This is a genomic window from Phaeobacter cretensis, assembly GCF_047372505.1.
In the GTDB taxonomy this organism is placed as follows: Bacteria; Pseudomonadota; Alphaproteobacteria; order Rhodobacterales; family Rhodobacteraceae; genus Phaeobacter; species Phaeobacter cretensis.
Genome location: NZ_JBKBEU010000001.1, coordinates 3,934,034 through 3,988,573, shown reverse-complemented (window position 1 = coordinate 3,988,573; position 54,540 = coordinate 3,934,034). Strand labels below are relative to the sequence as shown.

Annotated in this window: 52 protein-coding genes, 1 tRNA gene and 1 pseudogene (1 of these 54 running past the window's edge); 23 read left to right on the top strand and 31 right to left on the bottom strand. The window is 54.5% G+C overall.

Translation table 11 applies throughout. The features are described from left to right. Positions 1–62: 62 nt before the first annotated feature. The 3 genes and pseudogenes from ACEWZM_RS18855 to ACEWZM_RS18845 all read right to left on the bottom strand — a co-directional run. A pseudogene (locus tag ACEWZM_RS18855) lies at positions 63–294 on the bottom strand (TrbL/VirB6 family protein); the annotation flags it as partial. A 251-nt stretch (positions 295–545) separates the two neighbouring features. Further along, positions 546–622: transfer RNA gene (locus ACEWZM_RS18850), tRNA-Arg, on the bottom strand. 270 nt (positions 623–892) lie between these two features. After that, a complete protein-coding gene (locus ACEWZM_RS18845; RefSeq protein WP_414007908.1) occupies positions 893–1,462 on the bottom strand; it encodes a YcbK family protein in 570 nt (189 codons plus the stop codon). A 374-nt stretch (positions 1,463–1,836) separates the two neighbouring features. Between ACEWZM_RS18845 and ACEWZM_RS18840 the strand changes: the two genes are divergently transcribed. Genes ACEWZM_RS18840 through ACEWZM_RS18825 form a run of 4 tightly spaced genes read left to right on the top strand, consistent with a single transcriptional unit; the run spans position 1,837 to position 6,124 of the window. After that, positions 1,837–3,471 (top strand): L,D-transpeptidase family protein, encoded by a 1,635-nt coding sequence (locus ACEWZM_RS18840; RefSeq protein ID WP_414007907.1) that lies wholly within the window; start codon positions 1,837–1,839, stop codon positions 3,469–3,471. Positions 3,472–3,509: 38 nt separating this feature from the next. Then, positions 3,510–4,583 carry a UDP-3-O-(3-hydroxymyristoyl)glucosamine N-acyltransferase gene (lpxD, locus tag ACEWZM_RS18835; RefSeq protein WP_414007906.1) on the top strand — a complete coding sequence of 358 codons (1,074 nt, stop codon included), beginning with the start codon at positions 3,510–3,512 and terminating at the stop codon, positions 4,581–4,583. A 49-nt stretch (positions 4,584–4,632) separates the two neighbouring features. Then, positions 4,633–4,887, top strand: coding sequence for an acyl carrier protein (locus tag ACEWZM_RS18830; protein ID WP_414007905.1), 255 nt, complete (start codon positions 4,633–4,635; stop codon positions 4,885–4,887). A gap of 28 nt (positions 4,888–4,915) precedes the next feature. Beyond that, on the top strand, positions 4,916–6,124 hold the full coding sequence (locus tag ACEWZM_RS18825) for a beta-ketoacyl-[acyl-carrier-protein] synthase family protein (protein ID WP_414007904.1): 1,209 nt from the start codon (positions 4,916–4,918) through the stop codon (positions 6,122–6,124). Positions 6,125–6,229: 105 nt separating this feature from the next. Here ACEWZM_RS18825 and ACEWZM_RS18820 read toward each other — a convergent pair whose 3' ends face one another. After that, positions 6,230–6,874: an invasion associated locus B family protein gene (locus ACEWZM_RS18820; protein ID WP_414007903.1), complete on the bottom strand. Its 645-nt coding sequence runs from the start codon at positions 6,872–6,874 to the stop codon at positions 6,230–6,232. Between the two features lie 546 nt (positions 6,875–7,420). On the opposite strand from ACEWZM_RS18820, the gene ACEWZM_RS18815 reads away from it, so the two are divergent. Further along, the gene (locus ACEWZM_RS18815; RefSeq protein WP_414007902.1) at positions 7,421–8,965 is read left to right on the top strand and encodes a helicase HerA-like domain-containing protein; all 1,545 of its coding nucleotides are present in this window, start codon (positions 7,421–7,423) and stop codon (positions 8,963–8,965) included. Between the two features lie 106 nt (positions 8,966–9,071). Here ACEWZM_RS18815 and ACEWZM_RS18810 read toward each other — a convergent pair whose 3' ends face one another. From ACEWZM_RS18810 to ACEWZM_RS18790, 5 genes are all read right to left on the bottom strand, one after another. Next, positions 9,072–10,394 carry a branched-chain amino acid ABC transporter permease gene (locus ACEWZM_RS18810; protein ID WP_414007901.1) on the bottom strand — a complete coding sequence of 441 codons (1,323 nt, stop codon included), beginning with the start codon at positions 10,392–10,394 and terminating at the stop codon, positions 9,072–9,074. Continuing rightward, on the bottom strand, positions 10,391–11,401 hold the full coding sequence (locus ACEWZM_RS18805) for a branched-chain amino acid ABC transporter permease (protein ID WP_414007900.1): 1,011 nt from the start codon (positions 11,399–11,401) through the stop codon (positions 10,391–10,393). Before ACEWZM_RS18805 ends, ACEWZM_RS18810 begins: the two co-directional genes overlap by 4 nt. Positions 11,402–11,404: 3 nt before the next feature. Next, entirely contained in the window at positions 11,405–12,235 is an 831-nt protein-coding gene (locus ACEWZM_RS18800) for an ABC transporter ATP-binding protein (protein WP_414007899.1), read from the bottom strand. Next, on the bottom strand, positions 12,232–13,020 hold the full coding sequence (locus ACEWZM_RS18795; RefSeq protein WP_414007898.1) for an ABC transporter ATP-binding protein: 789 nt from the start codon (positions 13,018–13,020) through the stop codon (positions 12,232–12,234). The genes ACEWZM_RS18800 and ACEWZM_RS18795 overlap by 4 nt, the downstream gene beginning before the upstream one ends. 97 nt (positions 13,021–13,117) lie before the next feature. Next, positions 13,118–14,311, bottom strand: a complete 1,194-nt coding sequence (locus ACEWZM_RS18790; protein WP_414007897.1) for an ABC transporter substrate-binding protein — start codon at positions 14,309–14,311, stop codon at positions 13,118–13,120. A gap of 444 nt (positions 14,312–14,755) precedes the next feature. Here ACEWZM_RS18790 and ACEWZM_RS18785 point away from each other — a divergent pair, with 444 nt between their 5' ends. Continuing rightward, positions 14,756–15,835 carry a PQQ-dependent sugar dehydrogenase gene (locus ACEWZM_RS18785; protein ID WP_414007896.1) on the top strand — a complete coding sequence of 360 codons (1,080 nt, stop codon included), beginning with the start codon at positions 14,756–14,758 and terminating at the stop codon, positions 15,833–15,835. Positions 15,836–15,885: 50 nt separating this feature from the next. On the opposite strand, the gene ACEWZM_RS18780 is transcribed toward ACEWZM_RS18785, so the two are convergent. Then, positions 15,886–16,893 carry a GlxA family transcriptional regulator gene (locus ACEWZM_RS18780; protein ID WP_414007895.1) on the bottom strand — a complete coding sequence of 336 codons (1,008 nt, stop codon included), beginning with the start codon at positions 16,891–16,893 and terminating at the stop codon, positions 15,886–15,888. Positions 16,894–17,073: 180 nt separating this feature from the next. Between ACEWZM_RS18780 and ACEWZM_RS18775 the strand changes: the two genes are divergently transcribed. Beyond that, positions 17,074–18,444: a class II 3-deoxy-7-phosphoheptulonate synthase gene (locus ACEWZM_RS18775; protein WP_414007894.1), complete on the top strand. Its 1,371-nt coding sequence runs from the start codon at positions 17,074–17,076 to the stop codon at positions 18,442–18,444. Positions 18,445–18,708: 264 nt separating this feature from the next. On the opposite strand, the gene ACEWZM_RS18770 is transcribed toward ACEWZM_RS18775, so the two are convergent. After that, positions 18,709–19,557: a PAS domain-containing protein gene (locus ACEWZM_RS18770; protein ID WP_414008083.1), complete on the bottom strand. Its 849-nt coding sequence runs from the start codon at positions 19,555–19,557 to the stop codon at positions 18,709–18,711. Between the two features lie 245 nt (positions 19,558–19,802). On the opposite strand from ACEWZM_RS18770, the gene ACEWZM_RS18765 reads away from it, so the two are divergent. The 10 genes from ACEWZM_RS18765 to phoB all read left to right on the top strand — a co-directional run bounded on the left by ACEWZM_RS18765 (position 19,803) and on the right by phoB (position 29,756). After that, positions 19,803–20,699 carry a YicC/YloC family endoribonuclease gene (locus ACEWZM_RS18765; RefSeq protein ID WP_414007893.1) on the top strand — a complete coding sequence of 299 codons (897 nt, stop codon included), beginning with the start codon at positions 19,803–19,805 and terminating at the stop codon, positions 20,697–20,699. A 41-nt stretch (positions 20,700–20,740) separates the two neighbouring features. Beyond that, a complete protein-coding gene (gene gmk / locus ACEWZM_RS18760) occupies positions 20,741–21,382 on the top strand; it encodes a guanylate kinase (protein ID WP_414007892.1) in 642 nt (213 codons plus the stop codon). Then, positions 21,379–21,900 (top strand): gamma carbonic anhydrase family protein, encoded by a 522-nt coding sequence (locus tag ACEWZM_RS18755; protein ID WP_414007891.1) that lies wholly within the window; start codon positions 21,379–21,381, stop codon positions 21,898–21,900. Before gmk ends, ACEWZM_RS18755 begins: the two co-directional genes overlap by 4 nt. A gap of 254 nt (positions 21,901–22,154) precedes the next feature. Further along, positions 22,155–23,195 (top strand): sensor histidine kinase, encoded by a 1,041-nt coding sequence (locus ACEWZM_RS18750; protein ID WP_414007890.1) that lies wholly within the window; start codon positions 22,155–22,157, stop codon positions 23,193–23,195. Positions 23,196–23,469: 274 nt separating this feature from the next. Continuing rightward, the gene (locus ACEWZM_RS18745) at positions 23,470–24,525 is read left to right on the top strand and encodes a substrate-binding domain-containing protein (RefSeq protein ID WP_414007889.1); all 1,056 of its coding nucleotides are present in this window, start codon (positions 23,470–23,472) and stop codon (positions 24,523–24,525) included. A gap of 151 nt (positions 24,526–24,676) precedes the next feature. After that, positions 24,677–26,155 (top strand): phosphate ABC transporter permease subunit PstC, encoded by a 1,479-nt coding sequence (gene pstC / locus ACEWZM_RS18740; RefSeq protein WP_414007888.1) that lies wholly within the window; start codon positions 24,677–24,679, stop codon positions 26,153–26,155. Further along, complete coding sequence (gene pstA, locus ACEWZM_RS18735) at positions 26,155–27,525, top strand: phosphate ABC transporter permease PstA (RefSeq protein ID WP_414007887.1); 1,371 nt, start codon at positions 26,155–26,157, stop codon at positions 27,523–27,525. The genes pstC and pstA overlap by 1 nt, the downstream gene beginning before the upstream one ends. A gap of 12 nt (positions 27,526–27,537) precedes the next feature. Next, positions 27,538–28,335 carry a phosphate ABC transporter ATP-binding protein PstB gene (gene pstB, locus ACEWZM_RS18730; protein ID WP_414007886.1) on the top strand — a complete coding sequence of 266 codons (798 nt, stop codon included), beginning with the start codon at positions 27,538–27,540 and terminating at the stop codon, positions 28,333–28,335. An 18-nt stretch (positions 28,336–28,353) separates the two neighbouring features. Continuing rightward, entirely contained in the window at positions 28,354–29,064 is a 711-nt protein-coding gene (phoU, locus tag ACEWZM_RS18725; RefSeq protein WP_414007885.1) for a phosphate signaling complex protein PhoU, read from the top strand. A 2-nt stretch (positions 29,065–29,066) separates the two neighbouring features. Then, positions 29,067–29,756: a phosphate regulon transcriptional regulator PhoB gene (gene phoB / locus ACEWZM_RS18720; RefSeq protein WP_414007884.1), complete on the top strand. Its 690-nt coding sequence runs from the start codon at positions 29,067–29,069 to the stop codon at positions 29,754–29,756. A 62-nt stretch (positions 29,757–29,818) separates the two neighbouring features. Here the strand turns inward: phoB and ACEWZM_RS18715 are convergent, their stop codons facing one another. Beyond that, complete coding sequence (locus ACEWZM_RS18715; RefSeq protein ID WP_414007883.1) at positions 29,819–30,730, bottom strand: LysR family transcriptional regulator; 912 nt, start codon at positions 30,728–30,730, stop codon at positions 29,819–29,821. A 102-nt stretch (positions 30,731–30,832) separates the two neighbouring features. Between ACEWZM_RS18715 and ACEWZM_RS18710 the strand changes: the two genes are divergently transcribed. Continuing rightward, entirely contained in the window at positions 30,833–32,053 is a 1,221-nt protein-coding gene (locus tag ACEWZM_RS18710) for an acyl-CoA dehydrogenase (protein WP_414007882.1), read from the top strand. 749 nt (positions 32,054–32,802) lie between these two features. Here the strand turns inward: ACEWZM_RS18710 and ACEWZM_RS18705 are convergent. Further along, positions 32,803–33,831: an IS30 family transposase gene (locus ACEWZM_RS18705; RefSeq protein ID WP_414007881.1), complete on the bottom strand. Its 1,029-nt coding sequence runs from the start codon at positions 33,829–33,831 to the stop codon at positions 32,803–32,805. Between the two features lie 197 nt (positions 33,832–34,028). On the opposite strand from ACEWZM_RS18705, the gene ACEWZM_RS18700 reads away from it, so the two are divergent. Further along, a complete protein-coding gene (locus ACEWZM_RS18700; protein ID WP_414007880.1) occupies positions 34,029–34,805 on the top strand; it encodes an SDR family NAD(P)-dependent oxidoreductase in 777 nt (258 codons plus the stop codon). Positions 34,806–34,813: 8 nt separating this feature from the next. Here ACEWZM_RS18700 and ACEWZM_RS18695 read toward each other — a convergent pair whose 3' ends face one another. From ACEWZM_RS18695 to ACEWZM_RS18670, 6 genes are all read right to left on the bottom strand, one after another. Beyond that, positions 34,814–35,680: an acyl-CoA thioesterase gene (locus ACEWZM_RS18695; RefSeq protein WP_414007879.1), complete on the bottom strand. Its 867-nt coding sequence runs from the start codon at positions 35,678–35,680 to the stop codon at positions 34,814–34,816. Between the two features lie 70 nt (positions 35,681–35,750). Continuing rightward, complete coding sequence (locus ACEWZM_RS18690; RefSeq protein ID WP_414007878.1) at positions 35,751–36,962, bottom strand: serine hydrolase domain-containing protein; 1,212 nt, start codon at positions 36,960–36,962, stop codon at positions 35,751–35,753. A 31-nt stretch (positions 36,963–36,993) separates the two neighbouring features. Continuing rightward, positions 36,994–37,746, bottom strand: a complete 753-nt coding sequence (locus tag ACEWZM_RS18685) for an enoyl-CoA hydratase/isomerase family protein (protein WP_414007877.1) — start codon at positions 37,744–37,746, stop codon at positions 36,994–36,996. 144 nt (positions 37,747–37,890) lie between these two features. After that, positions 37,891–38,685 (bottom strand): IclR family transcriptional regulator, encoded by a 795-nt coding sequence (locus tag ACEWZM_RS18680; protein ID WP_414007876.1) that lies wholly within the window; start codon positions 38,683–38,685, stop codon positions 37,891–37,893. Between the two features lie 24 nt (positions 38,686–38,709). Next, positions 38,710–39,699, bottom strand: a complete 990-nt coding sequence (locus tag ACEWZM_RS18675; RefSeq protein ID WP_414008082.1) for a phosphotransferase family protein — start codon at positions 39,697–39,699, stop codon at positions 38,710–38,712. A gap of 92 nt (positions 39,700–39,791) precedes the next feature. Beyond that, positions 39,792–40,778, bottom strand: coding sequence for an NAD(P)H-dependent flavin oxidoreductase (locus ACEWZM_RS18670; protein ID WP_414007875.1), 987 nt, complete (start codon positions 40,776–40,778; stop codon positions 39,792–39,794). 198 nt (positions 40,779–40,976) lie between these two features. Here ACEWZM_RS18670 and ACEWZM_RS18665 point away from each other — a divergent pair, with 198 nt between their 5' ends. The 3 genes from ACEWZM_RS18665 (at position 40,977) to ACEWZM_RS18655 (ending at position 43,447) form a co-directional block, all read left to right on the top strand. Then, positions 40,977–41,978 (top strand): NADPH:quinone oxidoreductase family protein, encoded by a 1,002-nt coding sequence (locus ACEWZM_RS18665; protein WP_414007874.1) that lies wholly within the window; start codon positions 40,977–40,979, stop codon positions 41,976–41,978. Positions 41,979–42,245: 267 nt separating this feature from the next. Then, a complete protein-coding gene (gene aroQ / locus ACEWZM_RS18660; protein ID WP_414007873.1) occupies positions 42,246–42,695 on the top strand; it encodes a type II 3-dehydroquinate dehydratase in 450 nt (149 codons plus the stop codon). After that, on the top strand, positions 42,692–43,447 hold the full coding sequence (locus ACEWZM_RS18655; RefSeq protein WP_414007872.1) for a LuxR family transcriptional regulator: 756 nt from the start codon (positions 42,692–42,694) through the stop codon (positions 43,445–43,447). The genes aroQ and ACEWZM_RS18655 overlap by 4 nt, the downstream gene beginning before the upstream one ends. 490 nt (positions 43,448–43,937) lie before the next feature. On the opposite strand, the gene tsf is transcribed toward ACEWZM_RS18655, so the two are convergent. The 5 genes from tsf to ACEWZM_RS18630 all read right to left on the bottom strand — a co-directional run bounded on the left by tsf (position 43,938) and on the right by ACEWZM_RS18630 (position 47,790). Next, positions 43,938–44,813 (bottom strand): translation elongation factor Ts, encoded by an 876-nt coding sequence (gene tsf, locus ACEWZM_RS18650; protein WP_414007871.1) that lies wholly within the window; start codon positions 44,811–44,813, stop codon positions 43,938–43,940. Positions 44,814–44,901: 88 nt separating this feature from the next. Then, complete coding sequence (gene rpsB, locus ACEWZM_RS18645) at positions 44,902–45,699, bottom strand: 30S ribosomal protein S2 (protein WP_414007870.1); 798 nt, start codon at positions 45,697–45,699, stop codon at positions 44,902–44,904. Between the two features lie 172 nt (positions 45,700–45,871). Continuing rightward, complete coding sequence (gene olsA / locus ACEWZM_RS18640; RefSeq protein ID WP_414007869.1) at positions 45,872–46,723, bottom strand: lyso-ornithine lipid O-acyltransferase; 852 nt, start codon at positions 46,721–46,723, stop codon at positions 45,872–45,874. Further along, on the bottom strand, positions 46,720–47,499 hold the full coding sequence (gene olsB / locus ACEWZM_RS18635; protein WP_414008081.1) for an L-ornithine N(alpha)-acyltransferase: 780 nt from the start codon (positions 47,497–47,499) through the stop codon (positions 46,720–46,722). The genes olsA and olsB overlap by 4 nt, the downstream gene beginning before the upstream one ends. Positions 47,500–47,604: 105 nt before the next feature. Further along, positions 47,605–47,790: a DUF3553 domain-containing protein gene (locus tag ACEWZM_RS18630; protein ID WP_414007868.1), complete on the bottom strand. Its 186-nt coding sequence runs from the start codon at positions 47,788–47,790 to the stop codon at positions 47,605–47,607. Between the two features lie 28 nt (positions 47,791–47,818). On the opposite strand from ACEWZM_RS18630, the gene ACEWZM_RS18625 reads away from it, so the two are divergent. After that, positions 47,819–48,415, top strand: a complete 597-nt coding sequence (locus tag ACEWZM_RS18625) for a histidine phosphotransferase family protein (protein WP_414007867.1) — start codon at positions 47,819–47,821, stop codon at positions 48,413–48,415. Positions 48,416–48,511: 96 nt separating this feature from the next. On the opposite strand, the gene ACEWZM_RS18620 is transcribed toward ACEWZM_RS18625, so the two are convergent. The 7 genes from ACEWZM_RS18620 to ACEWZM_RS18590 form a co-directional block, all read right to left on the bottom strand. Further along, positions 48,512–49,777, bottom strand: a complete 1,266-nt coding sequence (locus tag ACEWZM_RS18620) for a glutamate-5-semialdehyde dehydrogenase (RefSeq protein ID WP_414007866.1) — start codon at positions 49,775–49,777, stop codon at positions 48,512–48,514. Between the two features lie 73 nt (positions 49,778–49,850). After that, positions 49,851–50,957 carry a glutamate 5-kinase gene (gene proB / locus ACEWZM_RS18615; protein WP_414007865.1) on the bottom strand — a complete coding sequence of 369 codons (1,107 nt, stop codon included), beginning with the start codon at positions 50,955–50,957 and terminating at the stop codon, positions 49,851–49,853. After that, on the bottom strand, positions 50,945–51,979 hold the full coding sequence (obgE, locus tag ACEWZM_RS18610) for a GTPase ObgE (RefSeq protein WP_414007864.1): 1,035 nt from the start codon (positions 51,977–51,979) through the stop codon (positions 50,945–50,947). Before obgE ends, proB begins: the two co-directional genes overlap by 13 nt. A gap of 109 nt (positions 51,980–52,088) precedes the next feature. After that, on the bottom strand, positions 52,089–52,628 hold the full coding sequence (locus ACEWZM_RS18605; protein ID WP_414007863.1) for a GNAT family N-acetyltransferase: 540 nt from the start codon (positions 52,626–52,628) through the stop codon (positions 52,089–52,091). Between the two features lie 196 nt (positions 52,629–52,824). Next, on the bottom strand, positions 52,825–53,094 hold the full coding sequence (gene rpmA / locus ACEWZM_RS18600; protein ID WP_340545555.1) for a 50S ribosomal protein L27: 270 nt from the start codon (positions 53,092–53,094) through the stop codon (positions 52,825–52,827). Between the two features lie 11 nt (positions 53,095–53,105). Next, positions 53,106–53,699 (bottom strand): 50S ribosomal protein L21, encoded by a 594-nt coding sequence (locus tag ACEWZM_RS18595; RefSeq protein WP_414007862.1) that lies wholly within the window; start codon positions 53,697–53,699, stop codon positions 53,106–53,108. 214 nt (positions 53,700–53,913) lie between these two features. Then, positions 53,914–54,540, bottom strand: the 3' portion of a protein-coding gene (locus ACEWZM_RS18590) for a DUF2059 domain-containing protein (RefSeq protein ID WP_414007861.1). 225 nt of this gene lie beyond the right edge of the window; only the last 627 of its 852 coding nucleotides appear in the window; the start codon falls outside the window, past its right edge; its stop codon occupies positions 53,914–53,916.

Below are 54,540 nucleotides of genomic sequence, written 5' to 3'. Positions count from 1 at the left end.
ACAAGATAGCGATTGTATGCTTGCTGATTAGCGATTGCGGCGCGCGCAAAGCTGTCGCTTCAGCCCAAGCCACCAGACAGCGCAGGCATCATGATATTCCCCGATATTGCCCTAACGATGAATGGCGTTGCGACGATAAATCCTTTGGCCATGAGCACCATCATGAAGAAGGGGATAAGCGCGCCGATATTGGTGCCCCCTCTGGATCACCCAGTTCACCGATGAGGGCGGATGCCATGCCAGTGATCGTCGCGCGCCCCCTGCAACGACAACTGAGTAAATAGCGAAGGATAAGTCCAAGCCGAAAGTTGCTGTTTTCCATTCCTGCGTGGATGGGGAATGGCAGATCAGCCGCGCTGTGCACCAGCTCGACAGCGGTGGGTATCGCACAAACATCGAAGCCGAACCGGTAGCATAGTCAGTCAGGCACCCTAAATCAGGGCTCAATGGGCGAATCCAATAAGCCAGAAGACGTGAAATAGCCCCGTTTCTGTAACTAGTAACAAAAACGGTAAAACTCATGATATTGTAAGTGATTGATTTTATGGCGCACCTGAGAGGATTCGAACCTCTGGCCTCTGCCTTCGGAGGGCAGCGCTCTATCCAGCTGAGCTACAGGTGCCTATAGGGTTCGTATATCCGCGGTGAGATTTCTCTGCAATGCCAAAAACTACAAGAACCGCAATTCAATTCAGGCGTTTGCAACGTGAATAGCACCTAACGCAAATACGTCACCAACAGCCTTAAAAGCAGATTCCTGGAAGTACTAAGGAGAGCAATAGAGCCCCGGCCGTACGGCAATATGAGGCCTGTCAGCTTAGTTGTGGAAACAGCTCTTGCTCAGCACGTTTGTGAGATGAGACGGGACCACATCTCAGATAGCGCTACTGTCTTAGCCGTTCCAGCTGCGGACGACACCGCAATCCATATGGACAAAGTTTGACCCGCGGTACTTGCCAACGCCGCCTGCGCGACAGGCCTGTGCGGCTTTTGCCATCTGCGATACCGAACGTGAGGAGAGACGCAAATCAGCAGCCTGGCCACGCATGTGAAGCGAGTTCTTGGCAACGCCGCGCGAACGTCGGCGAAGCATCGCATTGGTCTGCGGACTGCGATAGCCGGAGAGCATCATATAGGGTTCGTTCACATTCAGAAGATTATGCGAAGCAGCCATGATGTCGATAGTGCGAAGATCGATCTCTTTGACCTGATCGTTACGCCAATCACGCATGAAGTGGTTCACTTCTTTCACTGCATCTTTGATGTATTTGCCGTCGATCCAATACACCATGTCAATCCGCTCGCCAGTGCGGCCTGAGAACATCCGGATCCGCCGAATATCGCCCGCGCCGCGCAAAAAGCCAGCTGCATTTGAGAACGTTGGGGCGGCGACCAAAGTTGTCGCCGCGAACGCACCCAGTAGGGCACGACGGGAGAAACCCGATTTTTCAGAATTATCCATTGTCACTGCGCTGTCCCGTACGCCTGAAGTCTCTGCCTGTGCCCGATGTTACGGACATTTTGTGGTCCTGTTTCCACGCAATGACTGTATTACACATACAGAATCGCGCGCCAAGTTTTGAATGTTGCAGTCCGTCATAGACTGTGAATTTCGGCAATTTTTTGCGCAAAAGGGAAATAAATGGTTAATTTCCCCTCAGCGTGTCGGCACTGCCACAGGCAATAACGGCCTTTATTGCGGCCCATATGACGCAGGTGGCTGTTGCCGGTTTGCGCTGATCAAATTGTGAATGGACAGTGAGGGCTGGCGTTTACCAGGATTTCATGTAGCAACCGCAAACTGTGAAAAGCAAATCTTTTGAGGACCGTAACAATATGTCGCCTGTCTCGATGACCCGTGCCATTTCGACCTTTGGCCCAACATTAAAGGCGGGGGTTTTTGTGCTCGCTTTGGGTGGCTTTGCTATTGGTGGTGCAAATGGCGCTGTGGCGCAGGTGACCGCGTTTAAGCAAGCTGTTGCCGAAGCAGCCTCTGCCAGTGACCCTGTCGCAGAGTTCTACCGAAAGACCGGTTATGCTTCGATCTGGACCGGCAGTGATGATGCGTCGCGCGCGCGGCGCGCTGCGTTGTTGCGCGCCCTGGGAGAAGCACCGATTCACGGGCTTCCTGATCGCTCATCCGAGATCATTGCGCTGACGGAGGTTCTGAGTCAGGTTCAGACCACACGTGATCTGGGGCGTGCCGAAGTCGCCATGAGCCGTGCTTTGGTGGGCTACGCCAGTGACTTGCAAACAGGCCTGCTTCAGCCACGCCGGATTGATGACGGTATTGTCCGCAAAAAGCATAAGCCTGATTTCGCCTCTTATCTGGTTGGCATTCGCGATCAAGCGCCAGTGGCCTATCTGCGCAGTCTTGCTCCTCAAAGCGCCCAGTATCAGGCCTTGCTCCGGGAAAAGATGCGTCTGGAAAAACTCCAAGACGCCGGTGGCTGGGGGCCTCGGGTTTCTGCAAAGAAGCTGGAACAAGGTGACACCGGCACAGCCGTAATTGCCTTGCGTAATCGTCTTATCGCTATGGGCTACCTGCCGCGCAGCGCTGCACGCACCTATGATGGTGCGCTGGAGCGGGCGGTTCAGGAATTCCAGGCGGATCATGGCTTGAACGCGGATGGTGTGGCTGGTGGTGGCACCTTGGCCGAGATTAACAAACCAGTATCTGCGCGGCTCAAGTCTGTCATCGTTGCTATGGAACGTGAGCGCTGGCTAACGCCGGACCGTGGCAATCGCCATGTCCTGGTCAATCAAACTGACTTCACTGCCAAGATCATAGACAACGGTGAAGTGACCTTCGTGACCCGCTCTGTCATTGGCAAGGACAACGCGGACCGTCGATCGCCTGAATTCTCGGACGAGATGGAACATATCGTCATCAATCCCAGCTGGTACGTGCCACGGTCCATCGTGACCAAGGAATATCTGCCGAAGCTACGCAACAACCCCAACGCCGTCAGCCATATCGAAATCACCGACAGCCGTGGTCGAAAGGTAAACCGGGCAACTGCCGATTTCTCCAAATATACTGCAAGGACGTTCCCGTTCGCGATGCGTCAGCCTCCCAGCCGCAAAAACGCGCTGGGTCTGGTGAAGTTCATGTTCCCGAACAAATACAACATCTACTTGCATGACACGCCGCAGAAGAGCCTGTTCCAACGAGAGGTTCGTGCATTTTCACATGGCTGCATCCGTCTCGCACAACCCTTTGAATTTGCATATGCCTTGCTTGCGCGCCAGACTGAAAACCCCAAAGCGTTCTTCAATCGCATTCTGAATAGCGGCAAAGAAACCAAAGTGGTGTTAGATCAAACAGTGCCGGTGCATATCATCTACCGGACTGCTTTCGTGACGCCCAAAGGCGAAGCTGAATATCGCCGTGATATCTACGGTCGTGACGCCAAGGTATGGACAGCGCTGGAACGGGCAGGGGTGGTGTTGCCGGGCGTACAAGGGTAATCCTCGGGCCCAAAGGCAACAGACCGGAAGGGCCCGACATGTTTACAGTCCGCGAAATCGCCGCGTCTCTCCAGGCAGAGGCTCAGGGAGATCTTGATCTCACGGTACGCCGCGCGGCAGAACCGCAAGACGCGGGTCCGGATGATCTCGCTATGGCGATGGCGCCCAAATATGCCGACAGCCTCAACCAAGGCAGTGCCCGCGTTGGCCTGGTTTGGGAGGGCGCAGATTGGCAAGCGATGGGGTTGAAAGCCGCAATCTTTGCTCCGCGCCCACGACTGGCGATGGGTGGTATCACTCGGTTGTTGGATGTTGGGCAAGGGTTTGCTGCAGAAATTCATCCAAGTGCAGTTATTGATCCCGGTGCAAAGCTGGGTGAGGGCGTCTCAGTTGGGCCACTGACGGTGATCGTCGCAGGCGCGCGCATCGGCGCAGGTTCGGTAATCGGACCACAATGCTATATTGGTTCGGATGTCGTCATCGGTGTCGATGCGCAGCTGCGCGAAGGTGTCAGCATTGGTGCTCGTGCCACAATTGGAGACAGGTTTCGTGCTCAACCCGGCGCGCGGGTTGGCGGCGATGGATTCTCCTACGTGACGCCAGAAGTATCTAGCGTCGAGACCGCACGCAAAACAATGGGTGATCAGGGTGACAGTAAGGCCCAGAGCTGGCTTCGCATTCATTCCTTGGGAGCCGTGGACATTGGTGACGATGTCGAACTTGGCACCAATTGCACAATCGACAACGGCACTATTCGCAATACGGTAATCGGATCCGGCAGCAAGCTGGATAACCTTGTCCATGTCGGCCACAACACCCGTGTCGGACAGGATTGCCTGCTTTGCGGTCAAACCGGGATTTCTGGTTCAGTTGATATTGGCAACAACGTGGTCCTTGGCGGACAGACAGGCGTTGCCGACAACATATTTGTTGGCGACGGCGTGATCGCCGGAGGTGGTACCAAGATCCTGTCGAATGTGCCGTCCGGACGCGTTGTAATGGGATACCCGGCTGTCAAAATGGAGACACATACTGAGATGTATAAGGGGCAGAGGCGTCTGAGCCGTCTGATGCGCGACATTGAAGCGCTGAAGAAGGCTGTTTTCAAATAACGTCGCCGCAACTACATGACGCGTAAGAACCATTGATCAGAGGCCCCTCATGAACACGCAGGACAAGGTCATTGCCATCATCGCCGAACAGGCTGTGCTGGAACCATCAGATGTAACACTCGACAGTACTCTGGAGGATCTGGGTATCGACAGCCTTGGCCTCGTTGAAAGTATTTTCGCCATCGAGGAAGAGTTTGACATCACCATTCCATTCAATGCCAATGAACCGGAAAAGAGTGATTTCGATATCTCCAATGTTGCGGCAATCATCTCGGGGATCAGCAAGCTGATCGCTGAAAAATGATTGCGACGGCTAGGCTTGGAGGCAATAGATGAACCGGGTTGTCATCACGGGCATGGGGTCGATCAACGCGCTTGGCCATAATGTCGCTGACACGTTTGCATCCATGGCCGAAGGCCGCTGTGGCATCGGAGATTTAGAGTTTCATGATGTGGAACGACTATCAATCCGGATCGGTGGGCAGGTGCGGGAGTTCGAAGCTGAAGGACGTTTCAATCGCCAACAGATGAGCCTTTATGACCGGTTCACCCAATTCACGCTAACTGCTGCAAAAGAGGCGATCGAACAGTCAGGCCTCGAATTCCACGGCGAGCTTTCGCAAAAATCCGGTGTCGTTCTTGGAACTGCCGGCGGCGGGGTCTCAACTTGGGACGACAATTACCGGTCGGTATATGAGGCAGGCAAAAACCGCGTGCATCCGTTTGTCGTTCCCAAACTGATGAACAATGCAGCCGCCAGTCACGTCTCGATGGAACATAATCTGAAGGGGCCGAGCTTTACTGTCTCAACGGCCTGCGCATCGTCAAACCATGCAATGGCCCAGGCATTCCAGATGGTGAGGTCTGGCATGGCACCGGTTATGGTCACCGGCGGTTCCGAATCTATGCTCTGCTTTGGTGGGGTAAAGGCCTGGGAAGGGCTGCGGGTGATGTCAAAGGATGCGTGCCGCCCATTCAGCGCCAATCGCAACGGTATGGTGCAGGGTGAAGGGGCCGGGGTTTTTGTGTTCGAGGACTATGAGCACGCCCGCGCCCGCGGCGCAGAGATCATCTGCGAGGTTATCGGTTTCGCCATGTCCTCAGATGCATCTGATATCGTGATGCCCAGCAAACAGGGGGCTGCGCGGGCTATTGAGGGGGCCTTGCATGATGCAAAGATCAATCCGGAGGAGGTCGGCTATATCAACGCGCATGGCACCGGTACAGCCGCCAATGACAAGACAGAATGTGCGGCCGTAGCCGATGTTTTTGGCCCACATGCCGACAACCTGATGATCTCATCCACCAAATCCATGCATGGCCATCTGATTGGCGGCACCGGTGCGGTGGAACTTTTGGCCTGTATAATGGCGCTGCGTGATGGCATTGTGGCCCCAACCATCGGCTACGAAGAGCCCGATCCCGAATGTGCGCTGGATGTTGTCCCCAATACAGCAAGGGAGGCCAACGTGACAGTTGCGCTCAGCAATGCCTTCGCCTTTGGAGGGCTGAACGCCGTGTTGGCGTTACGCAAGGTCTAGCAGTCGCCTAAAGCCACAGTGCTCAAATGCAAAAACCGCCGCGTTCCAATTCGGTACGCGGCGGTTTTAAATTTTGCAGGTGGTTCCTCACAGTCGGATAAAAACCTACTGTTTCACCACATCCACAACATTGAACCCTGCGGTAAAGCCGGTCAGCGACAGATCCATATCGACTGTCTGATCAGGCGCTGGCGCCGGGCGCAGGGTCAGTGTCGCCTTTTTACCTTTTTTGAAGGCTGCAATATCGGTCTCTGTCAGACCAATTTGCGCGACACAGCCCATCGGGTTGCAAAAAGAATAATTGTAGCGCTTGCCCGGTGCACCATCGATAGAAATGGTCAACGCTGCCGGCAGCAATGTTTCCAGCGGCACGATGACGGTGGCACCAGCTACCGCCTGGCTGCCTTCCTGATCAATCCGGAACAATGAAAATTCCGCCATTGGGTTTCCCGACGGATCGGACATGATCTGCAACAGCGAGCAGGGGTCGGTTTCTTCTTCGGTCTTGACGCAGGCCAAATCCCAGTCGCCATGGGTTTCCTTGGAATAGCGCTGGCCCAGCTGCGGGCCTGTTTCTACGGGCTGGCCCAGATCCAAAACCTCATCGGCCTTGGGCGCCTCTGTAGTGGCGGCATCTGCGGCGGGCTGGCTCTCTTGGGTCTCGGCCGCCCCATCGGTGTCCTGCGCCATAAGCGGCAGCGGCAGGGCCATCAGCGCTGCCAGTGTCATCGGGGTCAGGGACTTGATCATGATTGCCTCATCTATCCTGTGTTATCGGCTCGATGTAGCATGGCGGAAACCTGGTGTCAGTCCAATAACCATGTTTGCACTATCCGCTGGCGGGGAATTGATGGAACAAAGCGTCAGAGATCAAAGTGGCTGAAACAATGCAAAAAAGGGAGCAGATCAGCCCCCTTTTTTGTATTTTTTCTCCCCGTCGGACTGGCCGACTTAGTTATTGAAGAGGAAGGTACGGAAGGGCCGCCCATCGGTCAACATGCAAAGAGAAAAAAATGTCGCAGTTGGTTGAATTATTCATGTCTGAGCGCATGGCGCGCGGAAAGTGAACAAAACCGGCTTGTTATTAGGGCTTGGAAATCGCCAATCGTGCAAGATCAGTGCAGACAAAAAAAGGCCGTGCACGAAGCACGGCCAGTCTGACAGGGAGGAAATGTCCGCCGACACAACCGCATGATGGTCGACGGGCAATTATCACTCTCGCATTAAAAGGTTAATTTTGTATTTTCATTTGGAAGCCACCGCGAATTGCGGAATCACAACAGCCAGGGGCAGAGCATGCAAGACAGACTATTTATTGGCGGCGGTGGCGAAGACTACGCCGACCCACAGGCACTGACGCTGAAATATGCCAATCGCCACGGGCTGATTGCTGGAGCGACCGGCACTGGCAAAACCGTCACTCTGCAGATCCTCGCAGAGAGCTTTTCAAATGCGGGCGTGCCTGTGATCCTGTCGGACGTAAAAGGCGATCTGTCAGGCCTAGCGAAATCGGGGCAGGCGGGTCACAAACTGCATGACGCCTTTACCAGCCGTGCCACCAAGATCGGATTTGAGGACTATGGCTATCACGCCTGTCCGGTCACATTCTGGGATCTTTATGGCCAGCAAGGTCACCCCGTGCGCACGACAGTCGCAGAGATGGGCCCACTGTTGTTGGCCCGCCTGCTGGAATTGAGCGAGGCACAGGAAGGCATTTTGAATATCGCCTTCAGGCTGGCGGATGAAGAAGGTCTTGCGCTGCTTGATTTGAAGGATCTTCAGGCGCTGCTGGTCTGGGTGGGCGAGAACCGGAGTGAGTTATCGCTGCGCTACGGCAATGTATCTACCGCATCGATCGGCGCGATCCAGCGGCGTCTGCTGGTTTTGGAAAATCAAGGTGGCGCGCAGCTGTTTGGAGAGCCGGCTCTGGCGCTGTCGGATCTGATGCGCTGTGCCTCGGACGGGCGCGGCATGATCAATATCCTTGCCGCAGACAAGCTGATGGCGGCTCCGGGCCTCTATGCAACCTTTCTACTTTGGCTTCTCAGTGAGTTGTTTGAGGAGCTGCCAGAGGTCGGGGACCCTGACAAACCCAAATTGGTGTTCTTCTTCGATGAGGCGCATTTGCTGTTCGATGATGCGCCAAAGGCGCTGATCGACAAGGTTGAGCAAGTGGCGCGGCTGATCCGCTCCAAAGGTGTCGGGATCTATTTCATCACCCAGAACCCGGCCGATGTGCCGGAGGATATTCTCGGTCAGTTGGGAAATCGGATCCAACACGCCCTACGGGCATTTACTGCAAGGGACCGCAAGAACCTGCGTATGGCAGCAGAAACCTACCGCGAGAACCCCCGCTTTTCTACCGAAGAGGCCATTCGTGAGGTTGGTGTTGGCGAAGCGGTTACATCAATGTTGCAGAAGAAGGGCATCCCCGGAGTGGTCGAACGGACGTTGATCCGTCCGCCCAGCTCGCAGTTAGGACCGATCACCCAATCAGAGCGCGCTACGTTTCTGCAAAACTCAGATATGGCTGGAAAGTACGACAAGACACGTGATCGGCGCTCCGCATACGAAATTCTCGCCGAGCGGGCAGCCAAAGCAGCGGCTGAGGCCGAAACCTCTGAAGAAATGGCTGAGGCGGCGCCAGAACCAATGGCACGAGAATATAACGCAGGACGGCGCTATTCCGGCAGTCGCGTCAGCCGGTCCTCGGCGCGACGGATGAAACCGCGCGACAGCTTTGCCTCTGCCATGTCCGAAGCGGTGATCAAGGAGCTGAAAGGAACCACGGGGCGGCGTCTTGTGCGCGGCATTCTTGGTGGGCTGTTCAAGGGACGTTGACCTCACACCTTGCCTATCAAACGGAAACCGCCGCCCGGGGGAATAGCCCTGAGCGGCGGTTTTGCATTTTAGATACTGCGGGATGAACCGCTATCGAGCGTTGGTATTACCGTTCGGGGATCAGACCGCGCGGACTGAACCGCAGCACCAACAACAGGATCAGACCCATCGTCAGCAGGCGCATGTGCGATGCACTGTCGAGCAGATGGACCTTCAACGCGTTGGTGTCTGACATGCCCGCGGTCAGCGTCTCAATCAGCAGAATGCCCATCGGCTCTACCTTGATCCATAGGAACCAGATCAACAAACCGCCAAGTACCGCACCAAAGTTGTTACCAGATCCGCCAACGATCACCATTACCCAGATCAGGAAGGTGAAGCGCAGCGGGTTATATGTGCCCGGTGTCAACTGGCTGTCGAGAGTGGTCATCATGGCCCCTGCGATACCACAAATGGCAGATCCGAGGATGAAGATTTGCAGGTGGCGACGGGTTACGTCTTTGCCCATTGCTTCGGCGGCTACCTCATTGTCACGGATGGCGCGCATCATACGCCCCCACGGGCTTTTGAGCGCCATCTGAGCCATCCATAGCAGTACCAACAGGACGACTGTGAACAACAAAGAGTAACCCAGCTTTACATAGAGCGTGGATGCCAGAACCGGGTCGAGGCCATAGTCAGCGGCCTTGGAAACAAAATCTGCATCGTTCTGAAGATCGACTTCATAGGGCAGGGGGCGCGGCAAGCCGACGACGTTTTTCACACCGCGCGATAGCCAATCCTCGTTCTTAAGGACCGAGATGATGATCTCTGCAATGCCCAGTGTTGCAATCGCCAGATAGTCAGAGCGCAATCCAAGCGCAGTCTTACCGATCAGCCAGGCAACACCGGCAGCCAACAGACCGCCGGCAGGCCAAGCCAGCAACACCGGCAGGCCTAGACCGCCAAGGTTGCCTTCAAGTGCCGGATTGATCGCCTCGACGCCCGCTACAGCGGGATCAAAAATCGCGCGATAGATCACGAAGCCCACGGCCAACACCGCCAGTAGCGCCACGATACGCAGCTTGCCCTGAGGCATCATCTTCATGATGGCGACCGCTGAAACCAGCGTCATCGCACCCATGACCAATGCCATGATGATGCCAACACCGCCTTGGCTCCAAGCACCTGGTGTAGGCGCGGTGGAGACTAGCACAACGGCCAAGCCACCAAGTGCGACAAAGCCCATGATCCCAACGTTGAACAACCCCGCAAAGCCCCACTGCAAGTTGACGCCAATTGCCATGATGGCAGACACCAACCCCATATTGAGGATTACCAGAGCCGAGTTCCAAGATCCTGAAAAGAACAGAAAGCTTGTGCTTCCCTCAAGCAGGATCAAGGTTCCGACAAACAAAAACAGGAGAGAGGTTTTGGCTGTATCGCTCATACCACTTTTCCTTTGAAAAGGCCCGTGGGCTTGAACAGAAGCACGACCACAAGGATCGCAAAGGATACGGCGAATTTGTAGTCCGTACTCAAGAGTTGAACCAGACCATCCGGTTTCATGGTCTCGGGCACCATATAGGTCAGAACCTTTTTCCAGGCGTAAGTGATCGTCACCTCGGAAAACGCAATGATAAAGCCCCCGGCAATGGCACCAACTGGGCTGCCCAAACCACCGACAATCGCAGCGGCAAAGATCGGCAAAAGCAGCTGGAAATAGGTGAAGGGCTTGAAGGATTTGTCCAAGCCATAAAGAACGCCGGCAATGGTCGCGAGCGTTGCAACAATCAGCCAAGTATAGATCACCACACGCTCCGGGTTGATCCCGGAGAGCAGCGCCAGATCCTCATTATCGGAATAGGCACGCATGGATTTACCGGTTCGTGTCTTGTTCAAGAACCAGAACAACAGCGCCACAACCACAACAGCAGTGATCACTGTGATGCCTTGCGTCGTCTTGATCGCCAATCCTTCGCGCAACCCTGTCAGAGCCTTGAAATCACGCGCGGAAATAATGAAACGCTCACCATCAGAGAAGCGCTGATCGCCTGGTCCGATGATGAACCGCACAAGTCCATTCATCATGAACATCACACCCAAGGAAACCATGACGAAGATCACAGGCTTAGCCTTTTGCGCGCGGTAGAACCGATAGACCGTGCGATCCGTGATCAACATCAGGAGCATGCAGCCCGCGATGCCGATGGGCAGCGCAAGCAGTGCAGTGGGCAAGGGACCAAAGCCAATGCCCATCGACTGAAACCACCAGGTTACGAGGATGGTGATCATGGTGCCAAACGCCATGGTGTCCCCATGGGCAAAGTTCGAGAACCGCAGCACCGAATATATAAGCGTGACGCCAAGCGCGCCGAGCGCGAGCTGGCTGCCATAGGCAATGGCCGGCACGCCAACAAAATTGGTAAATGCCACAAGGGCGTTGAGGAAGTCCATCTCTTAGCCCCCGAGGAAAGATTTGCGCACTTCGGGATCGGCGAGCAGCTCTTGGCCGGTTCCGGTATAGGCATTGCGGCCCTGTACCAGAACATAGCCTTTGTCCGCGATCTCAAGCGCTTGTTTGGCGTTTTGTTCGACCATCAGAATCGGCAGGCCCGTCCGGGCGACTTCAATGATACGATCAAACAGTTCATCCATCACTATGGGCGACACACCCGCTGTCGGTTCATCAAGCATCAGAACTTTCGGCTTCGTCATAAGCGCGCGGCCCACGGCCACCTGCTGGCGCTGACCACCAGATAGCTCACCTGCCGGCTGGTTGCGTTTGTCACGCAAAATCGGGAACAGCTCATAGACCTGCTCCATCGTGTCCGAAAAATCGTCGGTGCGGATAAATGCACCCATTTCGAGGTTTTCCTCCACCGTCATGGAGGTGAAGATATTGCTGGTCTGGGGTACAAATCCCATTCCTTTGACCACCCGGTCTTGCGGGGTGAGCAGACTTATATCCTCGCCATCCAGACGCACCGTGCCGGATCGCACATCAAGCATTCCAAAAACGGCTTTCATCGCGGTGGATTTGCCGGCGCCATTGGGCCCGACGATCACGGCAATCTCACCCTTGTCGACGGCAATCGTACAATCGTGGAGGATATCCGGACCCTTACCATAACCACCGGTCATGGCATCGCCGATCAGAAAGGGGCCACCATCGATCCGGGTAGTTTGGCCGCTTTTGCTGTGGGCTGATTGCATCGTCCCGGCTCCATGCGGGTTCGTGATCGAAGCATCGCGGTTGCCCTGATCATTCTGGTAGGGGTTATCGCTCATGCGCCCGCCTCCAGTTTGTCTTTGTTCTTCAGACCGGTGCCCAGATAGGCTTCGATCACCTGCTCATTTGCCTTGATCTCTGCCAACGTACCTTGAGCAAGTTTTTTGCCCTCGGCCATACAGATTACAGGGTCGCAAAGGCGGTCGATGAATTCCATGTCGTGCTCGATCACCACAAATGTATAACCGCGCTCTTCGTTAAGGCGCTTGATCGCATCGGCGATGGTATAGAGCAGGGTGCGGTTCACACCGGCACCGACCTCATCCAAAAATACTATCTTGGCATCGACCATCATCGTACGCCCCAGTTCCAGGAGTTTTTTCTGACCCCCAGAAACCTGACCCGCCTTCAAATCGGCGATATGGCTGATGGTCAAAAATTCCAGAACCTCATCGGCCTTGGCACGCAGAGCGCGTTCTTCGTCGGCGATCCGCTTGCGACCGAACCAGGTGTTCCATAGGCTTTCGCCCGATTGGGCACCCGGAACCATCATAAGGTTTTCGCGACAGGTCATCGACGCAAATTCATGCGCAATCTGGAAGGTCCGCAGCAATCCCTTATGGAACAGCTCATGGGGCGGCAATCCGGTGATATCTTCGCCATCCATCGTCACCCGCCCGGATGTCGGAGGCAAGACGCCAGCAATCACATTGAAAAGAGTGGTTTTTCCGGCGCCGTTTGGCCCGATCAAACCGGTTATGGAGCCCTTAGCGATTTCAAGCGATGCGCCATCAACCGCGTGGAACCCGCCGAAGTGCTTGTGCAAGTCCTCGACGACGATCATGTTATTTTATCCCCCACCGTCTTTTGACGGCTTTTGAATTTGGAACAGCCCGGGCAGAACCCGGGCTGATCATCTTAGTCAGATCCGTATTACAGGATCAGCGGAATTTAACGGTGGCGTTGGTGCCGTCCTTGACTTCGATCTCACGGTAGGAGCCTGCGCTCTCACCCGGACCGATAAGTTCCACGCCGGTAGCACCTTCGTAGTCGATGTCGCCACCATTTGCGAGGATCTCAAGCGCTTTGCCCAGCTCGCCGGGGTTGATCTTCTCACCAGGAGCGTTAGCCACATCAAGGATCTTGGAGCCATAATCGGCTGGATCCTTGGAGTTTGCAGCCTGCATGGCAAGCATGAACAGTGCAGCGGCATCATAGCTTTCGGGTGAATAGGCCGAAGTGCCATCAAAACCGGCTGCTTTTGCAAGCTCAGCATAGATCGCAGCGCCTTCGCTGTCGGAACCAGCGATCTGGCCAAAGGAGCCGTCGAGATCCGAACCGATGTTCTTCGGCAACGAGTCACCGATCATACCGCCCGGCAGGCCGAAGGTGTCATAGGCTCCGGAATCGAGTGACGCCTGGATGATGCCCAGACCACCCTGGTCGAGGTAACCTGCCACAACCAAAATGTCGCCACCGGCAGAGGCCAGAGCCGCGACTTCTGCAGAGTAGTCACCTTTGCCATCTTCATGCGCGGTTACGATGGTGACTTCACCGCCAACACCTTCGAACGAGGATTTGATCGCGTCAGCCAGACCCTTGCCATAATCGTTGTTGGTATAGGTCAGCGCGATGGAGTTGATGCCACGCTCTTTCAACACGTCTGCCATAACCTGGCCTTCGCGGGCGTCGGAGGGCGAGGTGCGGAAGAACAGGCCATTGTCTTCCATAGAGGACAGGCCCGGCGAGGTCGCAGAAGGTGAAATCATAACCATGCCGTTCGGAATGGCCACGTTTTGCAGGATCGCACCGGTCACACCGGAGCAATCGCCGCCGATGATACCGTTCGCTCCATCTGCGATTAGTTTCTCACCGTTTGCAGTTGAAAGGCCATTGTCGATGCAACCTGTGTCGGCACGCATTGGCGTCACGGTCGCCGCATCAAGCAGCTTGCCGGATTTGGTGACTTCTTCCATTGCCAGCTCAGCGCCGGCGCCCATGGCAGGTGCCAGTGATTCAATCGGACCGGTAAAGCCGAGAAGCACACCCAGCTTCACTTCCTTGGCGTGGCCACCCGCAAATGCAGTGCCAGCAGTCAGGGCAGCGGCCGCTGTGGCCATCATCAGTTTTTTCATTTTTGAAACTCCCATTTGTTGGAACATATTTGTTCAAATCGGACCCTAGGCAAGCACGCGAAAAAAGGGAAGTCCTCTAGCGCCAACATTTGATAGGTTTTTAACCTCGTTCCGACCAACTGAATATTCTCAGGAGAACAACGGGAGCAACGGTTTGGGACCTCGATTTACGGTCAAACCGGGCAATTTTCCCAACCGGCCACATTGACTTTGTTAACGTGGGTATTTGTGCCTGTGGGGCGTCAAATTGGGAAAATTTCAAAATGATGCTAATCTCATGAGAGGCAGTCCTGGTCTGAGCAGGAGGGTGGCTCGCCCCATGCCGTCAACGAGAGGGTATTTTATATGACGCTGGCCGCTATCCAATTGTTACAAATTCATTTTACGAAGACAGCTAGCCTGTCGCAAAAGAGTTCTTGCCGATATCTTGCAGGGCGCCTTGGTGTGATATCGCTTTTGATTTTTGGCCTGATCGGTGCCGCTGCCGGCCAATCTCTCGACAGCAGCCAAGGAAGTTTGCGCATCGAACGGATCGCGGACGGGTTGGACATTCCATGGGGATTTGACTTTCTGCCAGATGGATCTGTTGTGGTCACGGAACGCGGTGGCAGACTTTTGCTTCTGAAGAACGGGCGGATCGAGCAGATCAAGGGAAGCCCAAAGGTTATGGATCAAGGGCAGGGCGGACTGTTGGATGTGTTGGTCCCACGTGATTTTCTCCACACGCGGCGCATCTACCTATCCTATTCTAAACGGGTTGACCGGGGCTCAGCAACGGCCGTAGCTACGGCGAAACTTTCTGAGCAAAACAACATTCTCAAGGGTTTGCGCGATATTTTCATCGCGGCACCCGCCGCCGAAAGCGGCCGCCATTTCGGATCACGTTTGGTCGAGGGTCAGGATGCCAGTATATTTGTCAGTCTCGGAGATCGGGGAGACCGGCAATCGGCGCAGTCTCTTGCTTCACATCAAGGGAGTATTCTGCGTTTGAACCCGGATGGATCAAGCCCCTCCAGCAACCCCTTTGCCAAACAGACCGGCGTACAGCCCGAGATCTGGTCCTATGGTCATCGCAATCCCCAGGGCCTCACCTTTGATGCGGATGGCGAATTGTGGTCTGTAGAACATGGCGCGCGCGGCGGAGATGAGGTCAATCTGATCAAAAAAGGCGCGAACTATGGCTGGCCAATTATTTCATACGGCAGGCATTACTCCGGCCTGAAAATCGGCGAGGGCACCGAGAAACCCGGACTCAAGCAGCCGGAGCACTATTGGGATCCGTCAATAGCACCCTCGAACCTGATGGTTTACTCCGGCAAGATGTGGCCCGAGTGGCGCGGCGATATCTTTGTCGGATCGCTCAAATTCGGCTATATCGCCCGCCTGTCCGGTCGCCCATTGAGAGAAGTTGAGCAGATCGCGGGCGAACAGACCGGCCGGATCCGTGACCTCCGCGAAGCTCCCGACGGCAGTATCTGGTTTGCGTCAGAAACCGATGGTGCAATTTATCGTCTATCACGTTGAGGGCACGCATTTACGGCAAGAGGCCACTAAACCGGGTTCTCTGATAAGGATTACTGTACGGTATTTGGAGCCGATTTGCTCCCGCGCTCCCGGTAGGGCGTTGTGTCATAATGAGCCCGGTAGCATTTGGAGAAATGCGACGGCGAAGCAAAGCCACAGGCCAGCGCCACATTGATCACGCTCATATCCGTCTGCATTAGTAGATTGCGTGCCTTTTGCAACCGTAGTTCCATGTAATAGCGCTTCGGTGAGCGGTTGAGATAACGACGGAACAACCGCTCCAGCTGGCGTGTGGACATGCCAACATTCTGCGCCAGAATAGATGGGCTGATCGGCTCTTCGATATTGGCTTCCATCATCTGGATGACCATGGACAGTTTGGGGTGGCGCACCCCGATCCGGGTCGGAATCGACAGGCGTTGGGTGTCTTGGTCGGTGCGAATAGATGAATAGATCAACTGATCGGCCACGGAATTTGCGATATCTTCGCCGTGATCGCTGGCGATCAGTTTCAGCATTAGATCGATGGAGGAGGTGCCGCCAGCCGTCGACATCCGATTCCCGTCAATGACAAACACCGATTTGGTTAGTTCGACCTCATCAAACTCCTCGCTGAAACTGTCGGCGTTCTCCCAATGGATCGTCGCGCGCTTCCCATCCAGCAAGCCGGCGCGGGCCAGCGAATAGGATGCGGTACACAAACCGCCTATTTTCAACCCTTTGCGGGCTTCACGACGTAGCCAGGACAATAGTTTTTTTGTAGTGGCCTCCTGCACGGAGATCCCCGAACACAACAGAATTGTGTCATCCCGCTGCAGTTCGATGAAATCTTCATCGACCTGAAAGGATGTACCAGCCGAACAACTAACCGTTCCGCCACCCTCTGCGAGCATCGTCCATGTGTAGACTTCGCGTCCCATCATCCGATTGGCAATCCGCAAGCACTCCAATGCCGACGCAAAAGACAGCATCGAAAAACTGTCAAGTAAGACAAAGGCATACCGCCGAGTTTGGGGGCCTGAGGCCGGGCTAGTGGTTGGCTTGCTTTGCGTCCGCATGGCCAGCGTCCTTGTTCAATATTTCTGTTTTTCGCAAAGCCGGTTATTGCGAAATTCGGGCACCGTGTTCACAGCTTCGCGGTGTCGTCAAGACTTTGCAAATCTAAACTGGTCAGCAAGGATGCGATTTCGTATAGGTGGCATTCGTTAATCTCAGACCTCTTATGCGGAGACACAGCTATGAGTGAGTGGCAAAAATCGACCTGGCGCAACAAACCTCGGGTGCAAATGCCAGAATATACCAACACCGACGCTTTGTCGTCTGTTGAGGCTCAGCTGTCCAAATATCCGCCCTTGGTGTTTGCCGGTGAGGCCAGACGGCTGAAACAACACCTTGGTGCCGCAGGTCGTGGCGAGGCATTTTTGCTGCAGGGTGGCGATTGCGCCGAGAGCTTCGAACAATTCAGCGCCGATGCGATCCGCGACACGTTCAAGGTGATGCTGCAGATGGCCATGGTACTGACCTATGGTGCCAAGGTTCCCGTGATCAAGGTGGGCCGTATGGCCGGCCAGTTCGCCAAGCCGCGCAGTGCGCCTACAGAAACAGTAAATGGTGTAGAGCTGCCGAGCTACCGTGGTGACATCATCAATGATCTGGCCTTCACCGAAACATCGCGAATCCCGGATCCCAAGCGGATGTTGCAGGCCTATACACAGGCTGCCGCGACGGTGAACCTGATCCGTGCGTTTTCAACCGGCGGTTATGCCGATGTGAATCAGGTACACGCTTGGACTTTGGGCTTTACCGAAGGGGAAAAAGCCGAAAGCTACCGCGAGATGGCAAATCGGATCTCCGATACGCTCGACTTCATGAAGGCGGCAGGAATCAACAACGATACGGCACATACGCTGCAGTCGGTTGAGTTCTACACAAGCCACGAAGGTCTTCTGCTGGAGTACGAAGAAGCGCTGACCCGTCTTGATTCGACATCCGGCAAATGGTTGGCAGGTTCTGGCCACATGCTTTGGATTGGCGACCGGACCCGCCAGCCCGATGGTGCCCACGTTGAATTCTGCAGCGGAGTTCAGAATCCGGTTGGTCTGAAGTGTGGTCCCACGACCACCGCCGAGGATTTGAAGGTTCTGATGGCCAAACTGAACCCCGAAAACGAAGAAGGGCGCCTGACCCTGATCGCACGGTTTGGTGCGGGCAAAGCCGGTGAACACCTGCCACGCCTGATCAAGGCAGTTCAGCAAGAAGGTGCCAATGTGACCTGGGTCTGCGATCCGATGCATGGCAATACCATCAAATCGTCTTCGGGCTACAAAACACGTCCTTTCGAAAGTGTACTGCGTGAGGTTCGTGACTTCTTCGCGATCCATACCGCCGAGGGAACCATTCCCGGTGGCGTACATTTCGAGATGACAGGCCAAGATGTCACTGAATGTACCGGTGGTGTTCGCGCCGTAACGGATGAAGACCTGAGCGATCGCTACCACACTGCGTGCGATCCACGACTGAATGCTAGCCAGTCGCTTGAATTGGCCTTCCTCGTCGCCGAAGAAGTCTCGCAGCTTCGCGCGCGCACCTCTAAGCGTCAGGTCGGCTGATTATTCTAGCTTTTCCGAGCTTCGGCATGGGCACAAAACAGAAAACCCTCGTTCCATATCAGAGCGAGGGTTTTTTCGTGTCTTGTGTAACTCAGGAAAAAGCGCTGTAAGGGCTGATGGCACACATCATCGCGATTTTCTATTGGTTTGCGCATCTACAAACGGGAAGCGCCCCGGACATTCTGTCCTGGGGCGCATTTTTCTAGCTATGTCCAGTAGCACGAAAATATCTCAAAATTCTATGTTTAAACAACCTGTTATCTATCAGTCCCTGCTGACGACCAAGCGCAGGTGGCTGCCACGCTTTGCGGGAGTAGTCTCGGCCGTGGGCGCTGCTGGCTGTTTCTCGCCCGTCATTTGACGGCTCCGGTCGATCAGAGCGCGGGCTTCGGTCATTACGGAAGGCTCACCCTGAAAACGCGACTGGGTCTCAGCAAATCCGGAGTTTGGTGTATTCACGTCCTTGGCCGCTGGCTTCGGAGCAGTCGGTCTTGGGGCTGCCTGTTCTGCAGTACGTGGTTTTGCTTTGAAAGGCGTGCCGCCTTTGGGGCTAGCTTGGCGAGTCTTTGTCTCTGTAACCGAGAAACGCTGGGATACGCCCGTTGGATTGCCTTCAGAGATAAAGACGCCCAAGGCACGGCTGACATCGCCGAGATCGCTGCGCAGCGGCAACAGAAGCATACGTGCTTCACGGGCACCGCGCAGGCGGTTGTTTTCGGTCTGCAGTGTCAATTCAATGATAGCAGAGGTATCGAACATCGTTTCCAGTGCCTCGCTGACTTGCTTGCGGGCGGCTGGGGTAAAGAAGGCGGTGATCGGCATGCCTCGTACTTCCATACCTGCCATTTCATTGACTTTTTGGCCAGCCAGACGGAAGCGAGCGATGCCCGGTGCGATCCGTTCCAAGATGAAGGTCTGAGGTAAGATATTCTCAAGACCGCGGGGATCAATCTGCGAACGGCTGGGAATGTCATCGCCTCGACGCAAAGCAGTCCAGTATGCCTCGGCCTGACGCATCGGCGAGTGCGACTCCGCAGTGCGGAACCGGTCCATCGCAACAATCTTCGTTTGATCATTGGTCTGATCGTTATCTTTGCGGCCGCCAAAAAACATCGCTGTCATCCTCGCTGGATCCGGCTGGGTCATGTGCCAAGCAAAAGTTGGTTGCTTAACGATTAATGCCGAATTGGTTATCCTGAAGTTAACATGCCACAATCTTATTCAATTTTGGACTATTTCTTTAATCAATGGTTAACACTTTAGGATAGGTCCCCGCGCTTATGGACTTGTCGGCTGGCCGTTTGTAAACCTTTAGCAAGGTACAACAGCGCCCATGGCGCCTTGGGAGGCAGCAGCAAATGGCGATCCATTCAATGACAGGTTTTGCGGTAGGACAGGGCAGCATCGGCGCACATAGTTGGTCGTGCGAATTGCGCTCGGTTAACGCCAAAGGACTGGACTTGCGCTTGCGCATTCCCGACTGGCTAGAGGGCCTCGAAGCCAACCTACGTGGGCAATTGAGCAAAGAACTGTCCCGCGGCAACGTCTCAATGACCCTGCGCATCAATCGCGTTGAGGAAGCCGCAGCCACCCTGCAGATCAACCAAACCCTTCTGGCAACGCTGATCAACTCCATAGCTGCTGTAGAGACGCAGGCAAGCAATGCGGGCCTTGCGTTGTCCCAGACATCTGCGGCGGACCTGCTGGCACAACGCGGCGTTTTGGAACAAGCCACAGGCACTGATGATCCAGCTCCCATAGTCTCTGCCATAAGCAAAGATTTTGCCGCAATTTTGTCCGACTTTATTAACATGCGGGCCAGTGAAGGTGCGGCACTCAACACAGTTCTTCGCGAGCAGCTAGATCAGATTAGTGATCTTCGCAGTGAGGCCACTCGTCGCGCCGATGCTCGCAAAGATGAGGTCGCCGCAACGCTCCGTGTCAATCTGGCCCGCGTCCTCGAAAACACTGACGGGGTAGACGAAGGGCGTCTGGCGCAAGAGTTGGCGCTGCTTGCGGTGAAGTCTGATGTCACAGAGGAACTGGACCGGTTGACCGCACATCTAGCAGCTGCGCGCGATCTACTGGCAAAAGGCGGGGCAGTGGGGCGCAAGCTGGATTTTCTGATGCAAGAGTTCAACCGAGAGGCCAATACACTCTGTGCCAAGGCGCAAAATAGTGATCTCACGGCAGTTGGGCTTGAACTGAAAGCCGTGATCGATCAGATGCGCGAACAAGTTCAGAATATCGAATAACACATCAGAAAAATAACGCATAAGACATAGGAGAGCATGCCATGGCAAAACGGCGCGGCCTGTTGATTATCCTTTCTTCGCCCTCGGGGGCCGGAAAATCCACCTTGGCCAAACGGCTGCGGTCCTGGGATCCCAGCATTGAATTTTCCGTCTCTGCGACCACACGGAATCCACGTCCGGGCGAGGTCAACGGGCAGGATTATCATTTCATAACCACGGATGCATTCAAGACTGCCGTTACCGACGAAAACATGCTGGAACATGCCCATGTGTTCGGTAATTTCTACGGCTCTCCAAAGGGGCCGGTGAAGACAGCCATCGATACAGGGCGTGATGTGCTCTTTGATATCGACTGGCAAGGTGCGCAGCAAATCCGCAATTCAGATCTTGGCCAACACACGCTATCAATCTTTCTGCTGCCACCGTCGATTGGTGAATTGCGCCGTCGTCTGGAAAGCCGCGCGCAGGATGATGCCGCGACCATCACACGCCGGATGGAGAGGAGCTGGGATGAGATCAGCCATTGGGGCAGCTACGACCATGTACTGATCAACGATGATCTCGACGCTACCGAAATACAGTTGAAAACCATCATCACCGCCACCCGCCTGCGCCGCATTCAGCAACCACACTTGGTGGATCACGTTCGCGGCCTGCAAAGCGAATTCGAGGACCTGTCATGACGATCTACGCCCTAGGTACCAAGTCTCCAAAGATCCATGAAGACACATGGGTAGCGCCCGATTCCAATCTGATTGGCCTCGTCGTGATGGAGGAGGGCGCATCTGTCTGGTTTGGTGCCACCATCCGTGCCGACCATGAAGAAATCCGCATTGGTCGTGGCTCCAACGTGCAGGAAAACTGCGTCCTGCATATTGATGCCGGTTACCCGCTGACCATTGGTGAGAATTGCACCATTGGCCACAAGGTGATGCTTCATGGCTGTACCATCGGTGACAATTCACTGATCGGCATGGGGGCGACCGTACTGAACGGTGCGAAGATCGGAAAAAACTGCCTGATCGGGGCGGGCGCGCTCATTACTGAGAACAAAGAGATCCCGGATAACTCTCTGGTCATGGGAGCGCCGGGTAAAGTAGTGCGCACCGTTGACGAGGCACTGGTCCAGTCGCTGCGACAAAGCGCTGAACACTACCAGGAAAACATGCGCCATTTCCGCGGCGAGCTGACAGTGGTCTGACATTTGAGAGGTTCCGATAGCGCGCTAGTATTGCCTGTTCCTATGGCATGCGGCCTCGGCCAACCTGATGTAGCACCGCTATGTTTTACAGCCGTCAACTCGACTGACGCATCGGATAGGTCTACTGGTCAGCAAGAAGGTTGCTGCCTATGTGCGCCGAAGATACCGAAACGTCGATATGATCGCGGCTGCCACGTCACAGTTACAATTCGTTTGTAACACGGCCAGCACAACCAAAGCGCGAGGGGCATTTAATGACACAGGATTTGATCGACGGTTTCATGGAGGCAATCCCCCTGCCAGTCGTCCTTGTTGACCAAAGCGAGCGGTTCATCGCTGCAAATTCGACCGCGACCACATTGCTCGGCGGCAATCTTGTGGGGCGTCATTTCGCGACGGTCCTGCGTCAACCCAATGTGGCCACCGCGATTGAGAGCTGCCTGCATGAACGCACCCCAAAAACCGCCCGCCACCTGTCCAACGATGGTGCGCAGGATACGACGTTTGAGGTTTCATTGCGCTACATCGCGGGTATTGGCGCAGTGAATGGCGGTGCTGCGCTGATCAGCCTCTCCGACATCAGTGAACGCGAACAGGCCAGCCAGATGCGGCGCGATTTTGTAGCCAATGTTAGCCATGAGTTGCGCACACCGCTCACAGCACTGATGGGATTTATCGAGACACTGCGGGGGCCTGCCCGCGATGATGCTGGCGCGCGCGAGCGCTTTCTGAAAATCATGCAAGATGAGGCCAACCGGATGAACCGTCTGGTGGGCGATCTTCTGTCGTTGAACCGGGTTGAGAGTGAAGAGCGCGTGCGCCCGCGCGAACAACTTGATCTGGGCGCGCATCTTGCCTCGACCCTAAAATCTTTGGAACCAGTGGCGGACGCCGCAGACGTCAGGCTCACGCTCGACACAACGGAACAGCCGACGTTGATCGCCGGTGATCCCGATCAACTTCAACAAGTTTTTACCAATCTCGTTGAAAACGCCATCAAATACGGCGGCGATCAGGTCACAGTGAAGCTAACGACACGGGACCGAGACCCAGCAGTTCGCGCCGCAGCGGTGCGGGTTGAAGTGAGCGACAATGGCGCGGGGATTGATCCGGTGCATCTGCCGCGATTAACCGAACGGTTCTACCGGGTGGACACTCACCGTTCGAGGGAGCAGGGCGGGACCGGTTTGGGGCTGGCGATTGTCAAACATATCATCAATCGCCATCGCGGTCGGATGCGAGTCGAAAGCAATGCAGCCATCGGGACCATTTTTACGGTCATCCTGCCACAGTAACGACGTCCCGATCGGTATGCGCCATTTATAGCGGGTGTCCGATTACCCAAAAAGACCGTGACCTCTGTTTGTAACAGGCAAACAGCGGCTAAGGCCGTCGCTGGTTAACAAATGGCCAACCATTCTGCTGGTTTTGTCACAAAAAACCGTCCAACCTCGGGGTTTGTCACACAAACGTTACATACCTGTCACAAAAGGCTCATGCACCGCCCTTAGGTGAGATCGCAAGATCATCACGGGATGGTCCTGAAAATTGACACTCAAGGAGACACAGATGTCCTTTGTGAAACTCACCGCTTCCGCCCTGGCCATTTCGGCTGTTTCTGCCACTGCTGCGGCAGCGCGCGATCAGGTTCAAGTTGCCGGATCCTCGACCGTTCTGCCCTACGCGTCCATCGTGGCCGAAGCTTTTGGCGAGAACTTCGATTTCCCGACACCAGTTGTTGAATCCGGTGGCTCCTCGGCTGGTCTCAAGCGCTTCTGCGAGGGTGTTGGCGAAAACACCATCGACGTTGCGAATGCTTCGCGCCAGATTAAGGAAAAAGAGATCAAAGCCTGTGCCGAGAATGGTGTCACCGACATCATCGAAGTACGCATCGGCTATGATGGCATCGTGTTTGCCAACGACATCAAAGGCAACTCCTTTGAATACACCCCGACAGATTGGTTCTTGGCTCTGTCCGACGAGATCCTTGTTGATGGTAAAATGGTTGCCAATCCGCACAAAACCTGGGCCGACGTGAACAGCGCGTTCCCTGCACAGGACATTCAGGCGTTTATCCCAGGCACCAAGCACGGCACCCGTGAAGTGTTCGAAGACAAAGTGATCCTGGCTGGCTGCGAAGTCACCGGCGCATTTGAGCACCTGCTGGCGCACGCCGAAGGCGACAGCGACAAAGCCAAGAAAAAAGCTGCCGAGAAAGCTTGTATCTCGCTGCGCACCGACGGCAAATCGGTCGACATCGACGGTGACTACACCGAGACTCTGGCTCGCATCGAAAGCAACAAAGACGGCATCGGCGTCTTTGGTCTGGCATTCTATGAGAACAACACCGACAAGCTGCAGGTTGCAACTATGTCCGGTATCGTTCCTACCACTGAGACCATCGCCGAAGGTGAATACCCTGTATCCCGCCCGCTGTTCTTCTACGTGAAGAAAGCCCACATCGGCGTGATCCCCGGCCTGAAAGAATATGCTGAATTCTTCGTCGCTGATGAAGTTGCAGGTCCTGATGGCCCACTGGCAGAATACGGTCTGGTTGCTGATCCTGAGCTGAGCAAAACTCAGGCTTCGGTTTCCGAAGAAGAGGTTATGGGCGGCAACTCCTGATCGCTCGGCCTAAAATGACTTTACGGGCCGGGGCATCTCAATGTGCCCCGGCCCAATTTATGACAGACCTATTTTGACACCTCTCTTGCAGCCCGGCTGGGCCGGCCCCTGCAGAACCGGATTTTTCCGTCTCACTCAAACGGAGTAGCTGATGCCGACAGTTTGGCTCGTTATTGCCCTCCTTGCCCTTGCGGGACTGGGCTTTGTGCTGGGGCGCAACCGCGCACTTGCTTCGGCGGGAGGCGACGCCAAGGCGTTGCATTCCCTGCCTGCTTACTACGGATACAACGTGGCCTTCAGCGCGTTGTTACCCGCAATTGCCGTGCTCGCAATCTGGACACTGGCCCAACCGATGGTGATCGAGAATCGCGTCTCAGCGCTGATCCCCACAGAATTGCTCCCCGAAAACTCCACTCTCGGTCTGGTGATGACCGATGTGCGCCGTCTTGCCGAAGGGATGGACCAAGCCGTTGAGCAGGGCGTCTTGTCCTCAGTCGAGGCCGGCAACCTGAATAGTGGCGAAACCGACATTCGCGCGAAGCTTGGTGAAATCGGCGTCGCGTTAGGGTCTGACGTGCGCCCGGAAGTATTGGCCGCCGCACAAAGTTATCGCAGCCAATCAAACACCGGCCAGATCATCATGACTGTAATCGTCGCCGTTTTGGCTTTTGGCGGGTTTGCATGGGCTTATAGTCACACACATAAGGATTTCCGCGCCCGCAACGTGGTTGAGCAGGGGATCATGGCGCTGTTGATCCTTGCGGCCAGCCTGGCGATCCTGACCACCATCGGCATCGTCTTCTCGATGCTGTTCGAAAGCGTCAACTTCTTTGGCCTTCATGCGTGGAGCGACTTCTTCTTTGGCACCACATGGGCGCCGAACTTCCGTGGTGACAGCGATCTCTCGATCCTGCCATTGCTCTGGGGCACTCTGTATATATCTGCCATTGCTTTGTTGGTCGCCGTGCCTGTTGGATTGTTTGCAGCGATCTACCTGTCGGAATATGCGAGCAACACCACACGCGCGTTCGCCAAACCGCTGTTGGAAATCCTGGCCGGCATCCCGACCATTGTTTACGGCCTCTTTGCGCTACTGACCGTTGGCCCGCTACTGGTGAAGTTTTTTGGTCAGGGGGAAGATGGTATCCTCGGTGTTGAATGGATGAGCGGTGCGACATCTGTTCTGACAGCCGGTCTGGTGATGGGCATCATGCTGATCCCTTTCGTCTCGTCACTGTCCGATGACATCGTCAATGCGGTGCCGCAGTCGATGCGCGATGGCTCGCTTGGGCTTGGAGCCACAAAATCCGAAACCATCCGCCAGGTTGTCATTCCGGCCGCCCTGCCGGGCATCGTAGGTGCGGTACTGCTTGCCGCATCACGCGCCATTGGCGAAACAATGATTGTGGTCATGGGGGCAGGGGCAATCGCGAAATTCTCGCTCAACCCTCTGGAATCGATGACAACAATCACCACCCGTATCGTCAGTCAACTGACCGGTGATACGGATTTCGCCAGCCCCGAAACGCTGGTCGCCTTTGCCCTGGGCCTGACACTTTTTGTCTTGACCCTCGGCCTTAATGTCCTGGCGCTCTATATCGTGCGCAAATACCGGGAGCAGTACGACTAATGACTGATATCAGCCAAAATACCCCCGGCCCAAATTCTGCCAGCGCCGGGAAACAGCACTCAGGTTCGCTGCTGCAGCAGTCAGACCGCACCCGCAAACGCAACGCCGCAGAGCGACGCTTCCGGGGTTACGGCATCGCTGCCATCTCTATTGGCCTGTTGATGCTTGCAGTTCTGGTTGTCAACATTGTCAGCCGAGGCACCGGCGCGTTCCAGCAAACCTTTGTCACGTTGGATGTTGAGCTGCTGGAAAGCAAACTGGACAAATCCGGCAGACGTGACCTCGATGCGATTAAAAAGGTCACCACCTTTGGTTATTCGCCGCTGATCAAGGGTGCTGTTCAGGCGAAGGTCGAAGAACTGGGGATTGAAACTGGTTTGAAAGCCAAGGCAATGGCCGGCATCTTGTCGAAAGACGCCGCTGCTCAGCTCCGTGCTTATGTGCTGGCGAACCCCAATCAGATCGGTGAGACGGTTGAGTTTCGTTTTCTCGCGTCCAGCCGGGTCGATGGGTACCTAAAGGGCCGTGTTAGCCGCGAGAGCATCGCCAATGACAAAAGCATCTCGGCCGAGCAGCTCGATCTTGTCGATTCTCTGATTGCATCAAACGCTATCGAGAAAACCTTCAACCTCGATTTCATCACCGGAGCTGACGCATCAGATGCCCGCCCGGAAGCAGCAGGCATGGGGGTCTCTATGATGGGATCACTGTTCATGATGATGGTGGTTCTGACGTTGGCGCTGCCAATTGGTGTCGCGGCATCGATCTATCTCGAGGAATTTGCACCCAAAAACTGGCTCACCGATGTGATTGAGGTGAATATCTCCAACCTCGCCGCAGTTCCTTCTATTGTGTTTGGTATCCTTGGCCTTGCGGTGTTCATCAACTACATGCATTTGCCTATGTCCGCGCCACTTGTCGGTGGCCTCGTGCTAACGCTGATGACACTGCCAACGGTGATCATTTCTACACGCGCCTCACTCAAATCAGTTCCCCCTTCGATCCGCGATGCGGCATTGGGGGTCGGGGCCTCGCGGATGCAGGCGGTGTTCCACCACGTGCTGCCACTGGCTGCGCCGGGAATTCTGACCGGGACCATTATTGGTCTGGCACAGGCCTTGGGTGAAACCGCGCCGCTGCTCCTGATTGGCATGGTTGGTTTCATTGCATCCAACGCACCAGAAACTCTGGCAGATGGCCTGCTGGCGCCGAACTCCGCGATGCCTGCCCAAATCTATGAGTGGGCCAAACGAGCGGACCCTGCATTTTACGAACGCGCCTGGGGCGGTATCATCATTCTGTTGATCTTCCTCGTAACCATGAACACAGTGGCTGTAATCCTACGCCGCCGCTTTGAACGCCGCTGGTAAGAGGGGCCTGATATGAACCAGATGACTGCATTGGACAAAGACGTGCAAACCAAGCCAACCAAGATCGCCGCCACAAACGTGAATGTCTACTACGGTGACTCTCACGCGATTAAGGACGTCAACGTCAAAATCGAAGATAACACCGTCACAGCATTTATCGGCCCGTCAGGTTGTGGCAAATCCACGTTTCTGCGCTGCCTCAACCGGATGAATGACACCATTGATATCTGCCGCGTTACCGGCGACATATCGATCGATGACGAAGACATCTACGACAGCCGCGTTGATCCGGTGCAACTGCGCGCCAAAGTGGGCATGGTGTTTCAGAAACCCAACCCATTCCCCAAGTCGATCTATGACAACGTGGCCTATGGTCCGCGCATCCATGGTCTAGCCGCAAGCAAGGCCGAACTGGATGAGATCGTTGAAAAATCCCTGCGTCGCGGCGCAATCTGGGACGAGGTCAAAGATCGTCTTGATGCACCGGGCACTGGGCTTTCAGGTGGTCAGCAACAGCGTCTTTGCATCGCTCGCGCAGTGGCAACCGAACCCGAAGTGCTGTTGATGGATGAGCCTTGCTCTGCATTGGATCCCATTGCGACTGCCCAGATCGAGGAACTGATCGACGAGCTGCGTGACAGCTATTCCGTGGTGATCGTGACGCACTCGATGCAGCAGGCCGCCCGTGTCAGCCAGAAAACCGCCTTCTTCCACCTTGGTAATCTGGTGGAATTTGGAGCCACCGGTCAAATTTTCACCAATCCCGAAGATCCGCGCACAGAAAGCTATATCACCGGCCGTATTGGCTGATTGTGAGGAAGAAAAAACATGCCAGAGCAACATATTGCATCCGCATTCGACCGTGATCTGGAAGCCATTCAGGCCCAGATCATGAAAATGGGCGGCCTTGTTGAGGCAGCCATCATGGACGCCGCACGAGCACTGGAAACCCGTGACGAGGAATTGGCCCAGCAAGTCCGTAAAGGCGACGTTGCCATCGACGGCTTGGAAGAACTGATCAACGAAGAAGCCGCCCGGGTTATCGCTCTCCGCGCACCTGCTGCCGTCGATTTGCGGCTGGTTCTGTCGGTGATAAAAATCTCCGGAAATCTGGAGCGCATCGGCGACTATGCCAAGAACATTGCCAAACGGACGGCGGTGCTTGCGCAAGCACCCAATGTCTCCGAAAGCGCCTCTGCCATGCGCCGCATGGCGCGTGAGGTCGAACTGATGCTGAAAGATGCGCTCGATTCCTACATCCAACGTGATGTCGAGCTGGCGCAAGATGTGATCGCACGCGACCGCGACGTCGACCAGATGTACAACGCATTGTTCCGTGAATTCCTCACCTTTATGATGGAAGATCCCCGCAATATCACTCCTTGCATGCATCTTCATTTCATCGCCAAAAATGTCGAACGCATGGGCGACCATGTGACGTCGATCGCTGAACAGGTGGTTTATCTGGTGACCGGTGACAAACCCGAAGACGACCGCCAAAAAGCGGACACGACTTCGTCTGTGCCACAGGAGGTCTGAAAATGGCTGCCGACCAACCCACTGTTCTGGTGGTCGAGGATGAATTGGCGCAACGCGAGGTTCTGGCGTATAATCTGGAAGCCGATGGGTTTCGTGTCCTGCGCGCCGAACATGGCGAAGAGGCACTGCTGATCGTCGACGAGAACATGCCCGACATCATTGTGCTCGACTGGATGATGCCAAACCTAAGCGGTATCGAAGTCTGCCGTCGCCTCAAGACCCGGCCAGAAACCCGATCCATCCCGATAATCATGCTATCTGCACGATCAGAGGAAATTGACAAGGTTCGCGGGCTGGAAACGGGCGCCGATGACTATGTCGTTAAACCCTATTCGGTCATTGAGCTGATGGCCCGTGTGCGTACGCAGTTGCGCCGCGTTCGCCCTTCAACTGTTGGGGTGCGACTGGAGTTTGACGACATCATTCTGGATGCCGAAACCCACAAGGTCAGCCGTGACGAAGCGCCATTGAAGCTCGGACCGACTGAATTCCGCCTTCTCTCCACCTTTATGGAGAAACCAGGCCGGGTCTGGAGCCGCGAACAGCTGCTGGATAGGGTCTGGGGCAGAGACATCTATGTCGATACCCGCACCGTTGATGTCCATATTGGGCGTCTGCGCAAGGCTCTGACGCAACACGGCGGAAGTGACCCAGTGCGGACGGTACGCGGCGCAGGCTACGCATTAGGGTAGGGGTCTAACCCTTTGAAAATAGGCCTCGGCGTTGTCGAGGTCTTTTTTTATTTCTATCGCCACTATCGCGGCAACGGATCCTCAGGCTGGGCCTGTTCAGCCAACCAGTTGCGAAATTTGATCAAGGCAGGGTCTTTGGATCTCGCCTCTGGCCAAACCAGATAGTAGGCACCGGGACTTTCTGTCGGGGTGTGATGCAGGGCGACCAATCGTCTGGTCGCCAGATCTTGCTCAACCAAATAATCCGGCATAAGCGCCACCCCCAACCCATGCAATGCAGCCTGGGTAATGGTTGCGAATTGATCATACATGGTGCCGGATAATTTTTCTTTGATAGCTATATCATGGCTTTGAAACCATTGTTTCCAGGCTTCCGGCCGGGTCTGAATATGCAACAGGGGCAGGGCAGAGATATCTGCAGGCTCAGCAATGTCGCGCCCCTCCAGAAGGTCTGGCGCACAGACAGGTAGCATCTGCTCATGCTTCAGCAACAAAGCATCAGTTCCGGGCCAGTCAGCCGTGCCAAAATGTATAGCAGCATCAAACCCTTCGCTGACGAAGTTGAACGGTTCCAGCCGTGTCGACATATTGATTGTGACATCCGGGTGCAATCGGGCAAATTCTGGCAGACGTGGCATTAGCCAACGCATACCAAATGCAGGTAAAATGGCCAGATTGAGGGTGCCGGCCAAAGGCGAAGCCTGAACCCTCAACGTCGATTGTGCTATCTGGTTCAATGCCTGACGTATATCAGCGGCGTAGATTTCTGCTTCCGGAGACAACGTCAACCGCTTTTGATTGCGCTGCACCAGATCCACTCCCAATTGTCGTTCGAGTGTTTGCAGTTGTCGGCTGACAGCGCCCTGTGTCAGCGCCAACTCATCCGCCGCAGCAGAGGCGCTGCCTAAGCGGTCCAATGCTTCAAGCGCGCGTAGCGCTGCTATTGAGGGGAGAAAGCGTCTTGGCGTTGCCATGTATGAGCTATTGGAATGTTTTCTTGTGGTTCTGTCGCTGTCATTTCTCTTACCGCAAGGTTAAGGTCCGGGGCAAGTTGAGGATTAAAAAGGTGATGACAGATGACCCATAAACCCGCGTTGCGCGCCAAGGATGCCCCAGATCTGGGCCAATTCAATTGGGAAGATCCGCTGCGGTTGGATGATCAACTGACAGAAGATGAGCGCATGATCGCTTCATCTGCACGGGCATATGCGCAAGAAAAACTTCAACCGCGGATTCTAAGTGCCTATGAAAACGAAGAAACCGACCCCGAGATATTCCGGGAAATGGGTGAGATGGGCCTGCTTGGCACTACCATTCCAGAACAATACGGTGGTTTGGGCGCGGGTTATGTGTCCTACGGTCTGGTGGCACGCGAGGTAGAGCGCGTAGACAGTGGATACCGCTCGATGATGTCAGTCCAAAGCTCTTTGGTCATGTATCCCATTTACGCATATGGCAGCGAAGAGCAACGGCAGAAATATCTGCCAAAACTGTCTTCCGGCGAATGGATTGGCTGCTTCGGTCTAACCGAGCCGGATGCCGGTTCCGACCCAGCAGGCATGAAAACCCGCGCCGAGAAAACGGACAGCGGTTACCGGTTGACCGGTTCGAAGATGTGGATTTCAAACGCCCCGATCGCTGATGTCTTTGTCGTTTGGGCAAAGTCAGAAGCGCATGGTGGCAAGATCCGTGGCTTTGTTCTGGAAAAAGGCATGAAGGGCCTTTCTGCACCCAAAATCGCGAACAAGGCCTCGTTGCGCGCATCTATCACTGGCGAGATCGTCATGGATGCGGTTGAAGTCGGTGAAGACGCACTGTTGCCACATGTTCAGGGGTTGAAAGGCCCATTTGGGTGTCTGAACCGCGCTCGCTATGGGATCAGCTGGGGCGCGATGGGCGCAGCGGAAGCCTGCTGGCACGCTGCGCGCCAATACGGGCTGGATCGCAAACAATTCGGTCGTCCGCTGGCCAACACACAGCTGTTTCAACTGAAACTTGCGAACATGCAAACAGAGATCAGTCTGGGTCTACAAGCATCGCTGCGGGTTGGTCGCTTGATGGATGATGCCAATGCAGCGCCTGAAATGATTTCAATCGTGAAACGCAACAACTGTGGCAAAGCGCTTGAGATTGCACGCAACGCGCGCGACATGCACGGCGGCAACGGCATCAGTTTGGAGTTCGGTGTAATCCGACACATGGTAAACCTCGAAACAGTAAACACTTATGAAGGTACACATGATGTTCACGCACTGATCCTGGGCCGAGCACAAACCGGCCTACAGGCGTTTTTCTGAACAAGCAGACACGTCAAAATGATTAAAAAGCGCATCGTTGGCCGACAACGATGCGCTTTTTCGTTAAGATCGTGAATGAATTATGAGCGTTGGTCGTGGTTAACTGCCACAACGGTGGAGACGAAATCGCAAACAGACTTTGCAAAAATGCAGCACGGGATCGTTCTGGTATCCTTGCAAACGAATGTGGTGACAACTGTCGACTCTAAATGGATGCAGCGCAGTAAAAAGGATTAAGCCATGAGCGAGGGAAGCTCAGCATTTCCTTAGGAAAACTGAAAAACGACTTGCAAATAGATTAATCCACCAATGAATTATCGCAGGCCTACCGGCCAACTTATAAGCAGATACCTAGATTTTTGCAGTAGCCGTATTTCTACGCCGACAGAGCAGGTAGATTGCATCTCTGCAAATCAAACACATCATACTGAAGTCGACCCGGTGGTTTTGCTGGTTAATTGCGTTGCATCTATGCATTTCAATCCCAGAAATTGCCTTGTGAGGGGTGTCAAAGATACAAAACACCCAAATATTTCCGCAAGTTAGCGACTGCAACTATGCCAAGCCCGTCAACATTCCTGTATATTACATGAATCAATTTATCTAGAGTCAGATACAACTGAAGGCTCAAGGGTCGTTGCGACGTTTTCCTCTATCTCAGTTTCATCATCTCGTCTTTGAATGCCTCGGTCGGCGTTCGCCACCCAAGGCACTTTCTGGGCGTGTGAGCGATACCTGAACTGCGTCTCCTATTCCTTCTGAGGGTAGGGGCGTTGGCCGAGCTCTTCCATCATCTTTTGGCGAAAGACTTCTGCGGGGGTCTTCCACCCGAGGCATTTTCTGGGCGTCGCGTTGAGGCGGTCACAGATCATTTTCAACTCATGATCTGAGACCGCCGCGATGTCGCGCTTGCGAGGCAGCCATCTTCGCAACCTTCGATTGGTGTTTTCGACTGTCCCTTTCTGCCACGGACTGGACGGATCACAGAACCAGGTTTGCGTGCCGATCTCGGCTTGCAGATGAGGCCAGCTGACGAATTCGGTGCCGCGATCGAAGGTGATAGATTTGCGGGCCAGGTGGGGCAGGTCGCGCACGGCCTTGATGATCTTGCCCATCACAGGTTTTGTTCGCTTGTTCGGGTTCTTCAGAAGCACGGTGAACCGGCTCACGCGCTCAACTAGCGAGGTCACGTTTGATTGCCCAAAGCGTTGTTTGAACAGCATCAAATCGCCCTCCCAGTGACCGAACTGGCGGCAGTGCGCCACGTCATCGGGACGAAACAGGATACTGACATCGCGGTCGAACTTGAGCGCCTGGCGTTTCCTTGCCCGGCGAGGCCTGAGCGACTTTCGGTGCTCGGGCAGGTACCACCAGAGCTCTTGGTCCATGCCTTCTTGGGAAGAGATGTAGCGATAGATCGTTTCCTGGCAGACACGCAGCTTCGCGCCTTCATAGATCATGCGATTGCCGATCTGCTCGGGCGTCCAACCTTGTTTGATGCGTGCGATCACCGTCCTGCACAGGTCTGGATGTCGGATCAGCTTTCGCTGCACGGACCGGCGTTTGTCCGTCTGCAATTGAGCAGCATGACCGAAGTATCCCGCATACTTCTTCGGGAACGCATCATCAGCCCAAAAGTTACGTTTGATCTCGCGAAAGATCGTCGATTTGTGGCGCTTCAAGACACGCGCCATCTCTCTGACGGACACTTTGGCGCGCCACCAGTTCTCAATCTTGCACCGTTCCTGAACGGAAAGTTGCGAATACACAGCTCCCATGCGATGTTCTCCTATTAGATAACTCGTTGTTTTCTAATAGGAGTCGCACTTCAGGGTAGCGCGCTCCCGCGTACATACAAGATACCTGTAATCAGTATTATGTTAATTATAAGAGTGATGTTGCGTAACAGTTGCAGGATTTGACCCGGGATCCGACACTTGGCACAACCCTAGAACAGCAGAACTGAGGCGCGATCGTGCAGCTAAAAGATAAAACCATTGTGATTACCGGAGCTGGTACTGGCATCGGACGCGCATTGGCGCTGGCCGTCGCGGCAGAGCATCCACAAAACATCATCTGTGTAGATATTGACGGCAATAGCGCGGAGCAAACCGCTGCAGCAATCGATGGCATCGCCTATGCGGTCGATGTTACATCTAACATCGCTATCGCCGAAATGATCGACATGATTGAACGTGATATCGCTCCGATTGATCTGTTCTGTTCTAACGCTGGAATTCTGCGCATCGGAGGTCTGGAAACGCCACTGGAGGATTGGCAGCAAAGCTGGGATGTGAATGTAATGGCGCATGTATTTGCTGCAAGGCATCTTGTTCCACGAATGCTCAAGCGCAGTGGCGGTTACTTCCTCAATGTCGCGTCCGCCGCCGGATTGTTGAACCAAATCGGCGCCGCAAGCTATGGCGTTACGAAACATGCCGCTGTCGGATTTTCAGAATGGCTCGCGATTACACATGGTGATCAAGGTATCGGCGTTTCGGTAGCCTGCCCGCAAGCGGTCAAAACGGCTATGACCAGAGGCATGGAAAACAGCGCAGCCAGTGTAGATGGTATGATCTCTGCCGAAGACGTCGCCAGCGCCTGTCTTGATGCCATTGAAAATGAACGATTTCTCGTTCTGCCACATCCAAAAGTAGAAACCTATATGCAGGCGAAGACAGCAGACTATGGCCGCTGGATCACGGGCATGCAACGGTTGCGAGACAAGTTTGACGTACCAAAACCTGACTAAGAGCGATGTTAGTCCTTGGAAATTGGCCGCATTAAACCTTCCTGAGCAACACTGGCGACCAACTGTCCATCTTGCGTAAAGATTGAGCCCCGATTGAACCCACGGCCGTTACCGGCAAAGGGTGAATCCATCGTATACAGATGCCAATCATCGAATTTCACCGGGGCATGGAACCACATTGCATGGTCAAGGCTTGCAGTCATGGCTTGGCGTTTGACAAAGCTTAACCCATGCGGACGTAGTGCAGATCCAAGCAGCCCGTAGTCAGAAACATATGCCATCAAGACATGCTGAAGCTGCGGACTGGCACATTCTGCGGCTTTCATTCTGATCCACATATGATTGATATCACTACATTTATCAGGGTTTATCGGATCTCTTGGCTCAACATCACGAATTTCAAAGGGACGCTCTCGGGTGAATTCCACGCGCAAACGGCCATCCATGTTCGATGCAAGCTGGCGCAACATGATATCGCGCGAAACAAGTGTTTCCGGCCCCTGAACATCTGGAATGTCGTGCTGATGTTCCCAGCCAGGCTCGTTGATGTGAAAAGAGGCTGCGAGATTCAGGATTTGCTTGCCATTCTGCAGTGCCGTCACTCGACGTGTCGTAAAACTGCCGCCATCACGGGATGGATCAACGGCATAAATAACCGGTTGCGATGGGTCGCCCGGACGAATGAAATATGCGTGCAGCGAATGACACAGCCTATCGGGAACCGTAGCATAGGCGGCCATCAACGCCTGAGCTATGACCTGACCGCCATAGATCCGTGTCGGCGTCTCGCCACCTGATCCGATACCGCGATATAGGTTGCGATCTAACTCCTCCAGATCAAGAAGATTGAGCAAAATTTCTGCTGCATCAGGCATTTATCAGTTCCTGTTGATCATCAAACAGGTGGAACAGTTCTACACTGCCCTCCCCTGATTGGCGGATGGATTAGCTGGTTACAGCCCCATGAACCAGTGCCTTTAGTTCTGCGCGAGATGGGTAGGAGCTGGATGGCGCAAGCTGTGTAAAAAACACCACGCTCAGATCAAGAACCGGGTCAACCCAGAAAAACGTGGACGCCATTCCACCCCAACCGAAATCTCCAACAGAACCGGGACAACGTGACCGCGCCGGATTGAGCACAACAGCACCGCCGAGACCAAAGCCCATACCGTCCATTGGTTGTTCCGCAAAACTCTGCGGCCCCATTGATGCAATATCGCCTGACAGATGGTTTTGGCACATAAAATCAACAATCTGCGGACTAATAATATGGTCATTTCCGTGTTTTCCACGCTGCCGGATCAACTCAGCAAAGCGCATGTAGTCATCGATAGTGCTGAGTAGACCACCCCCACCGGAATGCATTTCCGCGGTGCCAAACGGTGTATCATAATAAGAATCTATCAGTCTGAGGCTGTCATGTCCTTTAGTAGCCTCATTCAATTCCATCGCATCGCCGCTCAGTGGAGAATACAGTGACGCCAATAAGTTACCTGTTGTTCTTAGGCTTTTGAAGCCGGTATGAAGCATCCCCAATGGATCAAATATCGTATCTTTCAGAACCGTACCCAAACTATCGCCGGTCACGACCTCAATCACGCGGCCAATAACGTCAATACCAACAGAATATTCCCAACGGCTACCGGGTGCAAAGGCCAATGGAAGCTCAGCCAGCTGCGTAACCTTTGCCGCAAGCGCTCCTTGGTCTGGCTTGAACATCAACTCAGTCTTCGCCATCTCTTCTGGCAGAATGCCTGGGTTGAACGGATAGCTTAGACCGCTGGTATGGGTCAGCAATTCATGCAGGGTTGGCGCTCGACAGCTTTCGATCTGCCCAACATCGATTGCTCCTTCAACAAGGCAGTGCATATCATTGAATTCTGAAAGAAAATCAGAAACCGGCGCATCCAGATGTAACAAGCCCCGTTCAACGAGCATCATCAGTGCCATCGAGGTAACCGGCTTCGTCATAGAATAGATGCGCGCCACTGTATCGCGGGTAAACGGCAGATCTTCTGCGATGTTACGGTGGCCGGTGGCATAGAAGTAACGTTCAGTCCCATTGCGGTGAATAAGCAATGCGCTACCAGCGTATTTGCGTCGATCTACATAGAGATCTTGCCATGAATTGAGATGCTGAAGGCGCGCGGCGTCCATGAGAGCTCCTACTGTCAAGCGTATTGGAAGGCTAGCCGATTACCCTGGTCATGGCGGGCACGGTTTCATCGGTAAACCACTGCTGAAAGCTGTCTTCGGATGCCATCGCAGCCTTGATTTTCGCAATCGTTTCTCCGCGTAGCTGATGCTTGATCGCGGCAAAGGACTTGGGTGGCAAATCTGCCAGAGTACGCGCTTCCTTCAAGGCATAGCCAAGCAGGTCTTCTGCGTCATCCGCGATGATATCGACGATATTGAAATTGCGCGCGGCGATTGGGCCGATGGTCTGTCCCGTCAACATCAACCGCCGTTGGATATTTGGATTAAGCGTCGCACGAGCGATCTCCAAAGGCGCTATGGGAAAGTCTACTCCGGCTTGCACCTCTGCAAGACCAAATTTGGATTTCACTTGGGCCACACGCACATCGCTGCAAAGGACGAAGAACAAACCACCAGCGATTGCTGCTCCATTGACGGCCGTCACAACAGGTTTGGGGCAAGCGTAAAGTGCAAGAAAGGCTTCGTTCAGCCCCTGTACGGCTGCGCGCTGTCCAGCGTCATCAAAATCTCGCGCAACCTTCAGATCGAGACCTGCAGAAAACACCTTAAATGGGCTGGTCAACAGCAAAGCGCACACTGCAGGATCTTCGCCGAGATCTTTGATTAGTTTAGCAAAATCCATAAGAAATTCAGCTGATAGTGCATTTACCGGTGCACGTGCCAATTTGATTTCAACAATGCCGTCGCCATGTGAATGCTGGATCAACCAATCGCTATCAGTCATCTATGGGTCTTTCCTTCGGTGCTGGGTATACGGTCAGCCGTTTTTTGATATCATGCGTGCTCCGCCTGCTCAGGTCGAGCGTTTTGAGCTCCGCAGAACGATGCATCGCGGATATATCATGCGGAATTTGGCAAAGCGTTACCTCTATGGGCGCATGCTGAGTGTTTCGGCGGCAGAAATCAGCTGATCTGCATAGGTTTGTTCAAGCACATCGCGGCTCACGTGGAAGGAAGGGCCACCGACATTCAAGCCATAAACCCGCATCCCATTCAGTGAAACCACCGGAACCGCAATCCCATTCACGTCCTCCCGCCAATCTCCGTAGCCAGTACAAAACCCACGCGCAGCGTATTCCTCTTGTGCTCGGCAAAGGCTGTCTTGCCGGGCTTGCTCTCCCGTCGGATCCAACGCTGCCGCAATCCTCATGCTCTCGTCGCGTTGGTCCGGTGACATCCCGGCAAGGATAGCACGACCAACTGCGGAGAAAAACAGCGGCAATCGCATGCCGACATGGGCCGCCAGTGAGACGTCTTCACGTGAGCGATGCACCGCTATATAGATGACATCCGCATGATGTGCCTCACCTAATGCACTGGTAATATATGAGTTTTTACTATTTCGCAGATCACGGAGTATTTGTGATGCGCGGTCGCTGATATCCATGCCGGCCAAGACACCATACCCAAGACGCAGTACCCCTGCCCCAAGTCGATAGTTCCCGGATTGCGGATCCTGAACCAGATAGCCCAGCTGACACAGTGTATAAGTTAGCCGCGAGATTGTTGGCTTTGGTAACCCCGTCCGTTCGGAAAGGTCAGTATTTGTCAGCTCAAGCTCATTGCGGCGAAAGGCGCGTAGCACCTCTAACCCGCGTGCCAGAGCGGTGACAAAATTACGATCCTTTTCGCCATCCAAGGATCCTACGCTATCGCTATCCATATCGCATCCTGTATTGGCGGCCCCTTAGTGAAAGCTACGGGTCAATGCCGTAAGCCCGGCGCGCGCAAACTCCGGAACAAAGGCGCCCAACCTTGCGGCATATTCTGGGTTTGAAGCATTGCCATCAAGGCCTCTTTTCCGCACCCCTTGCAATATCGCGGCCATACGGAAGAAGCTAAATGACAGGTAGTAGCCAAAGTTATCTACACCCGATAGGTTTCTTCGTTTACAATAGCTTGCAATGAATTCCTGATCTGTTGGAAGGCCGAGTTCTGTGCGGTTGATACCCGCCAATCCACGCCCTTCGCGCCCTGGCGGCATCTGCCATTGCATGATCACGCCCGCAAGATCCGCATAAGGGTGACCAATCGTAGAAAGCTCCCAATCCAACACAGCCCGGCAATCTGTCCCATCCAGCGCATAGATCATATTGTCGATCCGATAGTCGCCGTGGACAAGCCCGCGTTGGCCATCATCCGTCGGCATCTGCGTATCAAGCTCCACAATCAGCGCGTTCATGTCAGCGATAACCTCAATCTCACTGGCGCGATATTGCTTTGTCCACCGACCAAGCTGGCGCTCGAAATAATTGCCGTCCGGTCCATAGTCACTTAGCCCGACGGTTGCCACATCAACCGTATGCATAGCGGCCAGAACACGGCTCATCTCATCCATCACCTCAGCGCGATCTGGGGCCGTGACCTCCGGCAAGGTAGGATCTGAGAAGTTGCGCCCAACCACCTGATCCATAATGTAAAAAGATGATCCAATAATACTATCATCTTCACAAAGGTGGTGCATCTTGGCGACGGGCACGTCGGTGCCCTGCAACGCTGTCTGTACGTGAAATTCACGATCAACAGCATGGGCAGATTTCAACAAAATACCCAGTGGTTTACGTCTCAGGACATAGGCACCTGCGTTTGTCTTCAACAGAAATGTCGGATTAGACTGGCCGTTCTGATACTTCTCGGCGGCTATATCAGCGTCAAATCCAGGCAGCCGTCCGCGCATGTAGTTTTGGATCGCTTCCAGACATAGCGCCGATGAATCCTGTTTGGGCGTAGCCGTTGCACCGCTGTCATCTCTGGTCTGCTCGGAGGCCATCAGCTCCTCCCATTTGCTGGAAAATCACCTGCCAGGCGGCTCCCAGCAATGGCGTATTCTTTTGCAATCTGATCAACCAGAGACGCCACCGAGTTGATGTTCTTGATCGCGCCAATCCCCTGCCCTGACCCCCAGATTTCTTTCCAGGCCTTAGGCTTGGATGAACCGTCAGAAAAATTCATAGCACTTGCATCGGCGGTTTGCAGGTTGTCAGGATCCATTCCCGCATTCTCGATAGATCCACGAAGGTAGTTACCTGAAACCCCTGTAAATAAAGAGGAATAGATAATATCATCCGCGCCGCTATCAACAATCATCTCCTTGTACGGCTGCTGTGCGTTTGCCTCGGTGGTGGCGATGAATGGAGAGCCAACATAGCCGAAATCAGCCCCAAGTGCCCGTGCTGCAAGCAAAGAGCGACCATTGGCGATAGCACCGGACAGAGCTACTGGCCCTTCAAACCAACTGCGGATTTCACTGATCAAGGCCAGGGGAGACTGCTGCCCCGCATGACCACCTGCCCCGGCTGCGACCGCGATCAAACCATCCGCACCTTTTTTAATAGCCTTATGAGCAAAGCGATTGTTTATGACATCGTGCAGCACAACGCCACCACAAGCATGAGCAGCCTCATTGACCTCGGGCCGGGCACCCAATGATGTGATCCAAAGTGGCACTTTCCAACGATGGCAGATCTCCATATCACGTTCCAAGCGAGTATTGGAGCGGTGAACAATCTGATTCACCGCAAATGGTGCTGCCGGGCGATCCGGATTGTCCTGATTATGACGATCCAGGGCTTCGGTGATCTGCTTAAGCCAGACCTCCAGCAACGGCGGTTCGCCGTCAGCCTCCCGGGCATTCAGCGCAGGAAAAGACCCAACAATTCCAGCCTTACACTGAGCTATGACCAGTTCGGGCACAGAAATAATAAACAAAGGCGCACCAATCATGGGAAGACGCATCCCCTGAAGGGCCTTTGGCATCGGCCGGCCACCTTGCGTAAGTTGAATTTCTTTCATTGCCAAACCCTTATCCTACGCTTCTAAGATCCTTCACTTACAGTGAGAGTATCTTTTGCAGAGCAGAATTGCATTTCGCAAATTTATTGACAACGGTCGATCTGCGCAGAAGACTTGACGTCACAACGGCCCACTATGGCCTTCATGACAGGACAATCGACTATGTATGCAATGCTCTCCACCGCTCCGGGCGGACCAGAAACCTTGCAATGGAGTGCACAAGATCGGCCCGAACCCGGTCCGCATGACATGGTTGTCGCGATCCGCGCGGCCAGCGTGAATTACCCCGATACGCTGATTATCCAGGATCTCTATCAAATGAAGCCGCCCCGCCCGTTCGCCCCAGGAGGTGAAATCGCTGGTGAAATTATTGCGATAGGCAACGAGGTAACTGACCATGAAATCGGTGATCGTGTCATGGCACTGACGGGATATGGTGGGTTTGCGACCCATATTTGCATTCCAGCCGCAAGCGCCATCAAAATTCCGGATGACATGCCCGACCTCGATGCTGCTGGGTTTATCTTCACCTATGGGACCTCTCACCACGCGCTTAAGGATCGAGCCAATCTTCAATCTGATGAAACGGTGCTGGTACTTGGCGCTGCCGGGGGTGTAGGCACGGCTGCTATTGAGCTGGCAAAGGCACGTGGCGCCCGGGTTATTGCCGCGGTGTCCTCCGGTGAGAAAGCTACATTTTGTGAAAAGATCGGCGCCGATGCGACGATTGTCTACGGCAAGTCATCGGACAAAGAAGATCAAATCGAATTTAGAAATAAAATCAGATCATTGTCGGGCAAAGCGGGAGTAGATGTGGTCTATGATGCGGTTGGTGGTGCCTACGCAGAACCAGCGTTGAGAGCCATAGCCTGGCAGGGCCGCTACTTGGTTGTGGGTTTTGCCGCAGGCATCCCAAAGATTCCGATGAATCTGCCGCTCCTCAAAGGCTGCCAAATTGTTGGTGTGTTCTGGGGCGCTGCGGTCCAGCGCGCACCCAAGGCGCATTTGTCCAACGTTGCAGAATTGTTTGACTTATACTCGGCGGGTAGAATTCGCCCACGTATTCATGCAACTTATCCGATGGAGAATGCAGGTGATGCCCTTACCGCACTCAAAAACCGGAACGTTCTGGGCAAAATAATCCTTACAAACCCATCAAGTTGATTGGTCGAACGCGCGTATGCCACCAAGAATAGGTGGCTTACATATCATTTTAAAATATATATCAATAATAGTTGATTACGCGTATTCTCCACCCATCAGGATGTGACATAGCCCCGATTCTGAAATGAACTTTCCGACACCTCTCAAGAGTCACGTCGTTCAGCGATGATATGACATTAGGAGGCTGCCGTCCGGGCCCTGACGCATGTCACGAGACAAGGGGATGCCTGCACGACTGGGCAGTCTGAATAGATATTGGATAGCGAAATGCACAAGATTCTGATTTTGAACGGACCGAACCTAAATCTGCTGGGCAGCCGCCAGCCAGATGTCTACGGGCATGAAACACTTGCTATGCTTGAACAACGCTGCATCGACCATGGTACCGCTCTCGGTCTATCAGTTGTCTGCGAGCAATCTAACCATGAGGGTGTGATGCTCGATCTGCTCCATGGAGCCCGGAGCCTATATGCCGGAGTAATCCTAAATGCCGGGGCCTATACGCATACATCAATTGCACTAATGGATGCCATATTCTCCATCGAGCTACCTGTGGTTGAGGTTCATCTCTCAAACATCCACGCTCGCGAGGAATTTCGCCACCGGTCCTATGTATCACGAGCAGCTCTCGGTCAGATCTGTGGGTTTGGTTCACAAGGTTATCTTATGGCCATTGATGCGCTTGACACTCATCTAAACAAAGACACTGCTGGATGAAACTTCGGGCCTACATCGACTTTCTCTGCGGCGCGCATACACTTGAAGAGATATGGTTGGAACATGTCAAACAAATGAAGGCCTTTCGGTTTGACCGGCTGATCTATGGCTATACACGTCACAAGACCAAGACATCGCTTGGTGATCCTGAAGATTTCGTCATCCTCTCCAATCATAGCTCCGGCTATGTGAAAGGGTTCGTGAATTCAGGGCTCTATTTCGATGCTCCGATGTTGCAATGGGCGCTTGAGAATGAAGGGGCCGGCAGCTGGCGAATGGTACACGAGCAGATGGCCAACAAGACCCTGCCGCCACAAGCACAAAAAGTTATAGATTTTAATTTGAAGATGGGCGTCAAGGCCGGCTACACAGTTAGCTTCTACTCAGCATCCGAGCGCTTTAAGGGCGCCATATCTCTGGCAGCTGAAGAAACACTCAGCCAGGAAGAGGTGGATGAGATCTGGGCCAAAGACGGGCACGATATCGTGTTGATGAACAATGTCGCGCATTTGAAGATCCTGACATTGCCTTATGACCCGCCAAACCGCAGCCTGACTAAGCGCCAACGGGAGGCCCTGCAATGGGTGGGAGACGGCAAGACCACTCAGGATATAGCTGTGCTGATGGGGTTAACTCCCGCTACGGTGGAAAAACATCTCAGACTTGCCCGCGAAACGCTCTCAGTCGAGACAACAACCCATGCGGTCCTAAAAGCAGCGCTTCACAACCAGATGTATGTTGTGGAACCTTGATTTTTTTGCATTCCAAAGACGTCTTTTATAGATTTCTAACGCGCCTTTTTACAAACGTTAGGTATATGTTTACTATTGGGTATGGAATTCACTACTTCCCGAAAGCTTATATTAAAGGCACACTTATGACGTTCCGTGAGTGGGGCTTTGGCCTGGGACTACGCAGGGCATGATCCTTGAGATTTCAAGGCTCTCTAACCTGTCCGGTGGCGGCGTGTATTTCTCCACGCTAGCGCCGGGATACTAACATCGATCTATGTATCAGATGGCCCTGCTGGACCTATGATACTATTGAGCGTTCTTATCCCTAAATTCATACGCTGACTGCCTTCACACCCAACGACGACAGAAAGTTTCGACCTTCCGTCTGACCACTTTAGCGATAGCGGGCAGGCCTGCATCATTGTATTTCTGCAAAGAAAAAGGCCAACGAAGTTACTTCGTTGGCCTTTTCATTCACACCATCAAGCGGTGTTCGCCTGACTAAGACTTAGCCCTGTGCAGCTTTTGCTACTTCAGCGGCAAAGTCTTCTTTTTCGACTTCGATACCTTCACCAACTTCCAGACGAACGAAGCCGGTAATGGTTGCGTCGGCTGCCTTGGCGGCATCTTCGACGGTCAGATCAGGATTCACAACGAACTGCTGGTTGAGCAGAGTAGATTCGGCCACGAATTTTTTCATACGGCCGACGATCATTTTCTCGATCACCTGCTCAGGCTTGCCGGATTCACGAGCGATGTCCATCTGGACCTGCTTTTCTTTCTCGACAACAGATGCGTCCAGCTCTGCTTCGCTCAGCGCAGCTGGGTTAACAGCAGCGATATGCATCGCAATCTGCTTGCCGATAGCATCGTCGCCACCGTTCATGGCAACCAGAACACCGATTTTGCCCATGCCAGCCGTTGCGGCGTTGTGCACGTAAGACACAACGGTTTCGCCTTCCAGCGACGCCATACGGCGCACGTTCATGTTCTCACCGATGGTCGCAATCTTGTCGGTCAGCGTGTCGGCAACCGACTTGCCATCCAGATCGGCTGTCAGCAGTGCATCAACGTCAGCTGCGTTCAGCGCAGTTTTGGCGATACCGGAGACCATTTCCTGGAATTCGGCGTTCTTACCAACAAAGTCAGTTTCCGAGTTCACTTCGACGGCAACGCCTTTGTTGCCTTCAACTACAACTGCGACCAAGCCTTCAGCCGCGGTACGACCGGATTTCTTAGCTGCTTTGGCCAGGCCCTTGGTGCGCAGCCAATCAACGGCAGCTTCCATGTCGCCATTGGTTTCTGTCAGCGCCTTCTTGGCGTCCATCATGCCTGCGCCGGTGCTGTCGCGCAGTTCCTTGACCATGGATGCAGTAATTGCCATCTCCAGGTTCTCCTTATGAGTATGTGGGAAGGGGGCAGTCATGCCGCCCCCTATGTCTTACGCCAGTGTCAACGATGTGACGCAGGGATTAGCTATCGGCTTTTTCAGCGACTTTTTCAGCAGCTTCGGGTGCTTCTTCCAGCACTTCTTCCGCCGGAGCATCTTCCAGAGCGCCAAGATCAACGCCTGCAGCACCCAACTGAGCGGACATGCCGTCCAGAGCAGCGCGAGCAACAAGATCACAGTACAGCGAGATAGCGCGAGCCGCATCGTCGTTGCCGGGGATGATGTAGTCAACACCGTCGGGCGAGCAGTTGGTGTCGACGATGGCCACAACTGGGATACCCAGTTTGTTGGCTTCGGCGATAGCCAGTGCTTCTTTTTTCACGTCGATGACGAACAGCAGATCAGGAACGCCGCCCATTTCGCGGATACCACCGAGGGAGGCTTCCAGCTTCAGCTGGTCACGTTCCATGCCTAGACGCTCTTTCTTGGTCAGGCCTTCGGCGCCGGACGCCATTTTTTCGTCGATTTCCTTCAGACGGTTGATCGACTGGGAAACGGTTTTCCAGTTGGTCAACGTGCCGCCTAGCCAGCGGTGGTTCATGAAGTACTGCGCAGATTTCTCAGCAGCATCTGCGATCGGCTGAGCCGCCTGACGCTTGGTACCAACGAACAATACGCGGCCGCCTTTGGCAACGGTGTCACGTACGGCATTCAGGGCCGCGTCGAGCATGGGAACGGTCTGGGTCAGATCCATGATGTGGATGCCGTTGCGTGCGCCATAAATGAAAGGCGACATGCGCGGGTTCCAGCGCTGGGTTTGGTGACCAAAGTGTACGCCTGCCTCAAGCAGCTGACGCATGGAGAACTCGGGAAGAGCCATGTGTGTTTTCCTTTTCCGGTTTCGTGCCTTGGCGGGGGTCTCAGAGCGTATGCTCCAACCGGCGGTCTGCCGGGGATGTCTCCCCCGGTCAGGCCAATCCCCACCTGCGGATTGAATGGCGCGCGTATATGTCAGGCTTTCCCTATACGCAAGGATAAAAGATCGGGGAGTGCTATGGCTTTGCCGAATTCGACAAATACGCTTGCCCAATCGTTTCATGCCCTGCCCGGACTTGCGTTTCACATGCCGCTGCCAGTGCTTTGCGATCCGTATAATCAACCACTCGCAATGGCTCGTGATAGCGCAATATGACAGCACCTTGGCTAGGAGTCGCCAAGGTTTTCAGCAAGTGTGAGCCAAAGTCCATATCACCCCACCAGCCATAAAACCCCCGCTCTTCGCCATTTGGCGGCTTGAACACCACTGATACCGGCTGAACCGAAAGTATATCGCGCAGTTCGGGATGAAAAAAGGCTGCAAACAGCGTGGTCTTGAACGGCAACACACGCCGCCCGTCGGTGGAGGTCCCTTCAGGAAAGAACAGCAACTTGTGACCCAAAAGCAAACGTGCCTGAAACACCGCCGTCTGGCTGCGTGCCTCTTTTGCGTTGCGTGTAATGAACACGGTGCCGGTCGCGCGTGCAAGCCAGCCGATGCCAGGCCACGACGCCACTTCGGCCTTGGAGACGTAGTAGATCCTCTTACACGCGTTGAGCGCAAAGATATCCAGCCATGAGGTGTGATTGGCGACAACCGCGCCGGGCACAGTCATCAGCGTTCCCTCCACACGAAAACCCATACCGAGGATTCGAAAGGCATTGCGGCAGACAAATTGAGTAATGAACGGCGTCAGGGGTCTGTTCAGGCCAAACAGAGGACGCTCAATCAAGCGGACAGATAGCAAAATCAGCAATCCGCCAAAAACCAAACTGCCCAGCGGTAGCCCGCGCAGCAAAACGAACACCCATTCACGGGCTGAAATTTTGATTGGCTCCGGGGGGTCTTCTCCCCTCCAAGTGGTCATTTCATGCCGGGCCCTGCCCCGTTTTCAGGCCTTGCCCCATAAATACGCCTTTGTCGCTCATTCATCCGTGCCGTATCCAATACCAGACAGACATCCGTCGTATTAAAATCGTGATCGATATATGCGCCATCGCCGACACACCCACCGAGGCGCAGATAAGCTTTGATCAACGCCGGTGTATCCAACATGGCTTTACGCCGTTCCAATTCGCTCGCAGGGACCAGGTCCATTGGTTGGTAGACCCGTGCAACCGGCCGCAGCTCCTGTGGCGCGAGATGGTTGTGGTGCAGCATCGACAACGCATTGGCGAGTGGCCCAATATCTGTCCCGTGAAAGCTAGCCACCCCAAACAGCACGTCTATCTTGTGGTCCGCAACATACGCCGCTAATGCCGACCAAAGATGAAACATCGCGGTCCCACCACGATACTCAGGAAGCAAACAAGACCGTCCCAGTTCCAACAGCTTACGACCTGATCCTGTTAACTTGGAAAGGTCGTATTCGTCTTCGGAATAAAACTGCCCGGCGCGCTGTGCCTGATCGCTGCGCAATAGGCGGTACACGCCAACCACCGCATCACGTGTAAGATCCCACAACAGCAAGTGGTCAAAAAACACATCAAATCGATCCTGTTCCAAACCGGCGTCGTGATCGACCATTTCACCGCCGCCGCCCAGCTCTGCAACAAAAACATCGTATCGAAGGGCCTGCGCCGCGCGCAAATCCGCCGAAGTCTTTGCCAATGTGACCTGAAACGCAGGAGACCCGTCGTTCATGAGCTTGCTCAACAATGGTTTGCCTTGCGAGCAGCTAGCCTATAAGGCACCCCGTATGCAAGTTTCGTTCAAATTGGTGAACGGCCATTAACCGTTCATAAACGCTTATGACGGATCAAAGACTGGAATAAGGGCCACCTGCGCGCTGTTGAACACCACTTTGCCTTGATCGGGAAAGTTTACGGTGATCTTGCCAGCAGCATTGGATTGGACCTGTCCCGTGCCCCAATTTGGATGCGTGGGATGGGTCACAAACATGCCGGGGGCAAGTATAGCGTTGAGGTCGTTCATGCGCGATGGCCCACTTCGGAGGAAAGATATGTCAGTAGATAACGCTAATCTCGCGGCTTTGATAGGGTCGCGCATCTGCCACGATCTGATTAGCCCGATCGGCGCGATCAACAACGGGCTGGAACTGCTTGGAATGTCAGGAGATATGTCCGGGCCAGAACTGGAATTGATCTCGGACAGTGTGACCAACGCCAATGCCCGCATCCGTTTCTTCCGGATCGCTTTTGGGGCTGCCAGTGATCAACAGATCAGCCGTGCCGAAGTGGTGTCGGTGCTGGAAGATATCGGCAAAGGCGGTCGCTTAAAATATCAATGGGCGCCGCAAGACGCTTCCAGCCGGACCGAAGTACGCCTCGCCTTTCTCGCAGCACTCTGTCTTGAAACCGGATTGCCTTATGGGGGAACGGTTAAGATTCTTTGCGCCGACGGCAAATGGACCGTCATCGGTGAGGGCAGCAAACTGAACGTCGACGATGATCTTTGGGCACGTGTAAGTGGCGGCACCTCGTCTGCGACCGTAACGCCTGCGCTGGTTCAGTTCGCCATGCTACCCGAAGCAGCAAAGGATCTGGGCCGCACCGTCCGTGTGGAACAAACGCTCGAGCGGGTCACCATCCACTTCTAGTCCGAGCGCGCAGTCACAGGTTTAGTCAAATCTAAAAATTACGAAGGCGCCGCAAACACTTGCAGCGCCTTTTTTATGTGAACGCATTAGCAGACTTCACCCGCGCACAGCCCCGTTGCCACGCACTAGGTATTTGAAACTCGTCAGCTGTGCTGCGCCAACCGGACCACGCGCATGCATTTTTCCCGTCGCGATGCCGATTTCAGCACCCATGCCAAATTCGCCACCATCCGCAAACTGCGTGGATGCATTGTGAATAAGGATCGCGCTATCCAGTTCGGCGAAGAATTGCCCAACGGCCTGATCGTCCTCGGTGATAATGCAATCCGTGTGTTGGGAATGGTGAGCGCGAATATGAGTGATAGCGTCGTCAATACCATCTACCTGCTTGGCGGCAATAATCGTATCCAGATACTCGCAGCCCCAATCTTCATCGGTGGCGGCAATCATACCATCTGGTCCCGGCAATCCATCCTCTGCGCGGATTTCAACACCCGCCGTTGCAAGCGCCGTCAGGACATCCCGGCCAATAGTCTCAGCAATATCGCGATGAATGAGCAAACACTCAGCTGCGCCACAAATGCCCGTGCGCCGGGTTTTGGCATTGAGCACGATCTCCAGTGCCCTTTGCGGATCTGCATGTTTGTCGAGGTAGATATGAACAATCCCCTCCAAATGTGCAAAGACTGGCACCCTCGCCTCTCTCTGCACCAAGCCTACTAACCCCTTGCCTCCGCGCGGAACAATCACGTCAACTGTGTCGGTCATAGTCAGCAACGCCTGAACGGCTGCACGATCACGTGTTGGCACCAATTGCACCGCATCTTCTGGTAGTTCGGCAGCCTTTAGCCCTTCTACAAGGCAGGCATGAACGGCTTGGCTGGAATGAAAACTCTCTGATCCACCCCGCAGGATCACAGCATTGCCGGATTTGAGGCAAAGTGCACCGGCATCTGCCGTCACATTCGGTCGGCTTTCATAAATCACGCCAATCACGCCAAGAGGCGTGCGTACACGCTGGATTTCAAGCCCTGATGGTTGTGACCACTCTGCCAGCACCTCTCCAACAGGATCAGGCTGTGCCGCTACAGCCCGCAGACCAGTGACAATGCCTGCGATCCGGTCTTCATCCAGGGCCAAACGATCCATCATCGCAGGTGAAAGACCCTTTGAGCGGCCAAAATCGAGGTCCTTTGCATTGGCAGCCATGATTTGAGCACGCTTGCTCCAAACCGCGTCTGCAGCAGCATTCAGCGCAACCGCTTTGCGTTCAGCAGTGGATGTGGCCAGTCTTGCGGCCGCTTGCTTTGCGCGCTTGCCAATATCGGCCATCATCACGGCAATATCTTGCGTTTCGTTCATCTCTGGAACCTTTTGTAGACCCACTTTGACACATCTGATGGTCAGGCGGGGTCAGCCCTAACATGGATCGCACTTATAACGCCATATCATCACGATGGATGACGGCGGCACGACCGGCGTACCCAAGGATCGCCTCAATCTCTTGCGACTGGCAACCTTGGATGGCAAAGGCCTCTTCTGCCGTATACCGACTCAGACCTTGCCCAAGCTTTCGCCCGTCTGGACCAAGGATGGCCAGCGGATCACCGCGGCCGAAGTCTCCTTCGATATGTCGAATGCCTGCAGGCAAGAGACTCTTCCCTGTACTGAGCGCTCGAGCGGCGCCTTCATCGATGGTAACAAAGCCGCGCGTTTTCATCGCTGCAATCCAACGTTTGCGGGCAACCTGAGGGTCATCCAACGCCGAAAACCATGTAGACGCCGCCCCTTGTTCGAGCAGTTTCAAAGGGTTATCAGGCGATCCTTCAGTAATTGCCATGGCGCATCCTGCGGCAGTTGCCATCTTAGCAGCCAGTAGTTTTGTGATCATACCGCCTTTGGACAGGCCCGAGACGCCGTCGCCCGCCATCGCCTCAATCTCGGGTGTGATCCGGTCAATTGTATCGTAGCGCCGGGCATCCGGATCAAGCACCGGATTTGCGGTGTAGAACCCATCGACGTCTGACAACAGGATCAGCGCATCAGCCCCGACAGTAACCGCCACCTGCGCTGCAAGCCGATCATTGTCACCATAGCGGATCTCATCCGTGGCAATGGTATCGTTTTCATTGACGATGGGCACCACGCCAAGGCTGATCAATGTCTCCAGCGTCGCCCGAGAGTTTAGATATCGCCGCCGATCGGCGCTGTCTTCCAGCGTGACCAATACCTGCGCAGTGGTAATTTCATGGGGGGTCAGCGCTTCCTCGTAAGCGCGCGCCAGACGTATCTGGCCGACCGCCGCAGCAGCCTGCGACTGCTCCAACGGCAGCTCCTGCGCGGCAAGATCTAGGACCCGGCGACCCAGCGCAATAGACCCGGATGAAACAAGGATCACATCCTTGCCCATTGCTTTCAGCCAGGCAACGTCCTCAGCCAACGCCTGCAACCAATCCGCGCGCAATGCACCGCTGTTCCGGTCCACAAGCAGAGCGGAACCGATTTTAACAACGACACGATTGGCGGCAGTTAAGGTTGCCACGTTTCCTGCTCCTCCTGCGGCTTCTGACGCAAGCGATCCTCATCGATTTGCGCACGCATTGACCGTAGAACCTCGTTCAGCCCCTCACGGCTCACGCCGGACATCATAAACACCGGCCCACCCACAGCCGCTTCCAACGTTGCTTTGGCTTCGGCTCGTTCATCAACGTCAAGCGAGTCGATCTTGTTCAGCGCGGTGATGCGTGGTTTTTCTGCCAACTCACCGCCATAGGCTTCAAGCTCATCAATAATGGTTTGATAGTCCTCGACAAGCGTCTCAGAGGTACCATCAACCAGATGCAGCAGCACGGCGCAGCGCTCAACATGTCCCAAGAAACGGTCACCAATGCCGCGCCCCTCATGAGCGCCGGCAATCAGCCCTGGAATGTCTGCTACAACGAATTCAACGCCATCAATCCCCACAACCCCCAGATTTGGGTGCAGGGTGGTAAACGGATAGTCGGCAATCTTAGGCCGTGCATTGGACGTGGCCGACAGGAAGGTCGATTTACCAGCATTTGGCAACCCTAAGAGGCCAACATCGGCGATCAGCTTCAGCCGTAGCCAGATCGTACGTTCGATACCATCCTGACCGGAATTCGCCCTACGGGGTGCCTGGTTGGTCGCGCTTTTAAAATGAAGATTGCCAAAGCCGCCATTGCCACCCTTGGCCAGAAGAAACCTCTCACCAACCTCGGTCAGGTCTGCGAGAACCGTTTCCTGATCTTCATCCATGATTTCGGTACCAACAGGCACGCGCAGCACAATGTCATCGCCATCCTTGCCGGTCCGCTGACGACCCATGCCGGACTGGCCGTTCTTGGCAAAGAAGTGCTGCTGATAGCGGAAGTCGATCAGCGTATTAAGCCCTTCGGTCACCTCAACCCAGACAGATCCGCCGCGGCCGCCATCGCCGCCGTCCGGCCCACCGTATTCCATGTATTTTTCACGGCGAAAGCTGACACAGCCGTTACCGCCCGCGCCGGAGCGAATGTAGACTTTGGCCAGATCGAGGAATTTCATGTCAGCTCCTTGCTGATAACCTACCGCCAGATACGGAGGGGAATAAAACGCGTACGCCCGCTGTCAGGGCCAGTTGCCCCGACTTAACGCAATCCGCGCGGCGCGCCAATCACAGTTTTCGGCTGTATGTCCATGTTGGAACACTGGCGTTCCGTGCAACAGAGAATGTCTCCGCGTCACCAAGATACTCAAAACCGCAATGAGTCAGCACGCGTGCCGACGCCGGGTTGTCCTGAAACGCAGTTGCAAACAAAGCTGTGCAGCCTTGTGGATTGGTATCAACCAAAGCGCGCAGCGCCTCGGACGCCAAGCCATTGTTCCAGAAAATCGGCGCAATCCAATAGCCGACCTCGCTCTGGTCACGATCAAGCCGCTTGAGGCTGATGATGCCTTTCAGCTCCTCACCGCCATCAGCTGTCCCGTCGATCGCCCAGACATCTTCGTCACGGTCTTCATCCAGCCCACGGGCCACAAAGGCCTCGATCGCGCCAGGGGGCAATGGGTGCGGAATAGCTGTGGTCATGCGGGCGACACGCTCATCACTTACGTAATGCGCAATCAGCCCCTCGTCAGATTTGCGAAGTGGGCGCAGTACGAAACGTCCTGCATCGATCACAGGCTGTTCTGCTCTTTTATGATCCAAACTCATACTCTTGCTCCTCTCGACGAACACAAACACCGGCTACATCGCCGGATAAACCTCTCGGGCCATAACAAACAGTTGCGCCGTGCCCTAACGCATAGCCATTGAGAACTGGTTAGAAAATTTATCTATTGTCACAAAAACAATAAGGGACCGGCGGTTCCGCCGATCCCCTGATTGTCTCTTACCTTTCAGGTTCGGCTTATTCAGCGGCCTCCGCCACTGGCAGAACCGAAATAAAGGTGCGGCCTTTAAGGCCTTTGTGGAAGGTTACAGCACCGTCCGTAGTCGCAAAGATCGTGTGATCTTTGCCCAGACCTACGCCTTCACCCGGCCAAAACTTGGTGCCGCGCTGACGTACGATGATGTTACCAGAGATGGCCGACTGACCACCGTAGAGTTTCACGCCAAGGCGGCGACCAGCTGAGTCGCGGCCGTTACGTGAGGAACCACCAGCTTTCTTATGTGCCATTGTCTATCTCCTTAGCCTTTAGCCAATTCTTTGGCCTGCTCAACCCATTCGGGTTTCACTTTGACCGCGTCGATAGCAGCAATGTCAGCATCCGACAAGGCTGCGATCTGGGCAAAGCTGGTTAGACCTGCTTCTTCCAGTTTCTTTGCAGCAGCTGGGCCAACGCCTGTCAGCTCGGTCAGATCATCGCTTGATGCCGCAGGAGCGGCCTTCTTAGCAGCCGGAGCAGCTTTGGCAGCGGCAGGTGCATCGCCCTGACCGTTGGCAGCTTTTACACCGGACTTATCAGCGCCGGAAGCCAGGATCTCAGTGATCTTGACCAAGGTCAGCTTCTGACGGTGACCCTTGGTACGCTTCGAGGAGTGCTTACGACGGCGCTTCACAAAGTGAATAACCTTTTCGCCTTTGATCTGGTCGACCACTTCGGCTTGAACCGCAGCACCGTCCACAAAGGGCGCACCCACAACCGGTGCATCACCACCGAGCATCAGAACGTCGTTGAACTGGATTGTTTCGCCAGCATCAGCAGCCAATTTTTCCACGCGCAGCATATCGCCGGCCTGAACTTTGTACTGCTTGCCGCCGGTTTTGAGGACCGCAAACATATGCGTCTTTCCTTTTCTACCCGCGTCCTACGGTCCCGGCCGTATCATACAATACATTCGGTGTTTCGGCTCAGAGCCACCTCGAACAGCGCGCCCCTTGGGGGCGTATGACAAATAAACCCCGGCACAGAGAGTCCGGGCCGGGATGCGGGCTTATGCTGCGAATTGAAGAGACTGTCAACCCCGTGCCGTCAAGGCTGTTCGGCGGAAAAGACTAGAGATCCTGCGCAGGCTCCAGATCTTTCAAACGATAGGCCAATTGCTCGAACCGATTTGCAGTAATTTCAAACGTGACCGCATTCAATAACTGATAGACGCGCTGCATCAACGGCTGCTCAAGTGCCTCAATATATTCTTCGAGCTCTTCATCACTGAAGCCCTGATAGGTATAGGCATTTGCCGCCATATTTGCCGCCTGCATCGCCATCTGGGTCGACGCCTGCTGATCCTTCATAAACGCGCGTAGCCCGTCGGCATCCAGTTGTAGATCAATAACTCCCGCCGCGCTCGCGGCCATCAAAAAGCGGAACTGAATTTCCTGTACTGCCTTAACTCCGGTGCCGTCCGCATCGATCGCCTGCCCCATGCGCTGAAACAGCTGTGGACGGCCGCTGCCATCCGCGACGAGATCAGAAATGATGCGCATGCCTGCTTGCTGCTTGGTCTCATCATCTTCAACCTTATGGGATGCGTTCTCTGCCACAACAAGCCGCGCGCCCAACGGGCTGGCATAGAAGTCCGCCGCATGGGTCAATGCGTCATCCTCCAGCGTTTCCTCCAGCATGCCAAGTGCGATGTCGCGCATTTTTGTATGGTCAAAAACATCCTTCGAAAGGCGGGT

Excerpts from the sequence above, each read along its gene's own strand:
- ACEWZM_RS18845 (WP_414007908.1), bottom strand. The coding sequence starts at position 1,462 with ATGGATAATTCTGAAAAATCGGGTTTCTCCCGTCGTGCCCTACTGGGT.
- ACEWZM_RS18840 (WP_414007907.1), top strand. The coding sequence starts at position 1,837 with ATGTCGCCTGTCTCGATGACCCGTGCCATTTCGACCTTTGGCCCAACA.
- lpxD (WP_414007906.1), top strand. The coding sequence starts at position 3,510 with ATGTTTACAGTCCGCGAAATCGCCGCGTCTCTCCAGGCAGAGGCTCAG.
- ACEWZM_RS18830 (WP_414007905.1), top strand. The coding sequence starts at position 4,633 with ATGAACACGCAGGACAAGGTCATTGCCATCATCGCCGAACAGGCTGTG.
- ACEWZM_RS18825 (WP_414007904.1), top strand. The coding sequence starts at position 4,916 with ATGAACCGGGTTGTCATCACGGGCATGGGGTCGATCAACGCGCTTGGC.
- ACEWZM_RS18820 (WP_414007903.1), bottom strand. The coding sequence starts at position 6,874 with ATGATCAAGTCCCTGACCCCGATGACACTGGCAGCGCTGATGGCCCTG.
- ACEWZM_RS18815 (WP_414007902.1), top strand. The coding sequence starts at position 7,421 with ATGCAAGACAGACTATTTATTGGCGGCGGTGGCGAAGACTACGCCGAC.
- ACEWZM_RS18810 (WP_414007901.1), bottom strand. The coding sequence starts at position 10,394 with ATGAGCGATACAGCCAAAACCTCTCTCCTGTTTTTGTTTGTCGGAACC.
- ACEWZM_RS18805 (WP_414007900.1), bottom strand. The coding sequence starts at position 11,401 with ATGGACTTCCTCAACGCCCTTGTGGCATTTACCAATTTTGTTGGCGTG.
- ACEWZM_RS18800 (WP_414007899.1), bottom strand. The coding sequence starts at position 12,235 with ATGAGCGATAACCCCTACCAGAATGATCAGGGCAACCGCGATGCTTCG.
- ACEWZM_RS18795 (WP_414007898.1), bottom strand. The coding sequence starts at position 13,020 with ATGATCGTCGTCGAGGACTTGCACAAGCACTTCGGCGGGTTCCACGCG.
- ACEWZM_RS18790 (WP_414007897.1), bottom strand. The coding sequence starts at position 14,311 with ATGAAAAAACTGATGATGGCCACAGCGGCCGCTGCCCTGACTGCTGGC.
- ACEWZM_RS18780 (WP_414007895.1), bottom strand. The coding sequence starts at position 16,893 with ATGCGGACGCAAAGCAAGCCAACCACTAGCCCGGCCTCAGGCCCCCAA.
- ACEWZM_RS18775 (WP_414007894.1), top strand. The coding sequence starts at position 17,074 with ATGAGTGAGTGGCAAAAATCGACCTGGCGCAACAAACCTCGGGTGCAA.
- ACEWZM_RS18770 (WP_414008083.1), bottom strand. The coding sequence starts at position 19,557 with ATGTTTTTTGGCGGCCGCAAAGATAACGATCAGACCAATGATCAAACG.
- ACEWZM_RS18765 (WP_414007893.1), top strand. The coding sequence starts at position 19,803 with ATGGCGATCCATTCAATGACAGGTTTTGCGGTAGGACAGGGCAGCATC.
- gmk (WP_414007892.1), top strand. The coding sequence starts at position 20,741 with ATGGCAAAACGGCGCGGCCTGTTGATTATCCTTTCTTCGCCCTCGGGG.
- ACEWZM_RS18755 (WP_414007891.1), top strand. The coding sequence starts at position 21,379 with ATGACGATCTACGCCCTAGGTACCAAGTCTCCAAAGATCCATGAAGAC.
- ACEWZM_RS18750 (WP_414007890.1), top strand. The coding sequence starts at position 22,155 with ATGACACAGGATTTGATCGACGGTTTCATGGAGGCAATCCCCCTGCCA.
- ACEWZM_RS18745 (WP_414007889.1), top strand. The coding sequence starts at position 23,470 with ATGTCCTTTGTGAAACTCACCGCTTCCGCCCTGGCCATTTCGGCTGTT.
- pstC (WP_414007888.1), top strand. The coding sequence starts at position 24,677 with ATGCCGACAGTTTGGCTCGTTATTGCCCTCCTTGCCCTTGCGGGACTG.
- pstA (WP_414007887.1), top strand. The coding sequence starts at position 26,155 with ATGACTGATATCAGCCAAAATACCCCCGGCCCAAATTCTGCCAGCGCC.
- pstB (WP_414007886.1), top strand. The coding sequence starts at position 27,538 with ATGAACCAGATGACTGCATTGGACAAAGACGTGCAAACCAAGCCAACC.
- phoU (WP_414007885.1), top strand. The coding sequence starts at position 28,354 with ATGCCAGAGCAACATATTGCATCCGCATTCGACCGTGATCTGGAAGCC.
- phoB (WP_414007884.1), top strand. The coding sequence starts at position 29,067 with ATGGCTGCCGACCAACCCACTGTTCTGGTGGTCGAGGATGAATTGGCG.
- ACEWZM_RS18715 (WP_414007883.1), bottom strand. The coding sequence starts at position 30,730 with ATGGCAACGCCAAGACGCTTTCTCCCCTCAATAGCAGCGCTACGCGCG.
- ACEWZM_RS18710 (WP_414007882.1), top strand. The coding sequence starts at position 30,833 with ATGACCCATAAACCCGCGTTGCGCGCCAAGGATGCCCCAGATCTGGGC.
- ACEWZM_RS18705 (WP_414007881.1), bottom strand. The coding sequence starts at position 33,831 with ATGGGAGCTGTGTATTCGCAACTTTCCGTTCAGGAACGGTGCAAGATT.
- ACEWZM_RS18695 (WP_414007879.1), bottom strand. The coding sequence starts at position 35,680 with ATGCCTGATGCAGCAGAAATTTTGCTCAATCTTCTTGATCTGGAGGAG.
- ACEWZM_RS18690 (WP_414007878.1), bottom strand. The coding sequence starts at position 36,962 with ATGGACGCCGCGCGCCTTCAGCATCTCAATTCATGGCAAGATCTCTAT.
- ACEWZM_RS18685 (WP_414007877.1), bottom strand. The coding sequence starts at position 37,746 with ATGACTGATAGCGATTGGTTGATCCAGCATTCACATGGCGACGGCATT.
- ACEWZM_RS18680 (WP_414007876.1), bottom strand. The coding sequence starts at position 38,685 with ATGGATAGCGATAGCGTAGGATCCTTGGATGGCGAAAAGGATCGTAAT.
- ACEWZM_RS18675 (WP_414008082.1), bottom strand. The coding sequence starts at position 39,699 with ATGCGCGGACGGCTGCCTGGATTTGACGCTGATATAGCCGCCGAGAAG.
- ACEWZM_RS18670 (WP_414007875.1), bottom strand. The coding sequence starts at position 40,778 with ATGCCAAAGGCCCTTCAGGGGATGCGTCTTCCCATGATTGGTGCGCCT.
- ACEWZM_RS18665 (WP_414007874.1), top strand. The coding sequence starts at position 40,977 with ATGTATGCAATGCTCTCCACCGCTCCGGGCGGACCAGAAACCTTGCAA.
- aroQ (WP_414007873.1), top strand. The coding sequence starts at position 42,246 with ATGCACAAGATTCTGATTTTGAACGGACCGAACCTAAATCTGCTGGGC.
- ACEWZM_RS18655 (WP_414007872.1), top strand. The coding sequence starts at position 42,692 with ATGAAACTTCGGGCCTACATCGACTTTCTCTGCGGCGCGCATACACTT.
- tsf (WP_414007871.1), bottom strand. The coding sequence starts at position 44,813 with ATGGCAATTACTGCATCCATGGTCAAGGAACTGCGCGACAGCACCGGC.
- rpsB (WP_414007870.1), bottom strand. The coding sequence starts at position 45,699 with ATGGCTCTTCCCGAGTTCTCCATGCGTCAGCTGCTTGAGGCAGGCGTA.
- olsA (WP_414007869.1), bottom strand. The coding sequence starts at position 46,723 with ATGACCACTTGGAGGGGAGAAGACCCCCCGGAGCCAATCAAAATTTCA.
- olsB (WP_414008081.1), bottom strand. The coding sequence starts at position 47,499 with ATGAACGACGGGTCTCCTGCGTTTCAGGTCACATTGGCAAAGACTTCG.
- ACEWZM_RS18630 (WP_414007868.1), bottom strand. The coding sequence starts at position 47,790 with ATGAACGACCTCAACGCTATACTTGCCCCCGGCATGTTTGTGACCCAT.
- ACEWZM_RS18625 (WP_414007867.1), top strand. The coding sequence starts at position 47,819 with ATGTCAGTAGATAACGCTAATCTCGCGGCTTTGATAGGGTCGCGCATC.
- ACEWZM_RS18620 (WP_414007866.1), bottom strand. The coding sequence starts at position 49,777 with ATGAACGAAACGCAAGATATTGCCGTGATGATGGCCGATATTGGCAAG.
- obgE (WP_414007864.1), bottom strand. The coding sequence starts at position 51,979 with ATGAAATTCCTCGATCTGGCCAAAGTCTACATTCGCTCCGGCGCGGGC.
- ACEWZM_RS18605 (WP_414007863.1), bottom strand. The coding sequence starts at position 52,628 with ATGAGTTTGGATCATAAAAGAGCAGAACAGCCTGTGATCGATGCAGGA.
- rpmA (WP_340545555.1), bottom strand. The coding sequence starts at position 53,094 with ATGGCACATAAGAAAGCTGGTGGTTCCTCACGTAACGGCCGCGACTCA.
- ACEWZM_RS18595 (WP_414007862.1), bottom strand. The coding sequence starts at position 53,699 with ATGTTTGCGGTCCTCAAAACCGGCGGCAAGCAGTACAAAGTTCAGGCC.